Source organism: Kribbella sp. WER1 (genome assembly GCF_054189145.1).
Genome location: NZ_CM135186.1, coordinates 4279873 through 4335097 on the forward strand (window position 1 = coordinate 4279873; position 55225 = coordinate 4335097).

The window sequence follows — 55225 nt, forward strand, 5'->3', positions numbered from 1 at the left end:
CCCACCGCGCCTTCGGCTTCACCTCCATGCCGGGCCGGCCGGTCGCGCTGGGGCTGCCGACCGCCCCCGACCCGCCTACGCTCCCCGCCTCCGCTGGGCGCGCAGCGCCGGCCGCCTCTCCCTCGGAGCGATTCACCGGTCGCTCCGCGTGGCTTGGTGGAACAGTTCGGTCAGTTCGCCGGCGTAGTGGGTGGGGTCGGCGCCGGCGATCAGCCGGTCGGCGGAGGCGTCGATGGCGGCTCGTACGGTGTGCGCCATCAGCGTCGCGTCGAACGTACGGAAGGCACCGGCGCGCTGCCCGTCCTCGAAGAGGACCGCCAGCCGAGCCACCGCCGAATCGGCCTCCTCCGTGGGAACAGCCGCGTAGACGATCTGCTGCACAGCCCGCACGTGCTCTGGGTGGTCCGCGATGAACTGGATGTTGGAGCGGATGTACGCCGCCAGCTTCCCAGCGGGATCAGCGGCCGCCTCGATCGCGGGCCGCATCCGCTCCGCCGCGTCGGTGGTGACGCGGCGGAGGACCTCCGCGAGCAGTTCGTCCTTGGTCGAGAAGTGGTACGAGATCAGCCGCTTGCTGCTCAGCCCGGCCTGCTCACAGATCGCGTCGTACGACGTCGCGGCGTACCCACGCAGCGCGAGCACCGCGATCGTCGCCGCGACGATCTGATCCCGCCGCGCCGCCGTACTACGGCTCCGATCGGTGTCCTGTTTTATCCGCATGAGTAAAAGTTACCCATACGGATAAAACTTCGTCAAGCCCGCGCCGATACCAGCAGGATCGGCGGGCGCCGGCGATGCAGCGCGAGATGTGGGTGAGCGGCGACCTCGTCCACCGTCGGGAGCGGCTCGTCGAGCAGCTCCGGCCGGAAGCCGTGCCGCCGCAGGACGCCGACCACCGTCCCGATGGTCCGGTGGTACTTCACCACTCCCTCGACGAACCAGGTCCGCTCTCGCCGCCCCTCGTCGGCGTAGTCGTCCACCACACAATCAGCCGCCACCATCGGCGCCGTCACCATCGGGTGCTCGATCGTGAACACGAACGTCCCGGCGTCCCTCAACCACCTGAAGACCCGGCCGGCCAAGACCTCGAAGTCCGCGACGTAGTGCAGCGCCATACTGCTCACCACCAGGTCGGCGAACCCACGCGGCTGGTTGAACTGCGCGAGGTCGGCCCGCACAAACTGGACCCGAGGATGCGGTACGGCCGCCGCCAGCATCTGTGCCGAGGCGTCCACCGCCATCACCTCGGCTGCGCCCGCCTCCGCCAGCCGCACCGCCAAATCCCCTTCGCCACACCCGAGATCCACGACGCGCAACCCCTCGACCGGCGGCAGCGCAGCTGCCATCGCCGGAATCTCCAACGCGTCGTTGATCCCCAGCCCAGCCCGGCGCAGCTCGCGATACCCGCGCAGGAACTCGGGATCGTCGTACAACTCGGCGCCCTTCACAGCCAGCGGGCCAGATCGTGGATGTTGATCATCGGCAGTTCCCACCGCAGCGCGAACTGCTCCAGATCGGCCGGCCCCGCCATCACCCCGTCGGTACGCATCACCTCGCAACAAACACCGACCGGCGCCAGGCCCGCCGCCTTGCACAAGGCAACGGTCGCTTCCGTGTGTCCGCCTCGCTCAGCCGGCAGACCGGGCCGCGCCGCCAACGGGAACACGTGCATCGCCGTGCCCTGCCGATCCCCGTCGCCCGGAATCGGCCCGATCTTCAACCGCTGCAGCACTTCCGGCGCACAGGGAACCGTCGTGTGCCCGCACGCCTGCGTGAGCAGGAACCGCATCGCCTCGGGCCGGAACCGCTCACCCGCGAAGACCACATCCCCTTCAGCCTCAGCTGTCGGGTCCCACACGACCACCCCACCACCAGCAGCGATCTGCGCGACCACCTTCTGGACGCCGGCCTCGCCGCTGAGCTGTCCCGCCCACGGCAGTTGCGCAACGGCCCGCATCAACTCGGGCCCGTGCCCGTCGCGGGCCATCCGGACCAGCAGGTCGCTCTCGAGGTTCACCCGGTCGCCCGCGGCCAGCGCGCCGAGGGTGGTCTTGGTCAGCATGTTCGGTACGAGTACGACCGAGAACCGGTCCTTCAGCACCTCCGCGACCGTGATACTCACGCCGTCGACCGCGATCGACGTCTTCGCCACCAACTGGCTCAGTAACCGCTCCGGTGGCTTGAGCCACACCCGATGTCCAGCCGGCTCCCTATCGACCCGCAGCACCCTGCCGACGCCCTCGACGTGTCCCTGGATCAAGTGCCCGTCGATGCGGTCGCCGATTGCCACGGGCCGTTCGACGTTCATTCGCAGACCGGCAGCAACCCGATCCAGCGTCGTACGTCGCCGGGTCTCGTCCGTCACGACCACCCGGAGCTCACCCAGCGGCGCCGGCGCCGCGGTGAACCGGATCCCGTCGAGGCAGACCGCGCCTCCGGGCGCGACCGCTACGTCGGACGCGACCCGCAAAACTTCGCCGGCCACCCCGGCGACCGTCCCCACGTTCTCGATACGTCCTGTGAACATGCTTCGCTCTCCATCATTCAACGATGGCCAGGGACCTCAGAGGGTCCGAGCTGAGAGCGGGGTATCACCGCATGGCCCCGGTCACATCCGGGTCACTCCACCTCCCGGCGGAGCCGACGGGCCCGGACAACAGTGTCCAACCGTCACTCCGTGGAATCGCACCATCGGGCAGTAAACCACACGCCACCCGTTGACCCGGCCGAAACCCCCCGGCTACGGTGACCGGAAATCGATTTCTCTGCCAGCTCCACCCGCCCGAGGAGAACCTGATGCGGAAGCGATGGTTGTTGGTCGTCCCTGCCCTGATCGCGGCGTCCGTGGTGCCCGCCGACCCCTCGGCGCCCGCCCAAGCCTCCGCCGTCCCGACCCCCGTCGACCGGGTCGCCAAGCTCACCGGCCCGCAGTCGATCAACGACACCGAGGCCCGGTTCGCCCTGAAGGCGACTGACCTCGGCATCCTCTGGGACAACGGCTCCGGCGAGATCCTGTCCGCGTTCGGCGACAGCTACGGCAGCGGCTGGACCGGGCCGGGCGGCGGCGCCGGCGACCAGGCCACGATCGACTGGCGGTGCAACCTGCTGCTCCGCAGTACCGACCGCAACCTCGCCGACGGGATGTCGTTCGACTCGGCCGCCGAGGACCGGCCCGGGCACGCCAAGGAGTTCCTGCCCTGCAAGAAGATCGACCGCGACGAGCACACGGTGATCCCGACCGCGGGCATCTCGGTCGGCCACCGCCAGTACGTGCAGTACATGTCGGTCAACTACTGGGGCCCGGCCGGCAGCTGGTTCACGAACTACTCCGGCTTCGCGTACTCCGACGACAACGGCGAGACCTGGACCAAGTCCCCGACCGCCCAGTGGAAGAACACCAAGGCCTGGGACGACAACTTCCAGATGACGGCGCTGACCAAGAGCAACGGCTACGTCTACATGGTCGGTACGCCGAACGGCCGCTTCGGCAGCGCGCACCTCGCCCGCGTCCCCGAGCAGCAGGTCCTGCAGAAGAACGCCTGGCGGTACTGGGACGGCCGGACCTGGTCGCCGCGGGAGGCAGCCGCCGTACCGGTCGCGGCCGGTCCGATCGGCGAGGTCTCGGTGCAGTGGAACGCGTACACCGGCAAGTGGCTGATGATGTACCTCGACGAACACCGGGCCGCGATCGTACTCCGCTCGGCCACCGACCTGACCGGCCCGTGGAGCGGCGAGCAGATCGTTGCCAAGAGCACCGACTACCCCGGGCTCTACGGATCCTTCATGCACCCGTGGTCGCAAGGCCCCGACCTCTACTTCACGATGGCGCAGTGGGACCCGTACAACGTGTTCCTGATGCACACCAAGCTCACCGACGACGCCAAGCCGACCAACCTGGTCAGCGATCCCGGCTTCGAGGCACAGACGAGCGGTACGCCGTCCGCGCCCTGGCAGCTGAGCGGTACCGGCGGCATCGACCGCAGCAACCTGGCCCACAGCGGCACCAACAACGCGTACGTCCGGGACTCGATCGGCACCCACCAGCTCCAGCAGACAGTTGCCGTCCGCCCCAATCACCGGTACCGGCTGTCCGCCTGGGTCCGCACCGCCGAGAACAACTCCGAGACGATGCTCGGCGTCCGCACCCTGCGCGGCCGGACGATCGCCCAGCAGACCGGCGGCGCGCATCCGCAGTACACGCAGGTCAGCGTCGAGTTCGACTCCGGACAGGAGTCGTTGATCCAGCTGTACGCCGGCTTCTTCGGGCACAGCCAGGACGTCTGGCTGCAGCTCGACGACGTCGTACTGGAGGAGATCCGCTGAACCATTGACTTTACACACCTTCTAATGAATATAGTTCCTGCGTAGCAGCTTCCTGCCGCGTGAAAGGAACGCACGTCATGACCTTCTCCCGCCTCGGCGGCTGGGCCGCGCTCGGTTTCGCGGCCCTGCTCGCCGGGACCAACCTCGTGCTGGCGCCGACCGGCCTGCCACTGATCGGCGACCCGACCGACGCGGTCATGGCGTACTTCGGAAGCCACGCCGGCCTGATCGGGCTCAGCGGAACTCTCGCCGTCGCGGTCTGGATCCTGGCCGTCCTGTTCGGCGCCGGGGCCTACGCGGCGGTGCGTTCGTCGGAACGGGCACGTAGCGAAGCCTGGTCCGTCGTCGGCCTGGCCGGCCTTCTGCTGCAGAACGCCACCTTCACCGTGTTCATCGCGACCAGGCTGGCCCTGACCGGCACCGCCACGGACACGTCGGCGAGCAACGGCCTGTGGGCGCTCAACGAAGCACTGTTCGCCTTCAACGGCACCTACCTGGCCACCGCGATGCTCGGACTGTCGATCGCCGGCCGCCGCTCCGGGCTGATCAGCCGCACGCACGCCGGCACAGGATTCGTCGCCGGAGCCCTCCAACTCACGGGTGCACTGCTCCTACCGCTGGTGTTCAGCAACCCCGGCCCCGTCGACCTGATCGGCCTGGCCGGCTGGATCATCTGGGTGATCTGGATCGCCTGGTACGGCGTCGTCCTGATCCGCACCCGAACGTCCTCGCTCGAACCCGCAATGGCGGCAGTATGACCCCCACAGTCCAACGCCCAGGGCCGATCCTGGCCGTTGTGTGCCTCGCCTTCTTCATGACGATGCTCGACACCACGGTCGTGAACATCGCGCTTCCGGACCTGCAGCAGCGGCTCGGCGCGTCCCTGGACCAAGCGCTGTGGGTGGTGAACGGCTACACGCTCGTCTTCGCCGTGCTCCTGCTGACATTCGGCCGCCTCGGCGATCGATACACCCCGCGCACGATGTTCCTGGCGGGGCTGGCGGCGTTCACGATCGCGTCCGCGCTGTGTGGCCTGGCGCAGGACCCCGCCCAGCTCATCGTCGCCCGCGCGCTGCAGGGCGTCGGAGCGGCGATGCTGATGCCGCAGACCCTGACGCTGATCACGACCACGTTCCCGCCCGATCGGCGCGGGTTCGCGTTCGGGGTCTGGAGCGGCGTCGCCGGCCTGGCGACCATCGCCGGTCCGACGGTCGGCGGTCTGCTGGTCGACACCCTCACCTGGCGGTCGGTCTTCCTCGCCAACATTCCGCTCGGCCTGATCGCGCTCGTCGGCGCGTACCTCCTGCTTCCGTACGGCGATTCGCGTCGGGCCCGCCTGGATCTGGTCGGCATGCTGCTCTCCACCGGCGGGCTGTTCGCGATCGTGTTCGCCCTGCTCGAGGGACAGCGGTACGGCGGGCCGGCTGTCGTCGTCGGACTGGTCCTGCTGATCGCGTTCGTGGTGCACCAATACCGGACGCAGGGCGGCGTACCGCTGGTGCCGTTCGACTTGTTCGGGCGGCAGAACTTCGCGGTGATGAACGTCGTACTGATGGCGGCCCTGTTCGCGACGGTCGCGTTGCTGCTGCTGTACACGTTCTACCTGCAGACCGTCCGTGGCCTGACGCCGATCGAGGCAGGGCTGATGCTGGCGCCACCGTCGCTGGCCACGCTGCTGATCTCACCGGTCGCCGGACGGCTCGCCGACCGTGTCCATCCGCGGCTCGTCGTCCCGCCCGGGCTCGCGTTGTTCGGGGTGGGCTTCGTCCTGCTGCTGGCCGCGTCCGACCTCGACACTCATGTACTCGGGCTGCTGCCCGGGATGGTCGTGTGCGGGATCGGTGCCGGGGCCGTGTTCGCGCCGGCGAACGCGCTCGCCCTGCGGGACGTCCCGCCGGCGTCGGCCGGCGCTGCCTCGGGGGTCATCAGTACGTTGCGGCAGGTCGGGACGCTGCTCGGCGCGGTCGTCGTCGGCGCCATCCTGCAGGCGGGTGCCGGTGACCTCGACCCGAACGCCTACCGCGCCGCGCTCACGACGGCGAACTGGACCGTCATCGGTGTCCTCGCCGGTACGGCGATCATCGCCTTCAGCGCCCGTCGGCCGGCAGGTCGATAGTCAGGACGCGCGTCGGCCGCGGCGGCGGGGGCGGTTGGAGCGGCGGCGGACCGGGCGGCGGGGGCCGACCAGTCGCGGACCCGCCAGCCGGTCCTCCAGACGGCGGGCCTCGCGGCGGATCGGCTGGGCGACGTACTCGCCGAGGATCAGGCCCGAGGCCAGGGCGACGCCGATCGCGACGGCGGTGGCGAGGCTGACGATGCCGATCAGGTTGCCGAGGCCCATCAACTCGTACAGGCCCCGGTAGATCGTCAGGCCGGGCAGCAGTGGGATCGAGCCGGCGACGACCACGACCAGCGGCGGTACGCCGGTCCGCCGGCCGCTGGAGTACCCGCCGAGACCGACGACGAACGCCGCGGCCGCTGTCGACCACGCCGGGCCGAACTCCGCCCTCGTCATCAGCGTGAAGACGAGTGACGCCAGCGCGCCCATCACCGCCACCGGCAACAGCGCGCGGAGCGGTGCATACGACGCGTACGCGAACGCGACCGACATCACCGCACCCGAGATGACCATCACCGGAAGGTTCGCGAGCTGGATCGTCGGGGTCTCGAGCCCGACGTTCAGCCCGAACCGGAGCCCCAGCGCGAGCCCGAGCGAGACGCCCGCGATGATCCCGCCGGTGAGCAGCATCGCCTCGAGGCTGCGGGCCGCGGCGGTCACGTAGTACCCGGTGATGGCGTCCTGGACGGCACCGGTGAGGGCGATCCCGGCCAGCAGCAGGATGATGCCCGCGGCAACGACCAGTGACGGTTTCACCGGCGCGTGGACGGCGTACAGCACCAACGCGACCGCGGTCGCGACGAACGCGCCCGCCACCTGCTGGTAGAACGCGGGCAGCCGCTGCCGGTTGAACCAGCGGTTGTTCAGCTCGATCACGATCGCGGTCAGTACCGCGAGCAGCGTGATCAGCCAGCCGCCGCCGAGCAGCAGCGTCGCGCCGCCGGCCATCACGCCCCACGCGACCACCGCGCTCCACCGCGGGTACGGCGGGCCCGCTGACGTCAGCCGGGCGAGCTCGCGGGACGCCTCCTCGCGATTCAGGTCGCCGCGCGCGAACCGCCGTACCAGCCGGTCGACGTCGGTCAGCCGGGAGAAATCCTGCGAGCGGTACCGGACCAGCCGGATGTGCGTCTCCGGCGCGACGTCCGGGGCCTCCTGGTACGACACCGCCATCGACGTGAACGTGATGTCGACCTCGCACCCGCGCAGTCCACCGGCCGCGGTGACACCCAGGATCGTCGCGGTCGCGTCCGCCGTACCGGCGCCGCTGGACAGCAGCACCTCACCGACCCGCAACGCCAGGTCGATGGTGGCGTAGACCTCCCGCTGCTCGTCAGGCTCCATCAGGGGGTGTCTGATGGGTCCACGCCGTCGCGAGCAGGTGCTCGGTGCGGCGAGGTGCCGTGCCGAGTGCCGCGCAGTAGGCGTGGACCCATCAGACACCCCCTAGCAGTCGGTGCGCCATCGCGAGGTCGGTGATCAGGATGTTGATCCAGCCGCCCAGCAGGGCGGCCCGGATCGCGGAGTACTTGCGTTCGCCGCCGGCCACGCCGATCCGGCGCGGCACCGCCAGCAGCTCCTTCGCGGTCACCCCGATGACCCGTTGGTCGAACGTAGAACGCACGAGCTTTCCCTCTTCGTCGAAGAACCGGAAACACACGTCCCCGACCGCACCGAGCCTGCGGAGCTCGTCCTGGTCGGCCTCCGCGACCGCGTTCCCACTGCGCTGCAGCAACGGCGAGGGTTCGAGGCTGCCGATCCCGACCAGGGCGTCGGTGAGTTGTCCCCAGGTGCCCAGAACGTCCCGGACCGACACGTCGTTCATCATCGCCCGCCGGACCGCGGGGGTCCCGACCAGGCCGGGCGCCGGCAGGTAGACCGGCATCCCCCCGGTCAGCTCGGCGAACCGCGCCGTCAGCCGGGTCGCCTGCATCTGGACCGCCGCGTCGCCCAGACCGCCGACGATCTGCACCACCTTGTCCACCACCGGCACGCTCTTGCGCGGCATCCGGTCGACGGCCGAGATCAGCGTCTCGCTCCACGAGGAGATCCCGACCACGTGGCCGCCGGTGAGCGTCATGTCCAGGTACGCCGCCGCGCCCGAGCCGAGCGCCGGAAGGACCTCGTCGCCGACGCCGATCGTGTCCACCACGACCGCGTCGCGCAGCCCGTACCGGCCCTGCAACTCGTCTTCGAGGTCGCTGTGCACGCCGCTCGGCATGGTCACCACCGTGTGCACGATGCCGACCTCGACGGCCTGCTTCAGCATCCGCGAGACCCGCGCCTGGGACAGGTTCAGCTCGGCGGCGATCTGCGGTTGCCGGATGCCCTTCTCGTGGTACATCCGGGCCACCTTCGCAAGCAGCCGCAGCTCGTCCAGCCCCGGCTGGCGCACCGCGCGGTTGCTGTTCACAACACCCCTCTCAACAGGATCAAACTGGACTATAAGCAGATGTAGACCCTCGGTGCGCCACCAACATCAGGCAATGGACTTCCCGGCGTGTCCCGGGCACCTCTCGCCACCACCGAGCCGTCCCGCGGATCGACGATCGTGTACCCCAGCGGCACGGTGTCGTCGAACACCATCACCGGCCCGCCGTTCTCGCGGTACACGATCAGACCGCCCTCCTTCGTACTCAGCGCGCGCCCGGAGATCACCCGCGTCCAGTCCGGCGTCATGTCGGTGGTCGGCAGGCCGTCCAGGATCTTGCCGAGCATCCCGACGTACGTCGAACCCTCGAAGCCGAGCGCCTCGCGCCAGCCCGCGCCCGGGGCGAGGAAGTACTCCGAATGGCCCGGCTCGTCCGGGTGCAGCCGCCACTGCCACAGGCTGCCCGCGCCGTAGACGACCCCCATCGTGCCGCCCGCGCACAGGTTGCTCCACGCCTCGTGCCCCTGCCACCAGCCCTCGGCGACACCGGTGCGGCCGGTGTGCTCGTACGTCGGCTCGCCGTTCGCGACCGCCTTCACCGGGAGGTTGCGCCACAGGTCGGCGACCCGCTCCGGGACGTGCTCGCCGGTGTGGCCGGTCTGGCACCACTGGAAGTCGAGCCAGTCCGCGTCCTGGTGCGCGACCGGGCGGATGTGCGGGCGGTAGTGGATGCCGGTCGGCTGGTGGTAGCAGTCGCTCGCGTGCACCTCGGCCCCGCCCGCCGCGATCTGCGGCTCCGTCCCGGCCCCGTCGGCGCCGACCAGGTAGATCGCCGGCCGAGCGCCGTACCGCGCGACGAGGTAGCGGCAGTACTCCGCATACTCCTCCGCCGGTACGACGGTGCCGGCGACATCGAGCCCCTTCCACCCGAACCCGTGGAAGACCGGCTGCAGCACCGGGACGATCCCGTGCTCGACGAGAATCCGCAGCAACTCGTCGAGGTACTCGAAGTACTCGAAGTTCATCCGGGTGAGACGACCGTCGGGAAGGTCTTCGAACCCGACCCCGAACCCCTGGTCCTGCGTACGGTCCCGCGGCCCGACCGCCCGCATGTCCGGCTGCACCGTCATCAGCAGGACCGCGTTGAACCCCTTCGCCTGCCGATCGGCGGCATACTCCCGCACCTGCTCCGCGGTCGCCCGCCACGGCAACGCCCACGCGGTATCCGCCACCAGCACAACCGGCGTCCCGTCCGCATGCACAAGACTCCGCCCACCCGGCGACATCCTCCAAAACCCATGCACGTAAAACGGATTCGTTTCCTCGGACTCCATCACGTTGAACTCGCCCGACACGTCCCCGTCCACCCACCGCCACCGCCCGGCAACCGGCGCCGCGAACCGCACCCGCCGCCGACCACCCCCGCCGGTGTCAAACGTCGGTCGGCGGAGCGCGAGACCGTCTTCGTGGGTGAACTCGACCCAGTCCGAGGTGGCGGGGAATTCGAGTTCTCTCCAGACGGATGAGATGGACATGACACTCCCGGGGTGCTGGTTGCCGTTAAGCTGAGGACGAAGAGAACACACGTGCTCTGGGGTCGGTGAAATTCCGAGCCGGCGGTGACAGTCCGCGACCCGTGACTTCGCGAGAAGGAGCGGTTGACCTGGTGGAACTCCAGGACCGACGGTGAAAGTCCGGATGGGAAGACGCACGTGGCAACCGCACGTCCCGAGAACCGGGGCGTGAGGTTTGTCGTTGCCCCCGGAGTGCCAATCGGTTGCACTGCCCGAGAGGACAACGAAGATGAACACATTGACCAGCCTGGACACCATAGAACGCGCCGTCTCCGACATCGCGACTGGCCGTCCGGTTGTGGTCGTGGACGACGAGGACCGTGAGAACGAAGGTGACCTGACCTTCGCCGCGAGCCTCGCGACCCCGGAACTGATGGCGCTGCTCGTCCGCCACACCAGCGGCTACGTCTGCGCGCCCACCACCTCCGAGGTGCTGGACCGGCTCGAACTCCCGCTGATGGTCCCGGACAACCAGGACAGCCTCCGTACGGCGTACACCGTCTCCGTGGATGCGGCGACCGGTGTCGGTACCGGGATCTCCGCGGCGGACCGGGCGCGGACGGTCCGCGTACTGGCCGACCCGAAGGCGCAGCGCGCGGACCTGATCCGGCCCGGTCACATCCTGCCGTTGCGGGCGGTCGACGGCGGCGTACGGGAACGGCCGGGCCACACCGAGGCCACGGTCGAACTCGTCCGGCTGGCCGGTCTCCCGCCGGTCGGCGTGATCGGCGAGCTCATGAACGACGACGGCACGCTGATGACCGGTGCGGACCTGCGGGCGTTCGCCGACGTTCATGGCTTCGCGATGATCTCGATCGCCGACCTGGTCAGCTACCTGTCGTGACCAGCTTGCGGGCGGCGTCGGCGATCCCGCCGGCGGACAGCCCGTACCGGTCGAGCAGGTAGCCGGCCGACCCGGTGGGCGCGAACTCGGGGATCCCGAGGATCGTCACTCGGGCCGGGTGCTGCTGTACGACGGTCTCGGCGACCGCACCGCCGAGACCGCCACCGGACACCGCCTCCTCGGCGGTCACGATGCCGGCCGTCTCCCGCGCGGCCGCGACCACGGCGTCGGTGTCCAGCGGCTTCACCGTCGGCATCGACACCACCCGCGCCGAGATCCCTTCCGCCGCGAGCAGTTCGGCGGCGGCGAGCGCCCGCCACAGCACGGTCCCGTTGCTGATCACGGTCACGTCGGTGCCTTCGCGGACCGTGATCGCCTTGCCGAGCTCGAACGTGTAGTCCTCGGAGTACACCTTCGGCACGCTCATCCGGCTGACCCGGATGAACACCGGCCCCTCCGACGCGGCCGCCCAGCGGAGTGCGGCCGCGGTCTCGATCGGGTCCGCCGGGACGATGATCCGGAGCCCGGCGATCGCCCGCAGCCAGGCGATGTCCTCGATCGAGTGGTGCGTCGGGCCGAGTTCGCCGTACGCGACGCCGGGGCTCATCCCGCAGAGCTTGACGTTGGTGTTCGAGTACGCGACGTCGGCCTTGATCTGTTCGAGCGCGCGGCCGGTGAGGAAGCAGGACGCCGCCGACACGAACGGGATCCGGCCGCCGTTGGCCAGTCCGGACGCGACGCCGACCATGTCCTGCTCGGCGATCCCGACGTTGATCAGCCGGTCCGGGAACGCCTTCCGGAAGCTGTTCAGCTTCGACGATCCGACCGAGTCGTTGACGACGCCAACGATCCGGTGATCGGCCTCGGCGAGCTGCGCGAGCGTCTCGACGTAGGCGTCCCGGCAGTCGTACCGCGGCTGGTCCGCGATCGAACGGGTCTCGAGGACGGTCATTTCAGCTCCTTCAGGGCCTGCTGGAACTCAGCGGCATCGGGTACCCGGTGGTGCCAGGCGACGTTGTTGCTCATGAACGAGATCGGGTGCCCCTTGTGCGTGTGCGCGATCACGAACGTCGGCTTGCCCGGCCGGAACGGGACCGCGGACAGTACGTCGAGCAGCTCGCCGTGGTCGTGCCCGTTCACCTCGACGACCGCGAACCCGAACGCCGCCGCTTTCTCCGGCAGCGGGTCGAGGTCGTTGGTCTCCTTCGTGGTCGCGCCCTGCTGCAGCCGGTTCCGGTCGACGATCACGGTCAGCCGGTCCAGCTGGTACTGCGAGGCCGCCATCATCGCCTCCCAGTTCGACCCCTCCTGCAGCTCGCCGTCCCCGACCAGGACGTACGTACGCCGCAGCGAGACGTCGAGCTTCGCCGACAGGGCATGCCCGACGGCGACCGGCAGGCCGTGCCCGAGCGGGCCGGTATTCGCCTCGACGCCGGCGACCTTGTTCCGGTTCGGGTGCCCGTTGAGCGCGGACAACGGTTTCAGAAACGTGGAAAGTTGTTCCACCGGCAGGAAACCGAACGCGGCCAGCGTGGTGTAGAGCGCGCCCGCGACGTGACCCTTGCTCAGGATGAAGCGGTCCCGCTCGGGGTCGTTCACGGTGTCGGGCGAGATGTCGAGCACCGCGCCGTACAGCGTGGCCAGGATGTCGATCGCGGAGAAGTCGCCGCCGATGTGCCCGGCGCCGGCGTGGTGGACGAGCTTGAGGTCCTGGATCCGGATCTGCTTGGCGGCCTCGGCGATGTGCGCGATCTGGTCGGCGCGGCTGCTGTGGAGCGGCAGCCGGCCGAGCACCGGCAGCGTCGCGTGCTCGGCTGTCAGCGTCATACGATCTCCGCCATCGAACTCAGCAGCACCTTCTGGACCAGCTTCTGCGCTGCGAGCGCGTCGTGGGACGCCTGGGCGGCGGCGAGCGCGTCGTCGTCGAGGACGTCGAGCGCGTGGTGGATCGCCTTCAGGAACGTGATCGCCTGCTTCGCCGCCTGCACGCTGTCCTCGCGGAACGGGAACTGGTCGAGCTGCCAGACGCCGTCCCAGTTGTTCTTCCGCAGTGTGTGGAAGAACTCGAACGTCTCCACCAGGTGCACCGAGCCGACGATCATGTCGTCGTCCCAGCCGCGCAGGTTGTCGTTCACGTCGATCGCGAACAGCCGGCCGTAGTCGATCGCCAGCTGGGCCGCGTCGGCCGGCGTCTCCAGGCCGTACAGCGAGTGCCCGAAGTCGAGCAGGATGCCGAGGTTCGGCAAGCCGATCTTCTCGATGCCGAGCAGCGTGCGGGCGACGTTCGGGAAGATGATCTTGACCCGCGGCTCGCGCGGCTTGTACTCGATCACGAAGTTGATGTCGGGGTGCGCCGACACCAGTTCCTTCAGGCCGTCCAGGGCCAGGTTCCAGACGTCGTGGTAGTTGACTTGGAACGGGTAGTCCCAGCCGTCCTGGCCGGGCCACAGCTTCACGTACGAGCAGCCGAGGTCCTTCGCCAACTCGGTTGCCTGGTGCAACAGCTCCAGGGCCTGGGCGCGGACCTTCGGGTCCGGGTTCGTGAAGGATCCCTTGACGAAGTCCTTGGTGTAGATCTCCGGGGTGATCGCGATCGCCTTCAGGTTGTTCCGCTGCAGCGCGGCCTTGACGTCGTCGAGCGTCCCGTCGTACCCCGCGAACGGCCAGTTCAGGTCGACCACCGAGAGGTCGCCGACGGCGCCGGCCCGGTCGATCTGTTCGAGCAGGCCGACGGGTTCGCCGTACCCGTCGGTCGCGTAGCGGTCCTTGTAGGTGGCGAAGTGCCAGATACCCGCGCCGAAGACCGGCATGTCAGTCATATCTCGTTCCTAACCTTTGAGTGAGCCGGCGGTGAGCCCGCCGACGATCCAGCGCTGCAGCAGGGTGTAGGCAATGAGGATCGGCACCACGGCAATCAGGATGCCTGCCGCGAGACCGGTGTTGTTGTTGGCGAACTGGCCCTGGAAGTTCAGCAGGCCGACCGGGATGGTCTTGTGCGCGTCCGAGTTCAGCAGAATCAGTGCGAACAGGAACTCGTTCCAGGTCGCGACCGCGTCCAGGATCGCCACCGTGACCAGGGCCGGGACCGACAGCGGCAGGATCATCGTGAAGAACACCCGCCAGTCGCCGGCGCCGTCCACCTTCGCGGCCTCGATGATCTCGTCCGGGATCTGCCGGAAGAACGACTGCAGCACCAGCACCTCGAACGGGATGCCGAACGCCAGGTACGGCCCGATCAGCCCGAAGATGCTGTCGGTCATCCCGGCCGAGCGCATCATGATGAAGACCGGGACGATCGTGATGTAGATCGGGATCGTCAGCCCGAGGAACACCGAGAACATCACCGTCCGGCGGAACTTCATCCGCAGCTTGGCGAGCGCGAAGCCGAGCATCGCGGAGACCAGCACCCCGAGCGGGACCTTGACGACCGCGAGGATCAGGCTGTTGCGGTACGTCGTGGCGAAGTTGCCGATGCCCCAGGCGTCGGAGAAGTTCTTCCAGGTGAACTCCGCGGGCCAGCTGAGCGGGCCGTTGCCGATGAAGTCGGACAGCGGGCGTACGGCGGTGATCACCAGGAGCGCGAGCGGTGAGATCCAGAAGAGCGCGATGACGACGAGGACGAGCGTCATCACCAGGCCGCGACGCCCCTTGGGTCCAGGACTGTCGGAGTGAGCCGCGTCCAGCGGGAGGTCCACCGGGGCTTGGGCTGTGAGGGTCATGAGGCCTCCCGGGTCTGGGAGCGGACGTACGGAATTCCTACCGCGATCGCGACCAGCGTGATGACGACGGCGATCGCGGTGCCGTAGCCGGCCTGGTAGTACTGGAAGACGTTGAAGTACATCCAGGTGCCCATCACCTGCGTCGACGTACCGGGGCCGCCGTACGTCATCGCGTAGATCAGGTCGAAGACCTTGAACGAGTCGATCAGCGACAGTGCGAGCACGATGTAGTGCGCCGGCCGCAGGCTGGGCATCGTCACGTGCCAGAACTGCTGCCACTTCGTCGCACCGTCGACCGTCGCGGCCTCGTACAACTCGTTCGGGATGCCCTGCAGGGCGGCCAAGTAGAGCAGCATCGGGAAGCCGGTCCGCAGCCAGATGGCCGGTACCATCACCGCCCACAGCGCGGTCGAGTCCTGCCCGAGCCACGCCTGCGCCAGCCCGTCCAGCCCGATCGCCCGGAGCGCCGAGTTGATCGCGCCGTACTGCGGGTTGTACAGCCAGCCCCAGATACTCGCGATCGACACCAGCGGCAGGACGGCGGGCGTGTAGAAGATCAGCCGGAGGACGGGCTTGCCGTGCACCTTGCCGTTCAGCGCGATCGCCAGCAGCAGGCCTAGCACGGTCGGGACCGCGATCGTGACCACGGTCCAGATCAGGTTGTTCTTCACCGCGGTCACCACGACCGGGTCCTGCGGCAGCTTGAAGTAGTTGCTCAGGCCAACGAACTTGTACGAGGCGCTCAGCCCGTCCCAGTTGGTCAGGCTGAACCACAACGAGGACAACGCCGGGTACACCAGGAACGCGACGTACACCCCGAGGGCGGGGATGGCGAACAACCAGGGCGACCAACGGCCACCGCGTTTGAGTGCGACTGTGCCGGCCATGCGCTCAGCTCTTCGCCCAGGCGGAGACGATCTCCTGCATCTTCTTCGCGGCCGCGTCCGGCTGGACGGACCCCTGCAGCAGGTCGCTCTGCACGCTGAAGTACTGGTCGGCCTGCTTCTTCGGGAACGCCTGGTCCTGGATCGTGTAGAACCCGTTGCTGCCGTACTTCTTCGACCACTCCGCCGACAGCGGCAGCGACTTCGGGTCCGGCTCGGCGCCCTTCACGGTGGAGGCGGTGATGTTCATCGCCTTCTGGGTCTCCGGCTTCACGATGAAGTCGATCAGCGCGGCCGCCTTGTCCGCGTTCCCGGTCTTGGCGTTGATCATGTAGCCCTCGACGAAGCCCGAGTGCCGGGCCGGCGTCTTGTCGGTCGGCAGCTCGAAGTTGCCGAACCCGGACGGGCTCTTCTTCGCGCTAAGGATCGCGCCGGCCTCGGTCCACTGCCCGGCGATCGTGTACGCCGTCTTGCCCTGCACGTACCAGGGCTCGACGTCCGACGGGTCCAGCCCGAGCGCGCCCTGCGGCAGCCACTTCTTGTCCTGCCACTTCTTGAACAGCGTGAACGCCTCGACCACCTCGGGCCGGTCCCAGCTCTCGGCGCCGGTGAGCAGCTTGTCGTGCAGGTCCGGCCCGGCGGTGTGCTCGAGCAGGTACTCGAACAGCCGCATGATGTCCCACCCGTACTTGCCACCGAGCCCGCACGGCGTGACACCGACAGCCACCAGTTTGTCGTTCACGGCCTCGAGTTCGGCGTACGTGGTGGGCGGGGCGCTGACGCCGGCCTTCGCGAACAGCGACTTGCTGTACCAGGCACCGAGTCCGAGCTGCACGAACGGTACGCCGGACTTCACGCCGTCGAACGTCATGCCGCTGATCGCGGTGGTGTTGAGCTTGGAGTCCCAGCCGAACTTGTCGTAGTACTTGCCCAGGTCGAGCGCCTGCTTCGCCTTCGCGAACGGGCTCCCGATCTGACCGCCCCAGATCCGCCAGACGTCCGGGCCCTTGCCGCCGAGCAGCTCGGTGCGGAGCTTGTCCGGGTACACCGCGGCACCCGAACCGGGCAGGCTGTCGACGGTCGTCGTGGTCCCGTTGGCCTCGTCGAACTTCTTCACCTGCGCCTTCAGCAGGCCGATCGTCGAGTCGTCCTCGTAGGTGAACAGGCGCAGGTTGTTCGACGCGGCACCGGTCGAGCCGGCGGTGGTCGCCGTACCGCCTCCGGTGCAGGCGGACAGACCGGCGCCGAGCGCGGCGGCGGACGTGAACCCCAGGAAACCTCTACGGCTGATCATTGAGCACTCCTTTGGCGGGCGAAACGGCGGATCTTGGCGAACATGTCCTCCAGCAGGAAGCGGACGTCGACCTGCTCGCAGACGTGGATGGGGTTGTCGGTCCCGGGCAGGTACCAGCCGTCGACGCCGAACCTCGGCGCGGGCTGGACCCGCATGTCCCCGCTGCGGGGATAAAGCATCAGCGCGATCGCGGGCGAGTCGCCCAGCGACCGCGACTCGATCGGTTCCCCGTGGTACTGCGCGTTCCACTCGACCAGCTGGTCGATCAGGTACTTCCCGAGCGGGCCGGCGTCGCCGATCTTCTCCTCGAGCTCGGCGTAGCTGACCGAGACCTTGGTGTACACGTCGCTCGGCACCTGCCAGACGGTCATCCCGGACCCGAACACCACGTTGGCCGCGTGGATGTCGTTGGACAGGTTGAACTCGATCCCTGGGTACGTCTGGTACCCGCGGTAGCCGCGGCCGCCGATCCAGATCACGACGACGTCGCGGTGCACCAGCTCCGGATCGAGCAGGATCGCCGACGCCATGTCGGTGAGCGGGCCGAGGAACGACACGAACAGCGGGTCGTCCTTCGAGGCCAGCTTGGACTCCTCGATGATCAGCCGCGCGCCGGGAGAGTCCAGCGGGGTCTGCTCGTCCGGGATGCCGGTGGTGGCGCCGTCCGCGACCGTGACCTTGCCGGTCAGGTCCATCAGGTCCAGCAGCAGGTCGATCTCCTCGCGGGACTCTTCCATGCTCCGGTCCGACCGGCGGGTGCCGAAGTGCGCGGGAATCAGCCCGCGGACGTCGAAGGTCGGCGACAACAGCCCGTGCACGATCGCGAACTGGTCGTCGGCCTCGTTCTTGGCGTCGGTGTTGATGATCACCCGGCGTCTACTCGACTTCACGCTGCTCTCCATCCGTCCTCTTAACCCTCACCTGCCGCCGGAGGCGGCGTTCTTGTGGACTTTGCTCCCCCACCCGCCGCCGGAGGCGGCGTTCTCGTGGTCTTTTGCCGCTTAGCGTTTGCTCCCCCACCCGCCGCCGGAGGCGGCGTTCTTGTGGTCTTTTGCTGTTTGGCGTTTGAATAGATATTCAGTAGTGCATAGCCTGTCGCCCAGAGTGTCACCATCGGGCTAGAGTCCCGTCAAGACCTCAGTTGAAACTTGGAGCGCCGATGCACCAGGCCGTACTCGCGATCGACCAGGGCACGACCAACACCAAGGCGATCCTGGTGAACGCCGACGGCCGGGCGCTCTCGACCGGATCGGCCCCGGTCGCGCTCTCGACCCCGCAGCCCGGTTGGGTCGAGCAGGACGCCGACGACCTCTGGCAGAGCGTCCTGCAAGCGACGGCTGCCTGCCTGAGCGATGACGTCGAGGTCGTGGGCATCGCGCTGTCCACCCAGCGCGAGTCCGTCGTCGGATGGGATCGCTCCGGGCACCCCGCCGGCCCGGTGCTCGGCTGGCAGGACGTGCGGACCAGTAGTTGGTGTTCCCAACTACCTGCGACGGTCGACGAGCTGGTACGACTGCGTACCGGGCTGCGGGTCGACGCGATGTTCTCCGCGCCGAAGATGCGCTGGTTGCTCGATCGCTCGGACGCCTCCGTCGGGACCGTCGACTCGTGGTTGATCCACCGGCTGACCGGTTGCCGTGAGCATCTGACCGAGGCCGGCAACGCATCGCGGACCTTGCTCTACGACCTGACGACGCTGGGCTGGTCCGCGGAACTGTGCGAGGCGTTCGGGGTCCCGCGGGAGGCGTTGCCTGAGGTACGGCGGTCGAATGCGGGGTTCGGGGAGACGAAGGGCGTGCCCGGACTGCCGGACGGGATCCCGATCGTTGCCGTACTCGCGGATTCGCACGCGGCGATGTACGGCCAGGGGTGTACGCGGACCGGGATGGTGAAGGCGACGTACGGAACCGGGTCCTCGGTGATGACGCCGGTGGACGAGTTCGTGCCGAGTGGGTGCACGCTCGCCTGGCTGACCGATCAGCCCGTGTATGCGCTGGAAGGAAACATCGTCTCGTCGGGCGCCGCGCTTGCCTGGACCGCCGACCTGCTCGGGCTGCCGGACGTCGGGGCGTCGATGCAGCTCGCGGCGAGCGTGCCGACCGCCGATGGTGTCGTACTCGTGCCGGCGTTCGCCGGGCTCGGCGCGCCGCACTGGGACCGCGAGGCGCGGGCCGCGTTGACCGGGATGAGCAGTTCCACCACCCGCGCCCACATCGCGCGGGCCGCCGTCGACGCGGTCGCGCAGCAGATCTGCGATATCGCCGACACGATCCCCGGCGGACTCAGCACGCTGCGCGCGGACGGTGGGGCGACGGTTTCGGATCTACTCATGCAGACGCAGGCGGATCTACTGGGGTGCGCGGTCGAGGCGGCCGACGTACCGGAGATCTCCGCGCTCGGGGTGGCCGAGCTGGCGTGGACCTCCCTCGGCGCGACCATCGGCTGGTCGAAGGACCGCACCTACCGCCGCTTCGAGCCCCGCCTCGCCGCGCCGGCCCGCACCGAACGCCGCACCGCCTGGTCCACCGCCGTCGCCACCACCCGCACCCCCTGACCCGAACACCGCCACCACCTGCACCTCCTGACCCGGGCACCGCCCGCACCTCCCGACCCGAGCACCGCCGCCACCGCCTGCACCTCCTGATCCGGGACCGTTGATGGGTGGGCGTCCGAGGTGCAGGGTTTGCACCTCGGATCACCGGCGCAAACCCGGCATCTCGAACGCCCACCCACGAAATGCCGACAGGCAGGGGGCTCTCATGGGCGGCGGAGTGTGGGCCCTGGAGATCGCTTTCCGTTACAGGTTGACTGGACCTTTACGACCCCTTTATGGTTGCGATCAAGATCTTGGAAAGCCCTTTCCAAGATGGACGGGGCCGGGACGTGAGAGGTACGACTGTGAACGAGCGACGCATCGGCATCGTGATGAACGGCGTCACCGGGCGGATGGGCCTGCGCCAGCACCTCGAGCGTTCGATCGTGGCGATCCGCGAGCAGGGCGGGCTGCCCGCCGCGGACGGCACCATGATCATCCCCGAGCCGATCCTGGTCGGCCGGAACGAGCTGAAGCTCCGGCAGATCGCCGAGCAGTACGGGCTGGAGCGCTGGACCACCGACCTCGCCGAGGCGCTCGCCGAGCCGGACGTCGAGATCTACTTCGACTCCCAGCTCACCCAGCTGCGCGAGAAGGGCGTCCGCGCCGCCGTCGAGGCCGGCAAGGCGATCTACTGCGAGAAGCCGATCGCCGAGAGCCTGGACGCGGCCGTCGACCTGGCCAAGCTGGTCGTCGGCTCCGGGCTGAAGAACGGCGTCGTGATGGACAAGCTGTCGCTGCCCGGCCTGCGGAAGCTGAAGCGGCTGGTCGACGGCGGGTTCTTCGGCAAGGTCCTGTCGGTGCGCGGCGAGTTCGGGTACTGGGTCTTCGAGGGCGACTGGCAGGAGGCGCAGCGGCCGTCCTGGAACTACAAGTCCGAAGAGGGCGGCGGCATCATCCTGGACATGTTCTGCCACTGGCGGTACGTGCTCGACCAGACGTTCGGCGCGGTCAAGTCGGTGTACTGCCAGGGCGCCACGCACATCCCTACCCGGGTCGACGAGAGCGGCAACGAGTACGCCGCCACCGCGGACGACGCGGCGTACGGCGTGTTCGAGCTCGAGGGCGGGATCGTCGCGCAGCTGAACTCGTCGTGGGCGACCCGGGTGTTCCGGGACGAGCTGGTCGAGTTCCACGTCGACGGGACCGAGGGGTCCGCGGTCGCCGGGCTGCGGAACTGCCGCGTGCAGCACCGCTCGGCGACGCCGAAGCCGGTGTGGAACCCGGACATCCCCGCCACCGAGAAGTTCCGCGACCAGTGGGCGACGGTGCCGGACAACGAGCAGTTCGACAACGGCTTCAAGGTGCAGTGGGAGATGTTCCTGCGGCACATCGTCGACGACACCCCCTTCACCTGGGACTTCGTCGAGGCCGCCAAGGGCGTCCAGCTGGCCGAACTCGGCCTCAAGTCCTGGCACGAAGGCCGCAAACTCGAGGTCCCCACCCTCGACCTGAAGGCCAACTGATGGAACTGAAGCTTCCCACCGATGGCGGCTTGAAGGCGTATCAGCTGGTTGGGCGGCCGGTTGCTGATGGCAACTACGGGCCTGCGACCTCGCGGTTGGCGTTTGCGGCGGCTCATGTGGTGGCGGATCCGGTGGGGGACAACTCGCCGGGGGCGCCGGCGGTGGTGGACTGGGAGCACACGCTGGGGTTCCGGCGGCATCTGTGGTCGTTGGGGTTGTCGGTCGCGGAGGCGATGGACACCGCGCAGCGCGGGATGGGACTGGACTGGAAGGCGACGCAGGAGCTGATCCGGCGCTCGGCGGCGGAGGCTCCGGACGGGCGGATCGCCGTCGGCGTCGGCACCGACCAACTGCCCGCCGAGCCCAGCTCGAGCGACGGTCACGCGCTCGACGCGGTGATTGCCGCGTACGAGGAGCAGCTTGCTGTTGCGGAGGGTGTCGGCGCGCAGCCGATTCTTATGGCCAGCCGCGCGTTGTGTGCGGCGGCGGAGTCGCCCGACGACTACCGCAAGGTGTACGACCGCCTCCTCACGCAGTCCACGAAGCCGGTCATCCTGCACTGGCTGGGCCCCATGTTCGACCCTGCACTGGAAGGGTATTGGGGCAGCGGACCGTTCGACGCGGCCGCGGCGTTCGTCGTGGACCTGATCAACGACAACGTCGACAAGGTCGACGGGATCAAGATCTCGCTGCTCGACGCCTCCAAGGAAGTTGCTCTGCGCAACCAGCTCCCCGAGGGCGTGCGGCTGTACACCGGAGACGACTTCAACTATCCGGAGCTGATCCGCGGGGACGGCGAGCGGCACAGCGACGCGCTGCTCGGGATCTTCGCGGCGATCGCCCCGGCGGCGGCAGCTGCTCTGAGCGCCCTGGACTCCGGCGACCTGGAGACCTACGAGCGGGTGTTCGCGCCGACCGTGCCGTTGGCTCGGCAGATCTTTTCCGCGCCGACCTACTACTACAAGACCGGGATCGCCTTCCTCGCCTGGTTGAACGGGTTCCAGCCCGGCTTCACCATGGTCGGTGGCCTCCAGACCGGGCGGTCGCTCCCGCATCTCGCGGACACCTTCCGGCTCGCGGACCAGGCCGGCGTACTGACGAATCCGGAGCTCGCCGTCGACCGATTCCGCCAGCTCCTCCGCGTCGGCGGGATCGACGCATGAACCGGTACAGCCTCAACCAGGCGACCACGAAGTACTGGCCGCTCGAGGACGTCGTCGGTGCGAGCGCGCGGGCCGGGCTGGAGTGGATCGGCCTGTGGCGCGAGCCGATCCAGGAGTACGGCGTCGAGAAGACGGCGAAGCTGGTCGCCGACGCCGGGCTGAAGGTCTCCTCGCTGTGCCGCAGCGGCTTCTTCACCTCGACCGACGCCGTCGAACGGCAGGCGAAGATCGAGGACAACCGGCGCGCGATCGACGAGGCCGCCACCATCGGTACGTCGGTCCTGGTCCTGGTCAGCGGCGGCCTCCCGCCCGGATCGCGGGACCTCGACGGGGCCCGCGCGATGGTGCGCGACGGGCTCGCCGAGCTGGCGCCGTACGCCGCCGAACGCGGGGTCACGCTCGCGGTCGAGGCGCTGCACCCGATGTTCTGCTCGGACCGCTGCGTGGTGTCGTCGCTCGGCGGCGCGCTCGATCTGGCCGAGCAGTTCCCGGTCGAGCAGGTCGGCGTGATCGTGGACGCGTACCACCTGTGGTGGGACGCGGACGTGTACCGGCAGATCGAGCGGGCCGGCGCGCGGATCGTGTCGTACCAGGTCAGCGACTGGGTGGTACCGCTGCCGGCCGACACGTTGCTCGGCCGGGGCATGATGGGCGACGGCACGATCGAGCTCCGCCGGCTGCGCGCGGCCTGCGACGCGGCCGGGTACGACGGCCCGATCGAGGTCGAGATCTTCAACCAGCAACTGTGGGACGCGCCAGGTCAAGACGTCTTCGACCTGGCGTACGCGAGGTATCAGGAACACGTCCTCTAGAAGGAGCTGCCTGTATGACTGACCGGACCATTCCCGCCGACGGTATCGGGATGCACCTCTACACGATGCGCGACGTGCTCGCCCAGGACTATCCGGGGACGCTGAAGCGGCTTGCCGGGATCGGGTATCGGACCGTGGGGGTGAGTGGGCGGTTCGAGCACAGTGCGGAGGAGATTCGCGGGTTCGCGGACGACGCGGGGCTGGCGATCGTGCTCGAGCATGTCGGGTACGCGCGGATGAGCGACGACTGGGCCGGTGCGCTGGCCGACGTACGGACGCTCGGCGCGCAGTGGGCCGTCGTACCGTCAATCCCGTCCGAGCTGCATTCGGTGCAGGGGTTCAAGACCGCGGCGGCCGCGTTCGTGGAGGCCGGCAAGGCGGCCCGGGACGCCGGGCTGAAGCTGCTGTTCCACAACCACGGGCACGACTTCGACGAGCTCGACGGGCGGGTTTTGTACGACATCCTGCTGGACGTGGACCCGGAGCTGCTCGGGTTCGAGCTGGACCTGTACTGGGCGGTGGACGGCGGGCACGACCCGGCGAAGCTGTTCCAGGAGCACCCGGGCCGGTTCCCTGCGCTGCACGTGAAGGACATGGCCGCGGACGGCTCGTGGGAGGACGTCGGCGCCGGGAAACTGGACTTCGGCGCGATGTTCGCGCACGCGGAGTCCGGCGGCGTCGAGCAGTACCTGGTCGAGCACGACAAACCCACGGATGCCTGGCAATCGGCCGAGCGCAGCTACCGCGGTCTGACCGAGCTGCAGTACTGAAACAGCTGTGACAACAAACGCTTAACCGGGTCAGCTGTGGATACGTCTGCTCACGCCCGGTGAAATCGGCCTATTCTCGGTGGGTGCAGAACGAGCCAGCGGTCCGGCTGTCCGCCGTCCGGCGCCTGTACGAGGTGAGTGCGCGGATGGGCGCCGGGCGCAGCCTTGCCGAGACGTTGCAAGCCGTCGTCGACGGGGTCGTCGACGGCCTCGGCTTCGGCATCGCGGTGCTCAACCTGCGATATCCGGACGGCAAGTTCGAGGTGATCGCGGTGGCCGGGTCCCCGGAGGCCCGGGCCGCGCTCCTCGGCCGGGTCAGCGCGGCGGACCTGTTCGACGCGGAGTTCGCGATCGCGGACGTCTGGGGCAAGCTCCGGTTCGTGCCGCACGAGCGGCTGCCCGAGGGTGAGGTGACCGGCTGGGTGCCCGACGTACCGGTGTCCGACGCGCCGGACGCGTGGCACCCGCTGGACGCGCTGTTCGCGCCGCTGTACTCGTCCGAGGGCGAGCTGGTCGGGATGCTCTCGGTCGACCTGCCCGAGGATCAGCGGCGGCCGGGGCCGATCCACCGGGAGCTGCTGGAGATCTTCGCGACCCAGGCCGGGGTGGCGATCGACAAGGCCCGGCTGACCGATCAGCTGCTCGCCGAGAAGACCCGGCTGGAGGCCAGCGAGGCGACGTTCCGGCTGGTCTTCGAGGGCGCCGGGAACGGGATGGCGACGATCGCGTTCGACGGGCCGGACCTGGGCCGGATCCTGCGGGTGAACGACGCCTTCTGCCGGATCACCGGGTACACCGCGGACCAGTTGCTCGGGATGCGGCTGGTCAGCTTCCTGCGCGACGAGGAGCCGGACCAGACCCGGGCCGAGCTCGAGGACGTTGCCGCCAGCAACGGTACGTACCGGTTCGAGCGGGTCTTCACGCAGCCGTCCGGGAACCTGATCTGGCTCGGCGGCACCGCCTCGCTGGTCGAGCAGGGCGCCGGGTTGCCGCGGATCCTGCTGGTGCAGATCGACGACGTGACCGCCCGCAAGGACGCCGAGCGGCAGCTCCGGCACCACGCCGCGCACGACCCGCTCACCGGCCTGCCGAACCGGCGGCTCCTGCAGCAGCGGTTCGTGAAGGTCCTCGAGCAGACCCGGTTCACCGGGCGGCCCGGGGCGCTGCTGTTCTGCGACCTCAACCATTTCAAGCTGGTCAACGACAGCTACGGGCACGAGGCCGGCGACCACGCGCTGCGCGAGATCGCCACCCGGCTCAGTACGGCGGTGCGGCACGGCGACACCGTGGCGCGGCTCGGCGGCGACGAGTTCGCCGTACTCGCCGAGGACATCACCGGGGACGACCTCAGCACGCTGATCACCCGGCTCGAGGACGCCGTCCGCCGTCCGCTGCCGGGCATCGACATCGAGGTCACCACCAGCGTCGGCACCGTCCCGATCACGCCCACGTCGGTCGACCTCGACGCGCTCCTGCACGAGGCCGACCAGGCGATGTACGTCGCGAAGAAGAACCGCCCGTAGCACTGTTCACCTCGAGTTGGGTCCTGCGCCGTCTGGACCGGGCATCCTCTGCACACCTTGTCGTGAGAGGAGAGTCCGTGAGGTTCAAGCACTTGGCTGCCGCCGTCGCCGCCGTCGTGGTGGGTACGACGGTCAGCACCGCCCCGGCGAACGCCGGTACCCATCCGTCGTTCTGCGGGCACGACCAACGCAGTACGCCGTACGCGCAGTACCTCTGCGCCACCCCCGGCGAACTGCTCGATGTCCGGATCGGCGACGTCCACCCGACGCAGCCGTCGCTCGGGTACGACGAGGTCTACTACAAGCTCGGGCGGTACACGCTCGGCAAGGACGCGATCAACAAGAAGTTCGACGACTGGTGCGAGGCCGACGGCCGGGTCGAGGCCGCCTCGGTGCGGCCCGGCGCGCGGCTCGACGTCCCGTCGTCGTTCAGCTGCGCCTTGCCGACCGGCAGCGAGACCGCGGACAGCATCGCGGCGATGAAGACCGTCGTCATCGGCCCCGGCGGCGAGCCGTTCCTGACCGACGGCCACCACACGCTGACCGCGTTCGACGAGACGCCCGACGGCGGCCCGAACCTCCACGTCCGGCTGCGCGTCGTCGCGAACCTCAGCACACTCACCCGGCAGTCCTTCTGGGCCACGATGCAGGCCAACAAGTGGACGTACCTGCGCGACCCCGAGGGCCGCCCGGTCAGCGTCAACAAGCTTCCGAAGAACGTCGGCCTGGCCAACTTCCAGAACGACCGGTACCGGAGCCTGCTGTACTTCGGCCGCGACATCGGCTACGCCCAGAACGGGCTGGCGTTCCAAGAGTTCTACTGGGGCGACTGGATCCGCGAGACGCACCCCGGCGGGCTGCAGACCTGGAACAACAACGACTCCGCGAGCTACCTGGCGGCGGTCAAGACGTTCACCAAGGCAATGGTCGCCCTCCCGAAGAACCAGGTCGTCGGCAGCGGCTTCACCGCGCAACAGCTCGGCGCACTGACCGAGTGGAACGACGGCAAGTCCGACACCAAGGGCGAATTCGACAAGCTGAGCAAGCCGTACACGGACTCCAAGCCCGGCAAGATCGCGTACACCCTGGAATACAAGAAGACCCACGGCCTCAACTGAGCACCTTGAGGCGAGCAGCCTGGAAGTTCTCGGCGAAGTCTCCCGGGAGGTAGGCCCACGGAACCGGCGTGGGCCTACTCCCTCGCTGCTCGAACACCGGCGCGGCGGCCGCCGGGGCCTCGCTGAGCGTGAAGGCCATCGCGAACACGTTCAGCACGTTGGGCGCCCCCGTTTGCACCTTTTGACATGTAGGAAACGGGACATGCGCACACTGATGAGCGGCCGGGCGTGGGTCTCGTACGCACAGATCTACGTCGAGAGCGGCGCAGAATGGGCTGATCTCGACGAGTGCTTCGCTGGGCAGCGGAACGGTCTCTGCGGGGCAGCGACGCCGGGGACGTTGTGGCTGATCACCGGGATGCACACGGGGGAGGTCGGGTTCACCGTCGAGCTTCACGACACGATGCCGGCGGTCGAGTACGACGCCGAGGATGTCGTCGAGGCGTCGTACCGGCCGATCGAAGCCGCCCAGCTCGTGAGTTGGAGTGGTACCGGGGCGTGGGCGCTCGAACTCGAACCCGGGGTGGACTACCGGGTGCGGTACTCCGCGTGGGGGATGGATGCCGGACATCAAGGGGCACCGCCGATGGACGGGGAGCCGCCTGTCGACCGGTATCTTCTCCAGTTCTGGCCCGCGCCTCCGGCGCCCGAGCGGGTGGTGAAGCAGACGAGCGGGCAGGCGGCGTACTGGCACCAGGCGGTCCGCGAGCTCCCCACGCCGGCGGAACTGGCCGAGCAGAAACGCGAAAGGGCCCGCCAAGCCGAAGAACAACGCCTCGCCGAACGCAAGGCCGCCTGGGGCGGAACGCTACCGACCGAGCGCCTCGAGAACGTCGCCTACGCCCAGCAACTGTCCGCGCTGGACCGCCAGTTGGTGGATGCGCTCGCAGAGACCGATCCGCAGACCTTGCGCTCGATCGCCCGCTGGGCCGCGCGCCGTGCCTGCGAGGAAGCCGGGTACGGCGGCAACCAGCGGGTCACCGCCGTCCTCGACCGGATGGATCGTGGCGCCGACTGGTTCGAGACCCTCGACGGCCCGCGAGGCCCCGTCGAACCGGGGATTCCGATGCCGACCATCCACCTGGTGGTGGACCAGGCCCACGGGTGGTTCGCCGGCCGCGACCCCATCGAGAACACCACGACGGTGGTGTTCCCGACGTTCAACGAAGACCCTCTTCAGGCGGCGACCGAGACCGTCTGGATGGCGACCACACCGTTCGCGGACGCGCACCAACTGCTGGCCGAGCTGTGGCAGCGGTTCTTCAGGAGCCCAGGTTTGTGAGGGCTTCGTCGGTGAGGCGGTAGACGGTCCATTCGTCCTGGGGTTTGGCGCCGAGGGACTTGTAGAAGTCGATGGCGGGGGTGTTCCAGTTGAGGACGGACCATTCGAGGCGTTCGTAGTTGTTGCGGACGCATTCCTGGGCGAGGGCGGTGAGGAGCGCCTTGCCGAGGCCGGAGCCGCGGGTTTCGGGGCGGACGAACAGGTCTTCGAGGTAGATGCCGTGGACGCCGCGCCAGGTGGAGAAGTTGAGGAACCAGATCGCGCAGCCGACGACCTGGCCCTCGTGTTCCGCGACGTGGCAGAAGGCGGCCGGGTTCTCGCCGAAGAGGGCGATCTGCAGCTGGTCCTCGGTGACGTGACACTCGTGCCGCGCACGTTCGTATTCGGCCAGCGCATAGATCAGCTCCACCAGCGCCGGTACGTCGTCCGGCCGCGCGCGGCGGATCCGTTCGTCGGTCTGCATGCGCTCTATCCTGCCGTGTCGCCGCCCGGCACCTTGGAGAGCGTCCGGCGGATGTACTCGGCGGTGTCGATCCGGCCGAGCTCCCGGTCGACGAGGTCCGAGACGTCGCTGCGGTCCGGCTCCCAGTTCTCCAGCTGGTTGTTCGCCAGCGCGTCGCTGACGTGCTGCTTCTGGTCGTCGTCGAGCGGTTCGAACAGCTCCGGCCAGCGCTGCGCGTAACGGCACGGTTCGTAGGCCATCGGTAACTCCCGGGTCGCGAGCAATTCGAACCACCCTACATAAGTCGCCGCTGCGCGCCGGGTAGCTCAGGTCACACCCCGAGGCCGCCGTCCACGCGCAGGACGGCGCCGGTGACGTACGACGCGCGGTCGCTGAGGAGCCAGGCGGCCGCTTCGGCGACCTCGGACGGGGCGGCGCCGCGGCCGATCGGGGCCCGGGCGATCAGCGTGTCGACGATGCCGGGTTGGGCGCGGTCCCAGTCCTGGAGCATCTCGGTCAGGGTGGTGCCGGGGGCGATCGCGTTCACGCGGATGTTCTCGGGGCCGTACGTGATCGCGGCGGATTCCGTGAGACTGTTCACGGCCCGTTTCAGCGCACCGTACGCCGGGAGCGCCGGGTTGCCCGCGAGGCTGCCGACGCTCGAGGTGTTGACGATGCTGCCGTGGCCGCTGGTGGCGCGGATCGCGGCGACCTCGGCGGTGATCGCGGACCACACGCCGCGCAGGTTCACGGCGTACACCTGGTCGAACTCCTCCGGGCTGAGCCCGTCCATCGGGCCGGGCGGCTGGCCGACGGCGCCGTTGTTGAACGCCGCGTCGAGGCGGCCGTACTCCGTCACGGTCCGGTCGACGGCGGCGCGGATCGCGGCCGGGTCGGCCAGGTCGCAGACGACGTACCGGGCGTCGAGTTCGTTGGCGACGGTGGCGAGTTCGGATTCGGTTCTGGCGGCGAGCATCACCCGCGCGCCCTCGGCGACGAACAGCCGGGCGGCCGCGGCGCCGATCCCGCGGCCGGCGCCGGTGATCAGGATGACCTTGTTGTCGAGAAGTTTGCTCATACCGTCGAGCCTTCGCCGCGCGCGGATCGGTAACCAGGCATCGGTTGTACCTGGCTAACGCCGGGCGACGGGGCAGACTGGAGGACGTGGACAAGGCTGAGCTCGGTGCGTTCCTGCGCAACCGCCGCGAGCGGGTCGCGCCGGTGGACGTCGGCCTGCCGGCCGGGCGCCGCCGCCGTACGCCGGGACTCCGCCGGGAGGAGGTGGCGCAGCTCGCGTACATCTCCACCGAGTACTACACCCGGCTGGAGCAGGCCCGGGCGCCCCATCCGTCCGGCGAGGTGCTGGCCGGACTGTCCCGGGCGCTCCGGCTGAACGATGCCGAGCGCAACCATCTGCACCATCTCGCCGGCGTACCGCCGATCCGCCCGGTGGGACCGCCGCGCGAGGTCCGGCAGAGCATCCTCGACCTGCTCGACCGGCTGCCGAACGCGGCCGCGATCGTGCTCTCGGCGTACTGCGAGGTGATCGCCTGGAACCACCTGGCGACCGCGCTGATGGAGGACTTCTCGGTCCGCTCCCGCGCCGAACGGAACCTGCTGCGCCGTGCGTTCCTCGACGGCGACAGGCACGTGTACTCCGTGGTCGACGGCGCGCGCTTCGCCCGGAGCTCGGTGAACCACCTGCGCGCGGTCGCGGCGCGGTACCCGGACGACCCGGAGCTGCACGAGCTGATCGCCGACCTGTCGGCGAGCCCGGAGTTCACCGCGCTGTGGGAGGCGCGCGAGATCGTGGGCGAACCGACGCTGTGCAAGTCGTTCCAGCACCCGGTCGTCGGCCTGGTCACGGTGAACTGCGACGCGCTGGCGATCCCGGACTGCGACCAGCAGGTGGTCATCTACACCGCGACCCCCGGCTCACCGTCGGAGGAGGCGCTCCGGCTGCTGTCGGTCGTCGGCACCCAGCGGCTCGACGTACCGGGCTGATTAACCACTCCGACTGCTCACTGTGTGCGGATATTCCTGTTGGAATTGTCGCCGGTCGCGCGGGAGGTTGGACGCATGGCAGCTGACACGAACAAGACCCGCCGGATCGGTGACGTCGAGGTGTCCGCGATCGGCCTCGGCGGGATGCCGATGTCGATCGAGGGCCGGCCCGACGAGGCCCGGTCGATCGCGACCATCCACGCCGCGCTGGACGCCGGCGTCACGCTGATCGACACCGCCGACGCGTACCACCTGACCGCGACCGACGACGGCCACAACGAGACCCTGATCGCCCAGGCGCTGGCGTCGTACGGCGGCGACACCTCGAACGTCCTGGTCGCCACCAAGGGCGGCCACTTGCGCCCTGGCGACGGCAGCTGGACCCAGGACGGCTCCCCGAAGCATCTGGCGGCCGCTGCCGAGGCCTCCCTGAAGCGCCTCGGCGCCGAGGCGATCGGCCTCTACCAGTTCCACCGCCCCGACCCCCGGGTCCCGTACGAGGACTCGATCGGCGCGATCCGCGACCTCCTCGACGCCGGCAAGATCCGGATGGCCGGCATCTCCAACGCGAACCCCACCCAGATCCGCCAGGCCCAGAACATCCTCGACGGCCGCCTGGTCTCGGTCCAGAACCAGTTCTCCCCCGCCTTCCGCTCCAGCGAACCCGAACTCACCCTCTGCGACGAACTGTCGATCGCCTTCCTCCCCTGGTCCCCCCTCGGCGGCATCACCCGCGCCGGCGACCTCGGCACCAAACACCCCGCCTTCCACACCCTCGCCGCCGAACTCGGCGTCTCCCCCCAACGCCTCACCCTGGCCTGGATGCTCGCCAAATCCCCCCACGTCATCCCCATCCCCGGCTCCAGCCGCCCCGAGACCATCCAGGACTCGTACGCCGCCGTCGACCTGCAACTGACAGCCGACCAGGTCGCCGTACTGGACGCCGCGTAGCCCGTTCGATTGCAACAAGTGGCAAGTTGTCCACAGATCACTTGAAGGCCCCCCACACGCCTCCCCGAGAAAGCTAAGGTCTGCCTCAGTGCCACTCCGTGACCACGAAGTGGCACTGAGCGGACAAACGGCACGACTCGGGAGGACTCTTCGTGGGGATCTGCGTTCGCTGTGGAAGTCTGCGCGACCCTGCCGGGAACCGCTGCCCACATTGCGACGCGACGGGTGCCGCACCTGGCCCGGTCGCGGCCTCGTTCCAGGAGCATGCCGGCCCGCCGACCCCAGGTCCGCCGCCATGGCATCCAGCCCCCGGTCCGCAGGCATCTGTCCGACCTCCGCAGACCTCGGGCGAGACGAAGCGGCGCCGCCTGTTCGCTCGGCCGCCCGCGTATCCGAGCTACTTCTCCTGGCTGATGACCGGCATGCTGCGCAACCGGCGCGGCCTCATCGGCGCACTGATCGCCAGCTGGTTCAACCTGCCCGTCGCCATCCTGCTCGGAGGCATCGGCATGGTTGTCGGAGGCGTCAGCGGGTACGTCGGCGGTGCGTTCGGCGGTAGCGATACCGCGGACTCGTGGGTCCATGACATCCCGATCCTGGACAGCCTGTTCAGCAGTGCCTTCCTGCAGAGCGGCGGCATCCTGGGCATGCTGCTCGGTGCCGCGCTCGGAGCGGTGGGCGGCTTCCTGCTCGGCCTCGCGGTGCCATGGCTCGCGCTGTTCGCGGCCAGCCCCTTCGAAGGGATCGGACGCTTCTTCGCTCAGCTCTTGGTCGCTTTCCTGTGTGGTTTCCTCTACACGACCTACGCCATCGCGGTCGAGTACTGGCGTATCCGGATCGTCGACGGCGGGCGGCGACCGAGCCGGCGCGAGCGCGAGCTGATCGAGCCGATTCTTCAGGAGTGCGCGCACCGGATGGGCCTGGCGTCGTTGCCCGTCCTGATGATGGTCGACGACCGCGTTCCCAACGCGGCCGCGTACAGCCGTCACATCATCGTCAACGTCGGGTTCCTGGACATGTTCGAATACGAGCCGGAGCCGCTGGCCGCCGTTCTCTGCCACGAGCTGACCCACTGGCGCAACGCGGACACCGTCTCGAGCTACTTCATCCGCGGCGTCGCTCTGCAGCTCTACATCGCCTACAGCATTTGCAGCTTCCTGCTGCGGCGGACGAGGGGCATCATCACCTTCCTGGTCTGGTTCGTGTCCTGGCCGATCGTGTTCGCCATCCGGTTCTTCGTGATGCCCCTCCAGATGGCGGGCGTGCAAGCCGCCGAGTACCAGGCCGACCAGGGTGCGGTATTCGCCGGGCACCGCGAGGGAATCCGCAAGATCCTCGCGAAGCTCCGGGAGACCTTCGACGGCGCCCGGAACGGCTGGGACATCTCGATCCTCACCACACACCCGGCCAGTGAGCTGCGGCTCGAACAGGTCGAGGAGCCAGGCGTTCGGTACCCGCTGCCCGATGCCGACCGGCCCGACGTACCGACGCCGGTGATCATCACCAGCTCGCTGGCAAGGGACTGATCTCCGGATGAGCCAGGCATGGCCGCAGATCCCGCCGTTCGGTGTCGAGCCGCGCCGGCAGGTCTTCCTCGGTTGGGACGCCCGCGGTGGGTACAAGCGCTGCTGGAGCGCACCCGAGGACTCGGTCGGCATCGTCGGTCCACCGCGGTACGGCAAGACCTCCGGGCTGATCGTGCCGACAGTCCTGTGGTGGGAGGGGCCGCTCGTCTGTACGTCGACACGCGGCGACATCCTTGCCTTCACCGGCGACCGCCGGCGTGCACTCGCCGCGCCGTACGGCGGATCCGTCAAGGTCTACGATCCGTTCGGCAGCGAGTACCCGGAGCTGTCGATGAAGTGGTCGCCCTTGGCCGACTGCGAGGACCCGTCGGTCTGCTACCGGCGGGTCGCGGCGATGACCGCCGTCGCGGGTCAAGGCGTGCAGGACGGCGACCACTGGCGCGGCGGTGCGGCAGCGATCCTCCGCGCATACTTCCATGCAGCGGCGCTGGAGGGCCTCCCGGTCTCCGTCGTACGGCGTTGGCTCACCGCACAGGAGACCCGCGACCCCACCGCGATCCTGCGGTTGTCGTCGAGCCCGGGCGCGATGTGGGCCGACGACCTCGACGCGGTCAAGCTGCTCGGTGATCGCGAGCGTGGCAGCTTCTACTCGGTCGCCCGGAACACGCTCGAGGCGACGTCCGAACCGACCGTTCTGGACTCGTGCTCGGCCAACGAGCTCGACATCGACGAATTCCTGGACAGCCGGTCGTCGCTGTTCATCATCGGGCCGTCCCATCAGCAGCAGGCGATCGCGCCGCTGATGGCCGGCCTGGTCGACAGCATCGCCCAACGCGCGGCCGAGCTCGCCGCCAAGAGGGGCGGCCGACTGGACCCGCCACTCCTGCTCGCGCTCGACGAGGTCGCCAACATCGCGCCCCTGCAGAGCCTGCCATCCCTCGTCAGCGAGGGCGGCGGTCGCGGCATCGTGACCCTCTGGGCGACCCAGAGCCTGGCGCAGCTCCGCGTCCGGTACGGCGTCGAGGAACAAGCGGCGATCCTGGCCGCCACAACCGCCAAACTGATCTTCGGCGGCATGTCCAACGGCGAGGACCTACACAACATTTCCTCCTGGGCCGGCGAAGAACGCCAAACCACCACGAGCACTCAACTAGGCCCGCAGTACGGCGCTTCCCCCACCTCCGGAGCCGTCGGCGTAGGCGCCGCTCTCACCGGCCAGAACCACACCGTAAGCAACATCTTCCGCCCCGCCCTCCCCGTCAACGCGATCCAGATGCTGCCGCCCTTCCACGCCTGGCTCTTCTGGCGCAGCGAACCCCCCTTCCAGGTAGAAGCCCGCCCAGCCGGCGCCATCCAAGAATTCAGCCAACTAAGGGGCTTCACCCCATGAGCCCGACGACCACGAGCACCTGTCGGCGGTCGACTGCACCAGCCGACGCCTTCCACGAGATCACGCAGACGAAGGGCTACCCAGATGAGCATCGATGACGGCTACGAGTACCTCGCCCGCGTCTCGAAGGCCGGCAAGGAAACTGTCGACCGGCCCAGCGGGTTGTGGCGGCGTCGCGGAGACGAGCTCGAGTACCTGTCGACAGTCGACATGACGTGGCGACCGAGCGGCAACGCCTACGTACCGCACCCCGACCTTCTCATCCCGATCTCCACCGAGCAGGTGCAGGTCCTGCTCAACGACCGCCAGCGATTCGCCCGCTACTGGGTCTGGTACCTGAGCCCGGAGAAGGGTGATCTCTACGAAGACACTCTCGTTTACAGGAAACTCCTGAGCCCCGAGGGCGACATCGATGAGGGCTTCGGCCGCAACAACACGTGGGTTCGAACCCCGGACATCCGAGACTTCCAGGCCGCCGGCCCCCACGACCATCCTGACCTCGAACCCATCGACCGCGAAACCGCCGAGCGCCTCATCCAGGAAACGCGCGGAATCACCGGAGCCACTGAGCTGTGAGTCCTGGACCGTGGAGGGGAAAGGGGCACGAAGACGATCTGCGTCTCGACGCCGACGAGAACCTGGCGGTCGAGGAAGCTCACCGCCGCGCTGTCAATCGGCAGCAGGAACTCGACGAGGCACTGGAGACGGCTCGGCGTGCCACCGCCCGCCACAACAGCTATCTCGAGGGCCTTCGGTACTCCCTGAAGAGTCTTGAGTCGTTTCGGAGCAAGGTTGCCCGCCGCCACGCAATGAAGACGGCGCCCGCGGCAGCCACCTCCACGAACGACCTCAATCGCTACACGCTGACCTTTCCTCGCGAGCAGTACACCGAGGGTGTGCTTGCGTGCTACGAGAACCTGCGAGCTCAGGGGTTCGTCAAGGTCAAGGACCGCAACAGCTGGGACACACCGGACTACCGCGGTATCAACTCGACCTGGGCGATCGTCGGTCCGCAGGGCAAGGCCCAACATCTGTTCGAGGTGCAGTTCCATACGCCGGAAAGCTTCGAGGTCAAGGACACATACAACCATTTGTTGTATGAGCTGGACCGCGCCGATCAAACAGATAACCCAGACCGCACGCTAGCGATACGCCAACTGCAGGCCGAGCGGTACGGAGACATGGAACCGCCGCCGGGCCATGAGCGGATCTGTCCGCCGCAGCCGCCCGAGACACTCGATCCCGCTAGCCAAGCCAGCATCGATCGGGTCCTGGCGGAAGAGGAAGAACTTCGGCAGCGGAAGGCTGCCGAGGCGCAGGAAGCCGCGGAGCGGGAAGCCGCGGAGCGGGAAGCCGCGGAGCGGGAAGTCGGCCGCGAGACTGCGGAGAACGAGAGCTCCCAACAACGGGACCCGCTCACCGACCCCGACGAAGACACCACCACAGACCTCGAAGAGGAGGAGACCACCGCCCACGACGCCGATACCAAGGACGACGCCGATACCAAGGACGACGCCGATACCAAGGACGACGCCGACGCCAAGGACGACGCCGATACCAAGGACGACGCCGATACCAAGGACGACGCCGACGCCAAGGACGACGCCGACGCCAAGGACGACGCCGACGCCAAGGACGACGCCGACGCCAAGGACGACGCCGACGCCAAGGACGACGCCGATACCAAGGACGACGCCGATACCAAGGACGACGCCGACGCCAAGGACGACGCCGACGCCAAGGACGACGCCGACGCCAAGGACGACGCCGACGCCAAGGACGACGCCGACGCCAAGGACGACGCCGATACCAAGGACGACGCCGATACCAAGGACGACGCCGATACCAAGGACGACGCCGACGCCAAGGACGACGCCGACGCCAAGGACGACGCCGACGCCAAGGACGACGCCGATACCAAGGACGACGCCGACGCCAAGGACGACGCCGACGCCAAGGACGACGCCGATACCAAGGACGACGCCGACGCCAAGGACGACGCCGATACCAAGGACGACGCCGACGCCAAGGACGACGCCGATACCAAGGACGACGCCGACGCCAAGGACGACGCCGATACCAAGGACGACGCCGACGCCAAGGACGACGCCGACGCCAAGGACGACGCCGATACCAAGGACGACGCCGATACCAAGGACGACGCCGACGCCAAGGACGACGCCGACGCCAAGGACGACGCCGATACCAAGGACGACGCCGACGCAGGCACCACCGCAGACGCGGACGCTGGCTCAGACACCGAGACCGAGACCGAGACCGGAGCGGATGCTGCGGCTGGGTCGGGGGTTGAGGCTGAGGACGGGGCTGAGGTGGGTACGGATGTCGACGCTGGGGCGGAGGCTGACGCTGGGGCGGATGTCGACGCTGGAGCAGAGGCCGACGCTGGAGCAGAGAGTGGAGGGGGCGGTGGGGTCGAGGCGGGTGATGGTGGCGGTGTCGACGCGGATGCGGGAGCGGACGCCGGGGCTGATGCACGGGTTGAAGGCGGTGGCGGTTACGAGGAGCAGGCCGCCTCTGATGATGCGCGGGTTGCGGACTCCATGCAGTCCGATGCGGGGGACGAAGGGTATGGGGGTGGGGACTCCTCGTACGACAGTGACTACGAGAGTTCCAGCGGGGGCGACTACGAGAGTTCTGGCGACAGCGGCATGGGGAGGGAGTGACGATGGCGTCTGGGGCGCCGCCCTGGGTTTGGGACGGGTTGAGTGAAGAGGTTCGGGCAACGTCCTGGGACGGGCTCGCGAGCTGGGTGGGTTGGCTCGAGGATGCCTACGCGCCCTGGGTGATGTTGCCTCCGTGCTGGCCGGCGCATGAAGGGCTTCGCACCGAGCTGACGATGTTCTGGTACTGGCACCGGTGGGTGATGTCGGCCGCGGTGAACCCGATCGACGGCGTTCGCTGGCACAACGAACTGCGGCGGTCGGCCCAGGCCTGGCGTGAGCTCGCGACCTGTCGGCACGAGCCACCTGTTGCCCACCACAACCAGATCATGGCAGCCCGGCAAGCCAAGCGCGACGAGTACCTCAACGAGGCACGCCGTACGGCACACGACGCCGTCGACCAAGTACGCAGTACCGCAGTATCGCCGCCCAAGGAGACGTGACGGTGCAAACCATGGAACACACCCGGCCGGCCGGCCCGTTCGTCGAGCCGTGGAAACCGACGCCGCGCGGAACGTTGATCGCCGCGCTGATCATCGCGGTGGTCGTCGTCCTCAGTGCCGCGACCGTCGTGGTGCAACGAATCTGGTTCACCCCGGAGTCGGTCGTCAACGGGTACTACGCAGCCCTTGCCCGCCGCGATGCCCAAAAGGCGGCCACGTACAGCGAGAACGGCGACGCGACGGCCGGCAGCCTGGTCGGCTCGGAGCAATACGTCCCGCCGACCAGCCTCAAGGTCGACAAGATCGAAGGCAAGAAGGACCAGCGAACCGCCAAGGTCAGCTTCATGATCGGCGACAACAAGGTGAGTGGCGAGGTCGGACTGCGGCACAAGGACACGCTCACCTGGGGGCTGTTCCGCGGTTGGGAGCTCACCGGTGATCGGCCGTCGATCGACGTCAACACCCCAGTGCCGGTCGGCGTACAGGTGAACGGCCAAACACTGCCCGCCACGGACGGGTCGTCACGCCACCTGGAGGTGCTCCCGGGCCGGTACGTCGTCGGTCTGGTCGACAACCCGTTGCTCGGCGGCAGTCCGATCACGGTTGACGCGGCCTTCGGCAACCGCACCGCCGACCTGGTTCCGCAGATCAAGGCCACGGCGAAGTCCGCCGTCGACGCTCAGGTCAAGGCGTACCTGAAGGGCTGTCTGACCGCTGCGACCAGGGCGGACAGCAACTGCCCGTTCTCGATCAACAGCGACGTCACCCACCCGGTCTGGCGGCTCGACACCTACCCCACGATCGAGCTTCGGTTGGCCGATGACGGCAATGTCGTCGCCGAAAGCTCCGCGGACGGCAAAGTGACGCTGACCGGCGTCGGGTACGGCGGATATCCGGTCAACGACCCGACCTCGTTCGCGGTCGCCGGGACGGTCACTGTCGTGCAGGGCGCAATCAAGTTCACGCCGGCACAATGAGCCGACGCGGAATCGGCACTCGCAAGCTGGCGGTGATCGCGTTCGCCGCCAACCTGGTCCTGTGCGGTCTGGTCGGGACCAGTCTGCTTCTGCTGCGGTCGACTGGTGACTCAGCCACAGCCGCAGAGCCGAAGACCCCGGCGGGTACACCGACCACCTCGACGTTACCAGCGCCGACACCGACGCCGAGCGACACCTCCGAGCCGACGAACCCGTCATCGAGTGCGCCGGCAAGCACACCACCGGCAAGCACCCCGGGCGACGTCCAGGATGTCTCCGGCCCCGGAGGCATCACGACCAAGATTCCACAGGGCTGGTCGGCAGCGGTCCGCTCCGGTGGGACTGACGCGCAGGCGGCCGATCCGGCGCAACCGACCAGCTTCCTGCGATACGGCGGCTCACCGTCGCCGAGCAGGCCGCTCGCCGAGGTGATGCAGGACGCGGAGCGCGGCTTCAGCGCGAAGTACCCCGGATATCAGTTGATCGGTCTCCGACCCGGTACCTGGCGGACGCACGAGTCCGTCAGCTGGGAGTTCGAGTTCGACACCGCCGACGGCCGCAAGCACGTCGAGTCCGTGTACTGGCGGACCGGCGGCAACGACTACGTCCTGTACGCGTCTGCCCTGGTCACCAACTGGCCGGCCATGAAAGCCGTGTACACCACCGCCTACAACGCCACCAATCCGTGAAGGGCGTCACCAATGGCTGAGGATCCCGCTGCCGAGGTCGCCCGGCTGCACCAGGAACTGCTCGCTCGACCGGACGACGGTGAACTTCGGGTGCGGCTGGCTCGGTCCATCCGGCGGATGACCGAGGCATCACTCGCCGTCACCTCGTACCAGGTGCGGCTGATCGCCAGCGAGCGGCAGCTCGAACTGGCACGCCGGGCGGTCCAGCAGATCGTTGAACTCGCCCCTTCGGACGGCGAGCTGAGTGCTTTCGCGACCGGGCTGAACGCCGAGGTCGATCGGAGTAGCCGCTGGGTCTGGCAGAGCCGCACGGCGGCGATCGTCTTGACGGTCGGCGCGGTGGTCGCCGGGCTCGGGCTGGTCGTGGCCGGTGGGCTCACCGATGATGTGGGGCTGGTCGGCGGTGCGGCAGTCATCAGTAGCGTGACGCTCGCCGGGATCGTGCTCGCGTTCCGACGGCAGACCTGGCAGGTCGACGTCCGTTCGGCTGGGTCCGTGATCGAGTACCACGGGATCTGACCTGCGGAATTGCTGTCGGTGGATCGGTGTTGAGGGGCGCATGGAAGATATGCGCGCGTTGAGCTACGGCCTCGGGCAGCAGTACTTCGAGGAGCGTGATTACCGCGGCGCGATCCGCGCGCTGCAGCCGGTTGTCGACGAGACGCCTGAGGACGTCGGGACCCGGTTGCTGCTGGCGCGCGCCTACTACCACGCCGCACTTCTCAAGCCCGCCGAGGAGCAGCTGCTCGCGGTCATCGAACGCGAGCCGACCGAGTACTACGCCCACCTGATGATGGCTCGCACCCTGGAGCGGCTGTCCCGGCCCGACGAAGCCGGCAAGCATCGCCGGATCGCGGCGGCGCTCACCGGGGACGACGAGCTGCTCACACCGCACTCGCTCTGAGGGCGGACCGCCGGCACTCACCAAACCGCCGAAGCAACGCCGATCCCACCGCGCGCAGGCGCGCCCCGGGGTCGGCGTTGCTGTTTGCCGAGTGGCTGGGGTCCGCGGAATGTCGCGCCCCTGCCTGATGTTCTGATAGTTTAATCGTGAACTACTTGAGGAGGACGGATGCAGTTCGGCGTTTTCAGCGTCGGGGACGTGACCGAGGACCCGACCACCGGGACCACGGTGTCCGAGGGCGAGCGGATCAAGGCGATGGTGCGGATCGCGCTCAAGGCGGAAGAGGTCGGGCTGGACGTGTTCGCGCAGGGTGAGCACCACAACCCGCCGTTCGTGCCGTCGTCGCCGACCACGCAGCTGGCGTACGTCGCCGCGCAGACGTCGAAGATCATCCTGTCCACCTCGACGACCCTGATCACCACCAACGACCCGGTGAAGATCGCCGAGGACTACGCGATGCTGCAGCACCTGGCCGACGGCCGCGTGGATCTGATGATGGGACGCGGCAACACCGGGCCGGTGTACCCGTGGTTCGGGCAGGACATCCGGAACGGGATCGGGCTCGCGATCGAGAACTACGCGCTGCTCCGCCGGCTCTGGCGGGAGGACGTGGTCGACTGGGAGGGCAAGTTCCGGACGCCGTTGCAGGGGTTCACCGCGACGCCGCGGCCGCTGGACGACGTACCGCCGTTCGTCTGGCACGGGTCGATCCGGTCGCCCGAGATCGCCGAGCAGGCGGCGTACTACGGGGACGGGTTCTTCCACAACAACATCTTCTGGCCGATGTCGCACACCCAGCGGATGATCGAGCTCTACCGCACGCGCTTCGAGCACTACGGGCACGGGGCCGCGGACCAGGCGATCGTCGGGCTCGGCGGTCAGGTCTTCATGCGGAAGAACTCGCAGGACGCCGTACGGGAGTTCCGGCCGTACTTCGACAACGCGCCGGTGTACGGGCATGGTCCGTCGCTCGAGGACTTCAGCCGGGAGACACCGTTGACGGTCGGCAGCCCGCAGGAAGTGATCGAGCGGACGCTGAGCTTCCGGGAGAGCGTCGGTGACTACCAGCGGCAGCTGTTCCTGATGGACCACGCCGGGTTGCCGTTGAAGACCGTGCTGGAGCAGCTGGACATCCTGGGCGAGGAGGTCGTTCCGGTACTGCGGAAGGAGTTCGCTGCGCTGAAGCCCGCGCACGTACCGGACGCGCCGACGCACGCCTCGCTGAAGGCCGCCGCCGAGCGGGCCCGTGAGCTGGAGACGATCGAATGAACACCAAGACCATCGCAGTGGTGACAGCTGGGCTGACGACGCCGTCGTCGTCCCGGCTGCTCGCCGACCAGCTGGCCGAGGCGGTCCGCGACGAGTTCTCCGGACGCGGCATCGACACCCGGATCGAACTGATCGAGGTACGCGACCACGCCCACGAGCTCACCGACAACCTGCTGACGGGCTTCCCACCGGCAAAGCTTCGCGAGGTCCTCGACACGGTCACGGCCGCCGACGCGTTGATCGTGGTCAGCCCGACCTTCAGCGCGTCGTACTCCGGCCTGTTCAAGATGTTCTTCGACGTCCTCGACGACAAGGCACTGGCCGGCAAGCCGGTCCTGCTCGCCGCGACGGGCGGTACGGAGCGCCACTCGCTGGTGCTCGAGTTCGCCCTTCGCCCCCTCTTCGCCTACCTCAAGGCCCTCCCCGTCCCCACCGCCGTGTACGCCGCATCGACCGACTGGGGACCGAACGCCGGCACCCTCCGCCCCCGCATCACCCAGGCCGCGACCGAACTGGTCGCCGCCCTCCAGCACGAGCGCCCAACCCAGACCGACCCCTTCGAAAACCCAACCCCCTTCGAGGACCTACTCAACAGCTGATCCACACGGGATGATCGCTCCCGTGTGGAAGTGGGTGGTCGCGAGGCGCTGGGCGCTCGGGTTCTTCGCGTGGGCCGTACTGGCGTTCGTCATCGCCTACTTCGACAACTACGAGAACCAGCAACTGGCCGGTGCACCAACGGCTCCGGCCGTCGTGACGGATGTCGATCGGCTGACGAAGGGCGGTCCGGTCGTCCACCTGCGGATCGAACTGCCTGACGGCAGCACCCTGGACTCGTCGACGCACGACTTCTCCGACGACCCCGCGCCGCGCAACGGCGACCGGATCATCGTGCAGTACGCCGTCGACGGACGGGACGTGTGGTCGCGGGAGGCGGGCGTCGGGCCGAACCACGCGGGGATCTGGAGCTGGTCGATCGCCGGGTCCGTTGCGACCCTAACCGGCCTGATCCTCCTCCGCGCGCGCCGCAACAAGCTTCGCGAGGCCGTCGAGGATGGTGGTTAGGCCGAAGTTGAGGGCGTGGGACGGGTCGAGCGCGGACTGGAAGTGTTCGCCTACGGCGGTGCCTACGCGGCCGGCGAGGGGGAAGTTGGTGCCGGTCATGACTGTGGTGAGCGTGGGGGAGATTTGGCGCCACCACTCCTCGTCGGTCAGGCCGGAGTCGCGTTGGGTGCGGAGTTGTTCGGCGCCGGCTCGGGCGGTGCCCTGGACGTGAGTGAGGACCAGCGTCAGGGCTGAGTCCATCTCGACGTCGGTGAGACCCAGGCCGTCCAGCGGGCGGAGTTCGATCTCGTACTTGCGGGTGATGTTCGGGCCGAGCGCGGTGCGCATCGTGGGTACGTCGTGGATCCACGGGTGCGCGGTCAGTACGTCCCAGTTTCGGCGGGCGATGAACTCCAGGGCAGGGCGCCAGCCGCCTTGCTCCCTTGGCTCCACGTCCGCGTACAGGTCGACGTACGCCTGGTCGAACATCAGGTCGGTCAACTCGCCCTTGCCGGGGACGTGCGTGTAGAGCGACATCGTGCCGACCTTCAGCCGGTCGGCGACCATCCGCATCGAGAGCGCGTCCAGCCCGGAGACGTCCGCAAGCTCGATCGCCGCCGCGACGATCGCGCGGACCGTCAGCCCGGACCGGCCCGGCTTCGTGTGGCTGCCCCAGAGCAGCGCCAGACTGCGCGCCGGATCGGGCGCCGCTGCCTTTCTTCCCGCCACTCGGAACCTTCCTCCAGCGCTTGTCGTTGGAGGAATCGTACCTGAGCCGTACAATGTACGGTACACTCTACGGCTCACGGATTCGAGAGGTGGGGAAGTGACGACGGAGCGAGTGATCGAGGCCGCCGGCGTACGGAAGAACTACCGCGGCGGCACGGAGGGCGCGGGGTTGAACGGCTTCGACCTGGAGGTCACGGCCGGCACCGTGACCGGGCTGCTCGGCCCGAACGGCGCAGGCAAGACGACGGCGGTGCGGATCCTGTCCACGCTGCTCGAGCTGGATTCCGGTACGGCGGCGATCGCGGGGTACGACGTCCGCCGGCAAGGAGCGGAGGTACGGCGGCGGATCGGCCTGGTCGGGCAGTACGCCGCCGTCGACGAGGTACTCACCGGGCGGCAGAACCTGGTGATGTTCGGGCGGCTCAACCACCTGCGGAACGCGAAGGCCCGGGCGGACGAACTGCTCGAGAGGTTCGGGCTGGTCGAGGCGGCCGGGCAGGCGGTGAGCAAGTACTCCGGCGGGATGCGCCGGCGGCTCGACCTCGCCGCCAGCCTGATCGTGGCGCCGCGCGTGCTGTTCGTGGACGAGCCGACGACCGGGCTCGACCCGGCCGGGCGGATCGAGGTGTGGAACGCCGTACGGCAACTGGTCGACGGCGGTACGACGGTGTTGCTGACGACGCAGTACCTGGAGGAGGCGGATCAGCTGGCGAACCGGATCTCGATGCTGAAGGCGGGACAGGTGGTCGCGGAGGGGACACCCGACGAGCTGAAGACGCAGCTCGGGTCGGACCGGTTGGAGCTGGTGCTCGCGGACCCGGCCGACGTACCGCGGGTCGTGGCGCTGGCCGGGCCGCTCGCGGACGGGGAGGTGGCGGTGACCGACGTACGGGTCAGTATTCCGGTGAAGGACCGGACGAAAGCGCTGGTGGTGATGGCGAACTCGTTGCATGAGGCAAGGATCGAACCGGAGGACATCACGTTGCGGAGGCCGACGCTGGACGAGGTGTTCCTGCACCTGACCGGGGCGGCGGTGGCCGCATGATGTGGGTGTTCGCGGACAGCTGGACGATCGCGCGGCGGACCTTCCTGCACTGGCGGATGCAGCCCGGGCTGGTGGTGTTCACGTGGTTCTTCCCGGTGTTGATGCTGCTGCTGTTCGGCGGGCTGCTCGGCGGGGCGATGGCGACGGAGGCGTCGTACTACGAGCTGCTCGTGCCGGGGATCTTCGCGCTGGCGATGCTCTTCGGGCTCGAGGGCACGATGACGGCGGTCGCGACGGACGTGTCGAAGGGGGTGACCGACCGCTTCCGCTCGCTGCCGATGAGCTCGGCGGCGGTCGTGCTCGGGCGGTGCATCGCGGACCTGCTCGACTCGGTGGTGACGCTGGCGGTGCTGGTCGCGACCGGGCTCGCGCTCGGGTGGCGGTGGCACGAAGGCTTGCCGTCGGCGCTGGCGGCGTTCGGCCTTCTCCTGCTGCTCCGGTTCGCGTTGCTGTGGGTCGGGATCTTCATCGGCCTGTCGGTGAAGAACGCCCAGAGCGTGACGATGGTGCAGGTCCTGGTCTGGCCGATCGGCTTCCTGTCCAGCACGTTCGTCGCCACGTCAACGATGCCGGCCTGGCTGGGCACGATCGCCCAGTGGAACCCGCTCTCCGCAACAGCCACCGCGTCCCGCGCCCTGTTCGGCAACCCGGACCCATCCAGCACAGCAACCTGGATCGGAGAGCACGCAGGAGTCGCGGCCATCATCGCCCCGCTCCTCCTGACCGCAATCTTCCTACCCCTCTCCGCCCACCGCTACCGAACGCTGTCCCGCTGATCACCACGGCCGACGCAGTGAACCTCCGCGCGTAGGCAGGCGGACGGGCTCTGGCGGCGGAACAGCAGCCGCCAGAGCCTTTTGCCGGGGAATGTCCGCGAGCGCATCGGCCTTCCGCCGATACCGCACCTTGGTGTGGCTGTGCTCTGTGTAGACGTGCAGCGTCCACCCGCCGCGGTAGACCAGAAGATGGGCCAGAAGGCTCACCAGAAACGCAATCGGGAAGAGCACGAAGCCCCACAGCGTGTGCTCGGACAGGCCGAACGCGACCTCGTAGGGCCACTCCGCGAACCCCGAGCGGTGCAGCTCGACCGTCACGTCTGCCATGCGGACAAGTATGCGGACGTCAGAGATCACGGGCCGCTGTGAGCAGTCCGGCTGCTGTTGTTGTGGTGAGGTCCACGGTGCGGTCGGCGTACTGGGTGAGGGAAGTGTCGTGGGTTATGAGGAGTTTGGTGGAGGTTTGGGGGAGGGACTGGATGAGGGTGTGGGCGGTGGTGGGGTCGAGGCCGGTGGTGGGTTCGTCGAGGATGAGGACCGGGGTGTTGCGGAGGAGGGCTCTGGCCAGGGTCAGGCGTTTGAGTTGGCCGCCGGAGAGGGTGGGGGATGACGGGGACAGTGGGGTGTCGTAGCCGTCTGGGAGGGCGGTGATGAAGGCGTGGACTTGGGCCGCCCGGGCGGCTTTGACGAGTTCGGCGGGGGCGGCGTCGGGGTTGCCATAGGTGAGGTTTGTGCGGATGGTGCCGGGGAGGACGACGGGGTGTTGCGCGACTAGCGTGACGATCTCGCGGACGCGGCGTACCGGCAGGGAGGTGAGGGGTACGCCGTCGAGGCGGATCTCGCCGGTGGACGGGTCGTGGAAGCGGAGGAGGAGCTTCGCGAGGGTCGACTTGCCGATGCCGCTCGGGCCGGTGAGTACGACGAACTCGCCGGGCTCCACGGTCAGCTCGAAGTCCGACAGTACGCCGACATCCCGGTAGCGGAAGCTCACCCGGTCGAACTCGACCCGCCCGCGCACCGTCGCGAGTTCGACCGGGCGTTCCGGATCGCGCACCGTCGGCGAGGCGGACAGCAACTCCTCGAGCCGTTCGGTCGCGGCGGTGGCGGCGGTCGCGGTCAGGTTGAGTTCGCCGAGGCTCCGCAACGGCGGATACAAGTACCCGAGGAACGCCGCGAACGACAGCAGCGCCCCGAGCGTCATCCGTCCGCGCGAGATCTCCCACACGCCGAACCCGATCACCGCGAGCACGCACAGCGTCTCCAGTACTTCGACAACCTGCTCGTACAGCTCGCTCCGGCGCGCGCCGTTCACCGACGCCCGCATCCACGCGACCGCCTCTCGGTCGAGCCGGCGTTCCTCGGCCGCCGTCCGGTTGTACGCCTGGGTCAGCTCGACGGCGCCCAGCGATTCCTCCAGCACCGACGTGATCGCCCCGTCCGCGACCCGCTCCGAGCGCGCGAACCGCCGGATCGGGCCGGAGAACACCTTCGCCGCCAGCCACAACAACGGTGCCAGGACGAACGTGACCAGCGCGAGGTCCCACCGCAACCAGAACGCCGCGGCCGAGAACAGTACGACGCGGAACACCGCCGACAGCACCCCGATCGTCGACGAGACCACGAGCTGCTCGATCGCCTCGACGTCGCCGCTCAGCCGCTCGACCAGATCGCCCCGCCGGTACCGCTGGAAGAAGTCCGGCGGCAGCCCCTGCACGTGCCCGAACACGTGCGCCCGCAGCCGCCGTACGAACCGCTCGCCGCTCCAGAACGCCAGCGAGTTCCCGAAGTACCCGATGATCGCGCCGAGCACCGCGACCGCGAGCCACGCGCTCGCCGGATGCCAGAACGCGCGCAGCGAACCCTGCTCGAGTGCGTGATCGGTCAGGTTCCCGAAGATCAGGATCGCGACCGTCTCGCAGACCGCCGCCGCGATCACGCAGCAACACACCAGGACGTACCATCGCCGGTCGCCGCGGGTCAGCGGCCAGAACCGCGCGAACGCCTGCCGGATCGTCATCACCGTCTCCCCTCGGACACGCCGGTGGGGCCTGCGGAAACAGCAGGCCCCACCGTCAGGGAACTAGCGTGCGATCGGCCGGCGGCGCGGCGCCTTCTTGGCCGGCTTCTTGTGGCAGGCACCCGGCTTCGGGGCCTGGTGCTTCTTGGGGAGCGGGGCAAGCTTCTTCAGGCTCATGAGATTCTCCTTCGTGTCGGTTGTTGCCGCGATCAACTGCTTGCGACATCCACGAAGCTAGCCAGCCAGCCTGGCGAAACCATCAACCCTTACTGGCAAGAGCCTCTGAAGAGGCTACGGCGTGAGCTGGCCACCGTTGATCTCGATGATCTGGCCCGTGACGTACGACGCCATCCGCTCCGACGCGAGGAACAGGATCGTCCCGACGCACTCGTGCGGCGTACCGGTCCGGGCCATCGGGATCGTCGCGAGCATCGCCTGCATCTGTGCGTCGGCGGTATGCCGGTCGTGGAACGGCGTCTTGATCACGCCCGGCGCGATCGCGTTCACCCGGATCCCGTCCGGCGCCAGCTCCTTCGCGAGTCCGCGGGTGAACGTACTGACCGCGCCCTTCGAGGTCGCGTACACCACCGACCCGCCGGCGCCGCCGGTCCGCCCGGCGATCGACGTGACGTTGACGATCGACCCGCCGCCCTGCTGCTTGAACACCGGCACGATCCGCCGGCTGAGCGCGAACACCGAGGTCAGGTTGACGTCCAGGATCCGGTGGAACTCCTCGTCCGGTACGTCGGCGATCGGGGACCGGTGCACCAGGTCGCCGGCGTTGTTCACGAGTACGTCGATCCGCCCGTGCTCGGCGAGGACCTCGTCGACGAACGCGTCGGCCGCCTTCGGGTCGGCCAGATCCGCCTGGTGCAGTGTCGCCGTACCGCCCGCGGTCTGCACGGCCCCGACCGTGTGCTTCGCCCCGTCCTCGTTGCGGTGGTAGTGCAGCGCGACCGTCGCCCCGGTCTCCGCGAACCCGACCGCCGCGGCGGCCCCGATCCCGCTGCTCGCCCCGGTCACCACCACGACCTGATCCCTGAAATCCAGATATCCCATGCGCCTTATCCTCTACCAGTGCCGCGCATTGTTCTCCTCGCCGCGTATGTCGCGTGGCCGGCCGGCGTCGCCGTCCTCCGCCTGACCGCACACGCACGCGGGCGCTGCCTGATCTTCACCGGCGTGGGCTACCTGGTCGCACTGGTGATCGCGACAACCGCAACGCCATCGTCGACGGCGGTCCCACTCGGCCTGGTGCTCGGTGGGTTGATCGGGGCCGGGCTGTGCCTGGGGACGGGACGCGGGCTGACGTTCAACTTCGACCAGGAGACGACGTACTGGGCGTACGGCGGGAAGATCCCGCTCGGCGACCGGCTGGTCGAGGTGCTCGGCGTACTGGTCGCGATCTGTGGTGGGGCCGGGTTGAACTGGGGGTGAACGCGCCGTGCGCCGGATGGTGACTCGGCGGCGGGGGTATTTTCGACAGATGGGATACGCGCTCGGGGAGCTCGGGCTCCGGCGGTGGCGGACTGGTGACGCGCTGCGGTTGGCGGCGGCGCACGACGATCCGGCGATGGCGAACCAGGGGGGCATCGTGGACCGGGCGTCCGCGGTCGACTGGATCGGCCGCGTCGCGGACCTGGACAACGGGCACGTGTACGCCGTCGCGGACGCCGACGATCACCCGATCGGTTGCGTGGCGGTGACGAACATCGACCGGCACCGGGTCGGCTGGACCTGGTACTGGACGCTCGCCGACGTCCGCGGCCACGGCGTCGCCCGGGACGCGCTCCGGGCGCTCGCGCAGTGGGCCCATCACGAGGCCGGGCTGTACCGCCTCGAGCTCGGCCACCAGCTCGACAACCCGGCGTCCTGCGCGGTCGCCGGGGGCGCCGGCTTCCTCCCGGAAGGGGTCGAGCGGCAGCGACTCGCGTTCGACGGCACCCGGTACGACGTCGAACGCCACGCCCGCCTGATCACCGACCCCCTGGCCGCCCCGGCCCGCCCGGTCCGCGTCTCGGGCTGAGAACTGTCGGTGGGCCCGGTTAGCGTCCAGCACCGTGAACCTCGACGTCGTGCTCACCGAGATCCCGACCGAGGCCGACGAGGCAGCGGTCTCCGACGGCCTGGACAAGTTCAACGTCGAAGCGTCCGGCGTCCAGGACCGTCGCCCGCTGGCGGTGCTGATCAAGGACCCGGCCACCGGCGCGACGCTGGGCGGGCTGACCGGGCGTACGTCGCTCGGCCTGTGGTTCGTCGACCTGCTCTACCTGCCGGACGAGCTGCGCGGCGCCGGCCTCGGCAGCAGGATCCTCGCGGAGGCCGAGGCCGAGGCGCGGCGGCGTGGGTGCGTCAGCGGGGTCCTGTACACGATCAGCTTCCAGGCACCGAACTTCTACGCCCGGCACGGATGGGTCGAGTTCGGCCGGGTTCCGAGCGCGGACGGGGTCAGCCGGATCTACTTCCGGAAGGAGCTCACAAGGTGAGCTTCGGGTGCCGGTTCACGTCCTTGTAGAGCAGGTACCGGAAGCGGCCGGGGCCGCCGGCGTAGCAGGCCTGCGGGCAGAACGCCCGGAGCCACATGAAGTCGCCCTCCTGGACCTCGACCCAGTCCTTGTTCAGCAGGTAGATCGCCTTGCCCTCGAGGACGTACAGCCCGTGCTCCATCACGTGCGTCTCCGGGAAAGGGATCACCCCGCCCGGCTCGAACGTCACGATGTTCACGTGCATGTCATGACGTACGTCGTCCGGGTCCACGAACCGCTGCGTCTGCCAGGCGCCGTTCGTGTCCGGCATCTCCCGGCCCGCGACGTCCGCCTCGTTGGTGACCAGCGCCGGCGGTACGTCGATCCCGTCGACCCGCTCGTACGCCTTCCGCACCAGGTGGAACGTGGCCGGCGCGTCGCTGGTGTTCCGGACGGTCCAGTCGCCGCCCGGCGGGAGGTACGCGTAGCCGCCCTCGGTCAGCGCGTGCTTCTCGCCCGCGACCGTCAGCACGATGTTGCCTGAGACAACAAACAGTACAACCTCGGCGCCCGGGTCGGTCTCCGGCCGGTCACTGCCGCCGCCCGGTGCGACCTCGACGATGTACTGCGCGAACGTCTCCGCGAACCCGGACAGCGGCCGCGCGATCACCCACAGCCGGGTGTCGTCCCAGAACGGCAGCCGGCTGGTCGTGATGTCCCGCATCGTGCCGCGCGGCACCACGGCGTACGCCTCGGTGAAGACGGCGCGGTCGGTGGTCAGGTCGGTCTGCGCGGGCAGCCCGCCTTTCGGGGCGTAGAAGCTCATCGTTCTCCTCGGGTCAGCAGGCGGCCGCGCGGGTCGGCGGTGATGTCGACGGGTACGCCGTGCAGCCAGGTGCCGCGGACGACCCCGGACAGCGTGCGGCCGTCGTACGGCGTGATGGCGTTCTTGTGCTGGAGTCGCTGCGCGTCGACGGTGAACGTCGCGTCCGGGGCGAGCACGCAGAGGTCGGCGTCGTACCCGACCTCGATCCGGCCCTTCGTCGTGAGGCCGGTCTGCGCGGCCGGGGCCTCGGCCATCCAGCGGATCACGTCCGGCAGGGTGAAGCCGCGGGTGCGGGCCTCGGTCCAGATCGCGGACAGGCCGAGCTGGAGGGACGCGATCCCGCCCCAGGCGGTGCCGAAGTCGCCGGTGTCCAGGTGCTTCAGGTCGATCGTCGACGGCGAATGGTCGGACACGATCTGGTCGATGGTGCCGTCGCGCAGGCCGTCCCAGAGCAGCTCGCGGTTCGCGGCCTCGCGGATCGGCGGGCAGCACTTGTACTGCGTCGCGCCGTCCGGGATGTCCTCCGCGTCGAAGCTCAGGTAGTGCGGGCAGGTCTCGGCGGAGATCCGTACGCCGTCGGCGCGGGCCTTCGCGAGCAGCGGGAGGACCTCGGCGCTGGAGACGTGCAGGATATGGACGCGGCAGCCGGTCTCGCGGGCCAGGTCGATGACGTGCTGGACAGCCTCGTTCTCCGCCGTACGGGGGCGGGAACCGAGGAAGGCGGCGTAGCTGGCGCCGTCGGGCTGGGCCGCCTCGTCGATCCGGTGCGCGTCCTCGGCGTGCACGATCAGCAGGCCGTCGAAGCTCGCGATCTCGCGCATCGCTTCGGCGAGCTGGGCCGGGTCGAGGGGCGGGAACTCGTCGACGCCCGAGTGCAGCAGGAAGCATTTGTAGCCGAACACGCCGGCGTCGTGCAGCGGGCGGAGATCCGGGACGTTGCCCGGGATCGAGCCACCCCAGAAGCCGACGTCGACGTACGCCTGGGTCTCCGCGGTTTTGCGTTTGAGCGTGAGCGCCGGGACGTCGCAGGTCGGCGGGATGCTGTTCAGCGGCATGTCGACGATGGTCGTCACGCCGCCGGCCGCCGCGGCCTTCGTTGCGGAGGTGAAGCCCTCCCAGTCGGTGCGGCCCGGGTCGTTCACGTGCACGTGGGAGTCGACGAGCCCTGGCAGGAGTACTTCGTCGTCGGCCAGGCGGAGGTCGGTCGCGGCGTCGAGGTCTGCGTCGTACGGCGAGATCGCGACGATCCGCCCGTCCCGCACGCCAACAGCCGCGGCCTGTTCGGCACCACCGCGCACGACCCGGCGGCACCTGATCACGAGATCCAGAGCGTTCATGCGATGCCTTTCTCTCTCCGTGTCATCGTAAGGTGCTCCACCGCGATGCGTTCCCCGAGCTCTTCCAGCAGGGGACGGGGCTCGGCGATACACCTTTGTACGTCGGGGTCCACGTCGGTGAGCGCGTACGCCGCCGTGACGCCGATCTCCCGGAGCTGCTCCGTCGCCAGTTTGTTCACCCCACAAACAGCAACAACATGAACACCTCCGGCGGACCTCGCCCCGGGGGTCGCGGTGGATCCGCGTGCGGCGGCTGCCACTCCTGCGACGGCCTTTCCGTGGAGGGTTTGTTCGTCGAGGGCGCCTTCGCCGGTGACCACCAGGTCCGCACCGGCGAGCTTCTCGCTGAACCGCACCATCTCCAGCACCAGGTCGATCCCTGGCCGAAGCTCAGCACCGAGCAGCGCAATCGCCGCGAACCCGACCCCACCCGCCGCGCCCGCACCCGGCGCGTCCCGGAGGTCACGCCCGGTCTCGCGAGCCACTACATCAGCCCATTCGCACAGCGCCGCATCCAACTGCACCACCTGCTGCGGCGTCGCACCTTTCTGTGGCCCGTAAACAGCCGCCGCACCCTGCGGGCCGGTCAGCGGGTTGTCGACGTCGCACGCGACCACGATCTGCACGCCGGCGAGCCGTTCGCGAAGGACGTCAGCACCGCTTTCCGGAAGTTTTTCGTCGCGGAGCGCCGACTTGTTTCCGGAAAGCCGACAGGGTCGCCCCGTGAGCGCGTCGATCATGCCGCGCCCGCCGTCCGTGGAGGCGCTTCCGCCGATGCCGAGGATGATCCGGGTGCACCCCGCGTCCACGGCTGCACCTATTACCTCGCCGGTGCCGTACGACGTTGCCGTGAGCGGGGCGGGGACCGCGTCGGGGAGGCGGACGAGACCTGAGACGTCGGCCAGTTCCACGACGGCGGTCTCGCCGCGGCGGGCGTAGGCGGTGTGGACCGGTTCGCCCGTGGGGCCGGTGGCGGTGACCGGGAACAGGGTGTAGCCGGCGGCGACGGCAGCGGACAGGGTGCCGTCGCCGCCGTCGGCTACCGGGACGGAGGTCACGGTGGCGTCGGGGCAGACTCGTCGTACCCCGGTGGTGATCGCCTCCGCGACCTCCGCGCTGGTGAGGGTGCCTTTGAACTTGTCCGAGGCGACGACCATCCGCAGGCCGAACCCCTCGAACGACGCCGTACCCATCAGTCCAGCAGGGCGAGAGCGGTCGGCGCGTCCTCCGGGTCGATCGCCAGGTCCTCGAACTCGATCACGTTGTCGATCTCGACGCCCATCGACACGTTCGTGACGCGTTCCAGGATGACCTCGACGACGACCGGGACCCGGTGCTCGACCATCAGCTTCTTGGCCTGTTCGAGGGCCGGCAGGATCCCGTCCGGCTCGGACACCCGCAGCGCCTTGCAGCCGAGGCCTTCGACGACCTTCACATGGTCGACGCCGTACCCGCCGACCTCGGGGCTGTTGATGTTGTCGAAGGACAGCTGCACGCAGTAGTCCATGTCGAAGTTCCGCTGCGCCTGCCGGATCAGGCCGAGGTACGAGTTGTTCACCACCACGTGGATGTACGGGATGTTGAACTGCGCCCCGACCGCGAGCTCCTCGATCAGGAACTGGAAGTCGTAGTCGCCCGACAGCGCGACGACGGTGCTCTCCGGGTCCGCGGTGGCGACCCCGAGCGTGGCCGGTACGGTCCAGCCGAGCGGCCCGGCCTGGCCGGCGTTGATCCAGTGCCGCGGCCGGTACACGTGCAGCATCTGCGCGGCCTGGATCTGCGACAGCCCGATCGTCGACACGTACCGGACGTCCGGCCCGAACGCGCGGTTCATTTCCTCGTACACCCGCTGCGGCTTGATCGGCACCGCGTCGAAGTGCGTCTTCCGCTGCAGTGTCGTACGGCGTTCCCGGCACTCCGCGGCCCACGCCGTACGGTCCGGCAGCGACCCGGCCCGCTCACGGGCGACCTCGACGAACACCTCCAGCGCGGCGCGCGCGTCCGACACCACGCCGTAGTCCGGCGCGAACACCCGCCCGATCTGGGTCGGCTCGATGTCGACGTGGATGAACTTGCGCTCACCGCGGTACACGTCCAGCCCGCCGGTGTGCCGGTTCGCCCACCGGTTGCCGATCCCGAGGACCAGGTCGGACGCGAGCAGCGTCGCGTTCCCGTACCGGTGCGAGGTCTGCAGCCCGACCATGCCCGCGCTCAGCGGGTGGTCGTCGGCGATCGCACCCCAGCCCATCAACGTCGGTACGACGGGGACGCCGGTCAGCTCGGCGAACTCGACCAGCAGGTCGGCCGCGTCGGCGTTGATGATGCCGCCGCCGGCGACGATCAGCGGGTGCTCCGCGGCCGCGAGCAGGTCGAGCACCTTCTCCGCCTGCGCCCGGGTGGCCGCGGGACGGGAGACCGGAAGCGGCTCGTACGTCTCGATGTCGAAGTCGATCTCGGCCAGCTGGACGTCGATCGGCAGGTCGATCAGCACCGGGCCGGGACGGCCTTCGCGCATCACCTGGAACGCCTTCTGGAACGTGCCCGGGACCTGCGCGGCCTCCATCACGGTGACCGCCCACTTCGCGACCGGCTTCGCGATCGCGGAGATGTCGACGGCCTGGAAGTCCTCCTTGTGCAGCTTCGCGACCGGCGCCTGCCCGGTGATGCACAGGATCGGGATCGAGTCGGCGGAGGCGGAGTACAGCCCGGTGATCATGTCGGTGCCGGCCGGTCCCGACGTACCGATGCAGACGCCGATGTTGCCGGCCTTCGCCCGGGTGTAGCCCTCGGCCATGTGCGACGCGGCCTCGACGTGCCGGGCGAGGACGTGCTTGATCCCGCCGTGCGCGCGGATCGCGCTGTAGAACGGGTTGATCGCGGCCCCCGGCAGCCCGAAGGCCTGCGTCGAGCCTTCCTTCTCCAGGATCAGTACGGCGGCGTCCACCGCCCGCATGCGTGCCATCAGTCGAGGTCCTTCCCGGACAGCCGCTCGACGCCGCGGAGCAGCGCGGAGTGGTCGAGTTTGCCGTCGCCGTTCGCGCGGGCGGACGCGACCAGTTGCGCCACCAGGGCACCCAGCGGTACGACGACGCCCGCCTCCCGCGCGGCGGCGGTGACGATGCCCATGTCCTTGTGGTGCAGGTCGATCCGGAACCCGGGCTCGAAGGAGCGCGACAGCATGTTCTCCTTCTTCTGGTTCAGCACGGTCGACCCGGCGAGCCCGCCGCCGAGGACCTCCAGCGCGGCCTTGGTGTCGACGCCGTACGCCTCCAGGAACACGACCGCCTCGGCGACCGCCTGGATGTTCGCGGCCACGATCAGCTGGTTGGCGGCCTTCACGGTCTGGCCGGAGCCGCTCGGGCCGACGTGCACGACGGTCTTGCCGACCGCGTCGAACACCGGCTTGGCCTGCGCGAAGTCGTCCGCCTCGCCGCCGACCATGATCGACAGGACGGCGTTCTTGGCGCCCGCCTCGCCGCCGGAGACCGGGGCGTCGAGCAGCCGGAAGCCGAGCGCGCGGGCCTGCTCGGCGAGCTGCTGGGTGACGTCCGGGCGGATGCTGGAGAAGTCGATGATCAGCGCGCCGGTGTCGGCGTTCTGGAAGACGCCGTTCTCGCCTTCGAGGACGTCCTGGACGTCCGGCGAGTCCGGCACCATCACGCAGATCACGTCGGCGCCCTTGACCGCCTCCGCGATCGAGGAGACGGACCGGCCGCCGGCCTCGATCAGCGCGGCGGCGCGCTCCGGGCTGTGGTCGACGCCGGTCACGGAGTGCCCGGCGTTGGCGAGATGGACGGCCATCGGGTTACCCATGATGCCGAGGCCGATGAAGGCGATGTTCGTCATGTCGTCTCC

Annotated in this window: 58 protein-coding genes and 1 riboswitch (1 of these 59 cut by a window edge); of the genes, 31 read left to right on the forward strand and 27 right to left on the reverse strand. The window is 68.8% G+C overall.

The window, feature by feature from the left end; genetic code table 11:
- The 4 genes in view from ACXJJ3_RS20530 to ACXJJ3_RS20545 are tightly spaced (at most 32 nt apart) and all read right to left on the reverse strand, a layout consistent with a single transcriptional unit that may run on beyond the window.
- Window positions 1-136 carry the start of a VC0807 family protein gene (locus ACXJJ3_RS20530; protein WP_458171818.1) on the reverse strand. 602 nt of this gene lie to the left of the window's left edge, so 136 of the gene's 738 nt are visible here — the first part of the coding sequence; it begins with the start codon at window positions 134-136; the stop codon falls past the left edge of the window.
- Window positions 133-720 carry a TetR/AcrR family transcriptional regulator gene (locus ACXJJ3_RS20535; RefSeq protein ID WP_458171819.1) on the reverse strand — a complete coding sequence of 196 codons (588 nt, stop codon included), beginning with the start codon at window positions 718-720 and terminating at the stop codon, window positions 133-135. Before ACXJJ3_RS20535 ends, ACXJJ3_RS20530 begins: the two co-directional genes overlap by 4 nt.
- Before the next feature lie 32 nt (window positions 721-752).
- The gene (locus ACXJJ3_RS20540) at window positions 753-1433 is read right to left on the reverse strand and encodes a class I SAM-dependent methyltransferase (protein WP_458171820.1); all 681 of its coding nucleotides are present in this window, start codon (window positions 1431-1433) and stop codon (window positions 753-755) included.
- 11 nt (window positions 1434-1444) lie between these two features.
- Window positions 1445-2527: a 3,4-dihydroxy-2-butanone-4-phosphate synthase gene (locus ACXJJ3_RS20545; RefSeq protein ID WP_458171821.1), complete on the reverse strand. Its 1083-nt coding sequence runs from the start codon at window positions 2525-2527 to the stop codon at window positions 1445-1447.
- Between the two features lie 269 nt (window positions 2528-2796).
- On the opposite strand from ACXJJ3_RS20545, the gene ACXJJ3_RS20550 reads away from it, so the two are divergent.
- From ACXJJ3_RS20550 to ACXJJ3_RS20560, 3 genes are all read left to right on the forward strand, one after another.
- On the forward strand, window positions 2797-4323 hold the full coding sequence (locus ACXJJ3_RS20550; protein ID WP_458171822.1) for a DUF4185 domain-containing protein: 1527 nt from the start codon (window positions 2797-2799) through the stop codon (window positions 4321-4323).
- Between the two features lie 77 nt (window positions 4324-4400).
- Window positions 4401-5081 carry a hypothetical protein gene (locus tag ACXJJ3_RS20555; RefSeq protein ID WP_458171823.1) on the forward strand — a complete coding sequence of 227 codons (681 nt, stop codon included), beginning with the start codon at window positions 4401-4403 and terminating at the stop codon, window positions 5079-5081.
- Complete coding sequence (locus ACXJJ3_RS20560; RefSeq protein WP_458171824.1) at window positions 5078-6439, forward strand: MFS transporter; 1362 nt, start codon at window positions 5078-5080, stop codon at window positions 6437-6439. The genes ACXJJ3_RS20555 and ACXJJ3_RS20560 overlap by 4 nt, the downstream gene beginning before the upstream one ends.
- Here ACXJJ3_RS20560 and ACXJJ3_RS20565 read toward each other — a convergent pair whose 3' ends face one another.
- From ACXJJ3_RS20565 to ACXJJ3_RS20575, 3 genes are all read right to left on the reverse strand, one after another.
- The gene (locus ACXJJ3_RS20565) at window positions 6440-7786 is read right to left on the reverse strand and encodes a threonine/serine ThrE exporter family protein (protein WP_458171825.1); all 1347 of its coding nucleotides are present in this window, start codon (window positions 7784-7786) and stop codon (window positions 6440-6442) included.
- Between the two features lie 91 nt (window positions 7787-7877).
- Complete coding sequence (locus ACXJJ3_RS20570) at window positions 7878-8855, reverse strand: sugar-binding transcriptional regulator (protein WP_458171826.1); 978 nt, start codon at window positions 8853-8855, stop codon at window positions 7878-7880.
- Window positions 8856-8884: 29 nt separating this feature from the next.
- Window positions 8885-10348, reverse strand: a complete 1464-nt coding sequence (locus tag ACXJJ3_RS20575) for an apiosidase-like domain-containing protein (RefSeq protein ID WP_458171827.1) — start codon at window positions 10346-10348, stop codon at window positions 8885-8887.
- Window positions 10349-10395: 47 nt separating this feature from the next.
- Window positions 10396-10529, forward strand: a riboswitch (FMN riboswitch).
- An 87-nt stretch (window positions 10530-10616) separates the two neighbouring features.
- Here ACXJJ3_RS20575 and ribB point away from each other — a divergent pair.
- Complete coding sequence (gene ribB, locus ACXJJ3_RS20580; RefSeq protein ID WP_458171828.1) at window positions 10617-11231, forward strand: 3,4-dihydroxy-2-butanone-4-phosphate synthase; 615 nt, start codon at window positions 10617-10619, stop codon at window positions 11229-11231.
- Here ribB and ACXJJ3_RS20585 read toward each other — a convergent pair.
- From ACXJJ3_RS20585 to ACXJJ3_RS20615, 7 genes are read right to left on the reverse strand one after another with little or no spacing between them, the layout of a single operon-like run.
- Window positions 11215-12183: a transketolase family protein gene (locus tag ACXJJ3_RS20585; RefSeq protein ID WP_458171829.1), complete on the reverse strand. Its 969-nt coding sequence runs from the start codon at window positions 12181-12183 to the stop codon at window positions 11215-11217. The genes ribB and ACXJJ3_RS20585 overlap by 17 nt on opposite strands.
- Window positions 12180-13058: a transketolase gene (locus ACXJJ3_RS20590; protein WP_458171830.1), complete on the reverse strand. Its 879-nt coding sequence runs from the start codon at window positions 13056-13058 to the stop codon at window positions 12180-12182. Before ACXJJ3_RS20590 ends, ACXJJ3_RS20585 begins: the two co-directional genes overlap by 4 nt.
- Complete coding sequence (locus ACXJJ3_RS20595) at window positions 13055-14050, reverse strand: sugar phosphate isomerase/epimerase family protein (RefSeq protein ID WP_458171832.1); 996 nt, start codon at window positions 14048-14050, stop codon at window positions 13055-13057. The genes ACXJJ3_RS20590 and ACXJJ3_RS20595 overlap by 4 nt, the downstream gene beginning before the upstream one ends.
- Before the next feature lie 9 nt (window positions 14051-14059).
- Window positions 14060-14950, reverse strand: coding sequence for a carbohydrate ABC transporter permease (locus tag ACXJJ3_RS20600; protein WP_458171833.1), 891 nt, complete (start codon window positions 14948-14950; stop codon window positions 14060-14062).
- Entirely contained in the window at window positions 14947-15837 is an 891-nt protein-coding gene (locus tag ACXJJ3_RS20605) for a carbohydrate ABC transporter permease (RefSeq protein ID WP_458171834.1), read from the reverse strand. Before ACXJJ3_RS20605 ends, ACXJJ3_RS20600 begins: the two co-directional genes overlap by 4 nt.
- A 4-nt stretch (window positions 15838-15841) precedes the next feature.
- The gene (locus ACXJJ3_RS20610) at window positions 15842-17128 is read right to left on the reverse strand and encodes an ABC transporter substrate-binding protein (protein WP_458171836.1); all 1287 of its coding nucleotides are present in this window, start codon (window positions 17126-17128) and stop codon (window positions 15842-15844) included.
- The gene (locus ACXJJ3_RS20615) at window positions 17125-18018 is read right to left on the reverse strand and encodes a nucleoside hydrolase (protein WP_458171837.1); all 894 of its coding nucleotides are present in this window, start codon (window positions 18016-18018) and stop codon (window positions 17125-17127) included. The genes ACXJJ3_RS20610 and ACXJJ3_RS20615 overlap by 4 nt, the downstream gene beginning before the upstream one ends.
- Window positions 18019-18287: 269 nt before the next feature.
- On the opposite strand from ACXJJ3_RS20615, the gene ACXJJ3_RS20620 reads away from it, so the two are divergent.
- The 7 genes from ACXJJ3_RS20620 (at window position 18288) to ACXJJ3_RS20650 (ending at window position 26573) form a co-directional block, all read left to right on the forward strand.
- The gene (locus ACXJJ3_RS20620; RefSeq protein ID WP_458171838.1) at window positions 18288-19682 is read left to right on the forward strand and encodes an FGGY family carbohydrate kinase; all 1395 of its coding nucleotides are present in this window, start codon (window positions 18288-18290) and stop codon (window positions 19680-19682) included.
- Window positions 19683-20026: 344 nt separating this feature from the next.
- Complete coding sequence (locus tag ACXJJ3_RS20625; RefSeq protein ID WP_458171839.1) at window positions 20027-21187, forward strand: Gfo/Idh/MocA family protein; 1161 nt, start codon at window positions 20027-20029, stop codon at window positions 21185-21187.
- Window positions 21187-22350: a dihydrodipicolinate synthase family protein gene (locus ACXJJ3_RS20630; RefSeq protein WP_458171840.1), complete on the forward strand. Its 1164-nt coding sequence runs from the start codon at window positions 21187-21189 to the stop codon at window positions 22348-22350. The genes ACXJJ3_RS20625 and ACXJJ3_RS20630 overlap by 1 nt, the downstream gene beginning before the upstream one ends.
- Window positions 22347-23162 (forward strand): sugar phosphate isomerase/epimerase family protein, encoded by an 816-nt coding sequence (locus ACXJJ3_RS20635; RefSeq protein WP_458171841.1) that lies wholly within the window; start codon window positions 22347-22349, stop codon window positions 23160-23162. Before ACXJJ3_RS20630 ends, ACXJJ3_RS20635 begins: the two co-directional genes overlap by 4 nt.
- A gap of 14 nt (window positions 23163-23176) precedes the next feature.
- Window positions 23177-23932 carry a sugar phosphate isomerase/epimerase family protein gene (locus ACXJJ3_RS20640; protein WP_458171842.1) on the forward strand — a complete coding sequence of 252 codons (756 nt, stop codon included), beginning with the start codon at window positions 23177-23179 and terminating at the stop codon, window positions 23930-23932.
- A gap of 83 nt (window positions 23933-24015) precedes the next feature.
- The gene (locus ACXJJ3_RS20645) at window positions 24016-25455 is read left to right on the forward strand and encodes a diguanylate cyclase domain-containing protein (protein WP_458171843.1); all 1440 of its coding nucleotides are present in this window, start codon (window positions 24016-24018) and stop codon (window positions 25453-25455) included.
- A gap of 77 nt (window positions 25456-25532) precedes the next feature.
- On the forward strand, window positions 25533-26573 hold the full coding sequence (locus ACXJJ3_RS20650; protein WP_458171844.1) for a ParB-like protein: 1041 nt from the start codon (window positions 25533-25535) through the stop codon (window positions 26571-26573).
- Here ACXJJ3_RS20650 and ACXJJ3_RS20655 read toward each other — a convergent pair.
- Window positions 26566-26751 (reverse strand): hypothetical protein, encoded by a 186-nt coding sequence (locus ACXJJ3_RS20655; RefSeq protein WP_458171846.1) that lies wholly within the window; start codon window positions 26749-26751, stop codon window positions 26566-26568. The genes ACXJJ3_RS20650 and ACXJJ3_RS20655 overlap by 8 nt on opposite strands.
- A 24-nt stretch (window positions 26752-26775) precedes the next feature.
- Between ACXJJ3_RS20655 and ACXJJ3_RS20660 the strand changes: the two genes are divergently transcribed.
- Window positions 26776-27855 (forward strand): hypothetical protein, encoded by a 1080-nt coding sequence (locus tag ACXJJ3_RS20660; protein WP_458171847.1) that lies wholly within the window; start codon window positions 26776-26778, stop codon window positions 27853-27855.
- Here the strand turns inward: ACXJJ3_RS20660 and ACXJJ3_RS20665 are convergent.
- The 3 genes from ACXJJ3_RS20665 to ACXJJ3_RS20675 all read right to left on the reverse strand — a co-directional run bounded on the left by ACXJJ3_RS20665 (window position 27836) and on the right by ACXJJ3_RS20675 (window position 29375).
- Entirely contained in the window at window positions 27836-28318 is a 483-nt protein-coding gene (locus tag ACXJJ3_RS20665; RefSeq protein WP_458171848.1) for an N-acetyltransferase family protein, read from the reverse strand. The two genes, ACXJJ3_RS20660 and ACXJJ3_RS20665, sit on opposite strands and share 20 nt — an antisense overlap.
- Before the next feature lie 5 nt (window positions 28319-28323).
- A complete protein-coding gene (locus ACXJJ3_RS20670) occupies window positions 28324-28557 on the reverse strand; it encodes an antitoxin VbhA family protein (protein WP_458171849.1) in 234 nt (77 codons plus the stop codon).
- Window positions 28558-28628: 71 nt separating this feature from the next.
- Window positions 28629-29375, reverse strand: a complete 747-nt coding sequence (locus tag ACXJJ3_RS20675) for an SDR family NAD(P)-dependent oxidoreductase (protein ID WP_458171850.1) — start codon at window positions 29373-29375, stop codon at window positions 28629-28631.
- Window positions 29376-29461: 86 nt separating this feature from the next.
- Between ACXJJ3_RS20675 and ACXJJ3_RS20680 the strand changes: the two genes are divergently transcribed.
- The 14 genes from ACXJJ3_RS20680 to ACXJJ3_RS20745 all read left to right on the forward strand — a co-directional run bounded on the left by ACXJJ3_RS20680 (window position 29462) and on the right by ACXJJ3_RS20745 (window position 42196).
- Window positions 29462-30301 (forward strand): helix-turn-helix transcriptional regulator, encoded by an 840-nt coding sequence (locus ACXJJ3_RS20680; protein ID WP_458171852.1) that lies wholly within the window; start codon window positions 29462-29464, stop codon window positions 30299-30301.
- A gap of 75 nt (window positions 30302-30376) precedes the next feature.
- Window positions 30377-31252 (forward strand): aldo/keto reductase, encoded by an 876-nt coding sequence (locus tag ACXJJ3_RS20685; protein WP_458171853.1) that lies wholly within the window; start codon window positions 30377-30379, stop codon window positions 31250-31252.
- 413 nt (window positions 31253-31665) lie between these two features.
- Complete coding sequence (locus tag ACXJJ3_RS20690; RefSeq protein WP_458171854.1) at window positions 31666-32778, forward strand: M48 family metalloprotease; 1113 nt, start codon at window positions 31666-31668, stop codon at window positions 32776-32778.
- Between the two features lie 7 nt (window positions 32779-32785).
- Complete coding sequence (locus tag ACXJJ3_RS20695) at window positions 32786-34168, forward strand: type IV secretory system conjugative DNA transfer family protein (RefSeq protein ID WP_458171855.1); 1383 nt, start codon at window positions 32786-32788, stop codon at window positions 34166-34168.
- An 84-nt stretch (window positions 34169-34252) separates the two neighbouring features.
- Complete coding sequence (locus tag ACXJJ3_RS20700) at window positions 34253-34744, forward strand: hypothetical protein (RefSeq protein ID WP_458171857.1); 492 nt, start codon at window positions 34253-34255, stop codon at window positions 34742-34744.
- Window positions 34741-36852 (forward strand): hypothetical protein, encoded by a 2112-nt coding sequence (locus ACXJJ3_RS20705; protein ID WP_458171858.1) that lies wholly within the window; start codon window positions 34741-34743, stop codon window positions 36850-36852. The genes ACXJJ3_RS20700 and ACXJJ3_RS20705 overlap by 4 nt, the downstream gene beginning before the upstream one ends.
- Window positions 36853-36854: 2 nt before the next feature.
- A complete protein-coding gene (locus ACXJJ3_RS20710; protein ID WP_458163181.1) occupies window positions 36855-37292 on the forward strand; it encodes a hypothetical protein in 438 nt (145 codons plus the stop codon).
- Window positions 37289-38269, forward strand: a complete 981-nt coding sequence (locus ACXJJ3_RS20715) for a hypothetical protein (RefSeq protein ID WP_458163183.1) — start codon at window positions 37289-37291, stop codon at window positions 38267-38269. Before ACXJJ3_RS20710 ends, ACXJJ3_RS20715 begins: the two co-directional genes overlap by 4 nt.
- On the forward strand, window positions 38266-38958 hold the full coding sequence (locus tag ACXJJ3_RS20720; RefSeq protein ID WP_458163185.1) for a hypothetical protein: 693 nt from the start codon (window positions 38266-38268) through the stop codon (window positions 38956-38958). The genes ACXJJ3_RS20715 and ACXJJ3_RS20720 overlap by 4 nt, the downstream gene beginning before the upstream one ends.
- A 12-nt stretch (window positions 38959-38970) precedes the next feature.
- The gene (locus ACXJJ3_RS20725; protein WP_458163186.1) at window positions 38971-39477 is read left to right on the forward strand and encodes a hypothetical protein; all 507 of its coding nucleotides are present in this window, start codon (window positions 38971-38973) and stop codon (window positions 39475-39477) included.
- A 40-nt stretch (window positions 39478-39517) separates the two neighbouring features.
- A complete protein-coding gene (locus ACXJJ3_RS20730; RefSeq protein ID WP_458163188.1) occupies window positions 39518-39862 on the forward strand; it encodes a tetratricopeptide repeat protein in 345 nt (114 codons plus the stop codon).
- A 168-nt stretch (window positions 39863-40030) separates the two neighbouring features.
- Window positions 40031-41131, forward strand: coding sequence for an LLM class flavin-dependent oxidoreductase (locus tag ACXJJ3_RS20735; RefSeq protein WP_458163190.1), 1101 nt, complete (start codon window positions 40031-40033; stop codon window positions 41129-41131).
- Window positions 41128-41730 carry an FMN reductase gene (locus tag ACXJJ3_RS20740; RefSeq protein ID WP_458163192.1) on the forward strand — a complete coding sequence of 201 codons (603 nt, stop codon included), beginning with the start codon at window positions 41128-41130 and terminating at the stop codon, window positions 41728-41730. Before ACXJJ3_RS20735 ends, ACXJJ3_RS20740 begins: the two co-directional genes overlap by 4 nt.
- A 10-nt stretch (window positions 41731-41740) precedes the next feature.
- Window positions 41741-42196 (forward strand): hypothetical protein, encoded by a 456-nt coding sequence (locus tag ACXJJ3_RS20745; protein ID WP_458163194.1) that lies wholly within the window; start codon window positions 41741-41743, stop codon window positions 42194-42196.
- Here the strand turns inward: ACXJJ3_RS20745 and ACXJJ3_RS20750 are convergent.
- Window positions 42128-42904: a TetR/AcrR family transcriptional regulator gene (locus tag ACXJJ3_RS20750; RefSeq protein WP_458163196.1), complete on the reverse strand. Its 777-nt coding sequence runs from the start codon at window positions 42902-42904 to the stop codon at window positions 42128-42130. The genes ACXJJ3_RS20745 and ACXJJ3_RS20750 overlap by 69 nt on opposite strands.
- A gap of 97 nt (window positions 42905-43001) precedes the next feature.
- On the opposite strand from ACXJJ3_RS20750, the gene ACXJJ3_RS20755 reads away from it, so the two are divergent.
- Both ACXJJ3_RS20755 and ACXJJ3_RS20760 read left to right on the forward strand, forming a co-directional pair.
- Window positions 43002-43949 (forward strand): ATP-binding cassette domain-containing protein, encoded by a 948-nt coding sequence (locus ACXJJ3_RS20755; RefSeq protein ID WP_458163198.1) that lies wholly within the window; start codon window positions 43002-43004, stop codon window positions 43947-43949.
- Window positions 43946-44725 carry an ABC transporter permease gene (locus ACXJJ3_RS20760; RefSeq protein ID WP_458163200.1) on the forward strand — a complete coding sequence of 260 codons (780 nt, stop codon included), beginning with the start codon at window positions 43946-43948 and terminating at the stop codon, window positions 44723-44725. Before ACXJJ3_RS20755 ends, ACXJJ3_RS20760 begins: the two co-directional genes overlap by 4 nt.
- On the opposite strand, the gene ACXJJ3_RS20765 is transcribed toward ACXJJ3_RS20760, so the two are convergent.
- The 3 genes from ACXJJ3_RS20765 to ACXJJ3_RS20775 all read right to left on the reverse strand — a co-directional run bounded on the left by ACXJJ3_RS20765 (window position 44726) and on the right by ACXJJ3_RS20775 (window position 47801).
- Complete coding sequence (locus ACXJJ3_RS20765) at window positions 44726-45052, reverse strand: hypothetical protein (RefSeq protein WP_458163202.1); 327 nt, start codon at window positions 45050-45052, stop codon at window positions 44726-44728.
- A 19-nt stretch (window positions 45053-45071) separates the two neighbouring features.
- Window positions 45072-46742 carry an ABC transporter ATP-binding protein gene (locus tag ACXJJ3_RS20770; protein WP_458163204.1) on the reverse strand — a complete coding sequence of 557 codons (1671 nt, stop codon included), beginning with the start codon at window positions 46740-46742 and terminating at the stop codon, window positions 45072-45074.
- Window positions 46743-47033: 291 nt separating this feature from the next.
- Window positions 47034-47801, reverse strand: coding sequence for an SDR family NAD(P)-dependent oxidoreductase (locus ACXJJ3_RS20775; RefSeq protein WP_458163206.1), 768 nt, complete (start codon window positions 47799-47801; stop codon window positions 47034-47036).
- Between the two features lie 18 nt (window positions 47802-47819).
- Between ACXJJ3_RS20775 and ACXJJ3_RS20780 the strand changes: the two genes are divergently transcribed.
- The 3 genes from ACXJJ3_RS20780 to ACXJJ3_RS20790 are packed head-to-tail and all read left to right on the forward strand — an operon-like array spanning window position 47820 to window position 49228.
- Window positions 47820-48179 carry a hypothetical protein gene (locus ACXJJ3_RS20780; protein WP_458163208.1) on the forward strand — a complete coding sequence of 120 codons (360 nt, stop codon included), beginning with the start codon at window positions 47820-47822 and terminating at the stop codon, window positions 48177-48179.
- A 49-nt stretch (window positions 48180-48228) separates the two neighbouring features.
- Complete coding sequence (locus tag ACXJJ3_RS20785; RefSeq protein WP_458163210.1) at window positions 48229-48768, forward strand: GNAT family N-acetyltransferase; 540 nt, start codon at window positions 48229-48231, stop codon at window positions 48766-48768.
- Between the two features lie 34 nt (window positions 48769-48802).
- Entirely contained in the window at window positions 48803-49228 is a 426-nt protein-coding gene (locus ACXJJ3_RS20790) for a GNAT family N-acetyltransferase (RefSeq protein ID WP_458163212.1), read from the forward strand.
- Here ACXJJ3_RS20790 and ACXJJ3_RS20795 read toward each other — a convergent pair.
- Genes ACXJJ3_RS20795 through ACXJJ3_RS20815 form a run of 5 tightly spaced genes read right to left on the reverse strand, consistent with a single transcriptional unit; the run spans window position 49218 to window position 55216 of the window.
- Window positions 49218-50033, reverse strand: a complete 816-nt coding sequence (locus ACXJJ3_RS20795; RefSeq protein WP_458163214.1) for a bifunctional allantoicase/(S)-ureidoglycine aminohydrolase — start codon at window positions 50031-50033, stop codon at window positions 49218-49220. The two genes, ACXJJ3_RS20790 and ACXJJ3_RS20795, sit on opposite strands and share 11 nt — an antisense overlap.
- Window positions 50030-51370, reverse strand: coding sequence for an allantoinase AllB (allB, locus tag ACXJJ3_RS20800; protein ID WP_458163216.1), 1341 nt, complete (start codon window positions 51368-51370; stop codon window positions 50030-50032). The genes ACXJJ3_RS20795 and allB overlap by 4 nt, the downstream gene beginning before the upstream one ends.
- Complete coding sequence (locus ACXJJ3_RS20805) at window positions 51367-52563, reverse strand: glycerate kinase (RefSeq protein ID WP_458163218.1); 1197 nt, start codon at window positions 52561-52563, stop codon at window positions 51367-51369. The genes allB and ACXJJ3_RS20805 overlap by 4 nt, the downstream gene beginning before the upstream one ends.
- Window positions 52563-54332: a glyoxylate carboligase gene (gene gcl, locus ACXJJ3_RS20810; protein ID WP_458163220.1), complete on the reverse strand. Its 1770-nt coding sequence runs from the start codon at window positions 54330-54332 to the stop codon at window positions 52563-52565. The genes ACXJJ3_RS20805 and gcl overlap by 1 nt, the downstream gene beginning before the upstream one ends.
- Window positions 54332-55216, reverse strand: coding sequence for a 2-hydroxy-3-oxopropionate reductase (locus ACXJJ3_RS20815; RefSeq protein WP_458163222.1), 885 nt, complete (start codon window positions 55214-55216; stop codon window positions 54332-54334). Before ACXJJ3_RS20815 ends, gcl begins: the two co-directional genes overlap by 1 nt.
- Window positions 55217-55225 lie beyond the last annotated feature (9 nt).

Excerpts from the sequence above, each read along its gene's own strand:
- ACXJJ3_RS20535 (WP_458171819.1), bottom strand. The coding sequence starts at position 720 with ATGCGGATAAAACAGGACACCGATCGGAGCCGTAGTACGGCGGCGCGG.
- ACXJJ3_RS20545 (WP_458171821.1), bottom strand. The coding sequence starts at position 2,527 with ATGTTCACAGGACGTATCGAGAACGTGGGGACGGTCGCCGGGGTGGCC.
- ACXJJ3_RS20550 (WP_458171822.1), top strand. The coding sequence starts at position 2,797 with ATGCGGAAGCGATGGTTGTTGGTCGTCCCTGCCCTGATCGCGGCGTCC.
- ACXJJ3_RS20555 (WP_458171823.1), top strand. The coding sequence starts at position 4,401 with ATGACCTTCTCCCGCCTCGGCGGCTGGGCCGCGCTCGGTTTCGCGGCC.
- ACXJJ3_RS20560 (WP_458171824.1), top strand. The coding sequence starts at position 5,078 with ATGACCCCCACAGTCCAACGCCCAGGGCCGATCCTGGCCGTTGTGTGC.
- ACXJJ3_RS20565 (WP_458171825.1), bottom strand. The coding sequence starts at position 7,786 with ATGGAGCCTGACGAGCAGCGGGAGGTCTACGCCACCATCGACCTGGCG.
- ACXJJ3_RS20575 (WP_458171827.1), bottom strand. The coding sequence starts at position 10,348 with ATGTCCATCTCATCCGTCTGGAGAGAACTCGAATTCCCCGCCACCTCG.
- ribB (WP_458171828.1), top strand. The coding sequence starts at position 10,617 with ATGAACACATTGACCAGCCTGGACACCATAGAACGCGCCGTCTCCGAC.
- ACXJJ3_RS20585 (WP_458171829.1), bottom strand. The coding sequence starts at position 12,183 with ATGACCGTCCTCGAGACCCGTTCGATCGCGGACCAGCCGCGGTACGAC.
- ACXJJ3_RS20590 (WP_458171830.1), bottom strand. The coding sequence starts at position 13,058 with ATGACGCTGACAGCCGAGCACGCGACGCTGCCGGTGCTCGGCCGGCTG.
- ACXJJ3_RS20595 (WP_458171832.1), bottom strand. The coding sequence starts at position 14,050 with ATGACTGACATGCCGGTCTTCGGCGCGGGTATCTGGCACTTCGCCACC.
- ACXJJ3_RS20600 (WP_458171833.1), bottom strand. The coding sequence starts at position 14,950 with ATGACCCTCACAGCCCAAGCCCCGGTGGACCTCCCGCTGGACGCGGCT.
- ACXJJ3_RS20605 (WP_458171834.1), bottom strand. The coding sequence starts at position 15,837 with ATGGCCGGCACAGTCGCACTCAAACGCGGTGGCCGTTGGTCGCCCTGG.
- ACXJJ3_RS20610 (WP_458171836.1), bottom strand. The coding sequence starts at position 17,128 with ATGATCAGCCGTAGAGGTTTCCTGGGGTTCACGTCCGCCGCCGCGCTC.
- ACXJJ3_RS20620 (WP_458171838.1), top strand. The coding sequence starts at position 18,288 with ATGCACCAGGCCGTACTCGCGATCGACCAGGGCACGACCAACACCAAG.
- ACXJJ3_RS20630 (WP_458171840.1), top strand. The coding sequence starts at position 21,187 with ATGGAACTGAAGCTTCCCACCGATGGCGGCTTGAAGGCGTATCAGCTG.
- ACXJJ3_RS20635 (WP_458171841.1), top strand. The coding sequence starts at position 22,347 with ATGAACCGGTACAGCCTCAACCAGGCGACCACGAAGTACTGGCCGCTC.
- ACXJJ3_RS20640 (WP_458171842.1), top strand. The coding sequence starts at position 23,177 with ATGACTGACCGGACCATTCCCGCCGACGGTATCGGGATGCACCTCTAC.
- ACXJJ3_RS20660 (WP_458171847.1), top strand. The coding sequence starts at position 26,776 with ATGCGCACACTGATGAGCGGCCGGGCGTGGGTCTCGTACGCACAGATC.
- ACXJJ3_RS20665 (WP_458171848.1), bottom strand. The coding sequence starts at position 28,318 with ATGCAGACCGACGAACGGATCCGCCGCGCGCGGCCGGACGACGTACCG.
- ACXJJ3_RS20670 (WP_458171849.1), bottom strand. The coding sequence starts at position 28,557 with ATGGCCTACGAACCGTGCCGTTACGCGCAGCGCTGGCCGGAGCTGTTC.
- ACXJJ3_RS20675 (WP_458171850.1), bottom strand. The coding sequence starts at position 29,375 with ATGAGCAAACTTCTCGACAACAAGGTCATCCTGATCACCGGCGCCGGC.
- ACXJJ3_RS20685 (WP_458171853.1), top strand. The coding sequence starts at position 30,377 with ATGGCAGCTGACACGAACAAGACCCGCCGGATCGGTGACGTCGAGGTG.
- ACXJJ3_RS20690 (WP_458171854.1), top strand. The coding sequence starts at position 31,666 with ATGACCGGCATGCTGCGCAACCGGCGCGGCCTCATCGGCGCACTGATC.
- ACXJJ3_RS20695 (WP_458171855.1), top strand. The coding sequence starts at position 32,786 with ATGAGCCAGGCATGGCCGCAGATCCCGCCGTTCGGTGTCGAGCCGCGC.
- ACXJJ3_RS20700 (WP_458171857.1), top strand. The coding sequence starts at position 34,253 with ATGAGCATCGATGACGGCTACGAGTACCTCGCCCGCGTCTCGAAGGCC.
- ACXJJ3_RS20710 (WP_458163181.1), top strand. The coding sequence starts at position 36,855 with ATGGCGTCTGGGGCGCCGCCCTGGGTTTGGGACGGGTTGAGTGAAGAG.
- ACXJJ3_RS20720 (WP_458163185.1), top strand. The coding sequence starts at position 38,266 with ATGAGCCGACGCGGAATCGGCACTCGCAAGCTGGCGGTGATCGCGTTC.
- ACXJJ3_RS20725 (WP_458163186.1), top strand. The coding sequence starts at position 38,971 with ATGGCTGAGGATCCCGCTGCCGAGGTCGCCCGGCTGCACCAGGAACTG.
- ACXJJ3_RS20730 (WP_458163188.1), top strand. The coding sequence starts at position 39,518 with ATGGAAGATATGCGCGCGTTGAGCTACGGCCTCGGGCAGCAGTACTTC.
- ACXJJ3_RS20735 (WP_458163190.1), top strand. The coding sequence starts at position 40,031 with ATGCAGTTCGGCGTTTTCAGCGTCGGGGACGTGACCGAGGACCCGACC.
- ACXJJ3_RS20740 (WP_458163192.1), top strand. The coding sequence starts at position 41,128 with ATGAACACCAAGACCATCGCAGTGGTGACAGCTGGGCTGACGACGCCG.
- ACXJJ3_RS20745 (WP_458163194.1), top strand. The coding sequence starts at position 41,741 with ATGATCGCTCCCGTGTGGAAGTGGGTGGTCGCGAGGCGCTGGGCGCTC.
- ACXJJ3_RS20760 (WP_458163200.1), top strand. The coding sequence starts at position 43,946 with ATGATGTGGGTGTTCGCGGACAGCTGGACGATCGCGCGGCGGACCTTC.
- ACXJJ3_RS20765 (WP_458163202.1), bottom strand. The coding sequence starts at position 45,052 with ATGGCAGACGTGACGGTCGAGCTGCACCGCTCGGGGTTCGCGGAGTGG.
- ACXJJ3_RS20770 (WP_458163204.1), bottom strand. The coding sequence starts at position 46,742 with ATGACGATCCGGCAGGCGTTCGCGCGGTTCTGGCCGCTGACCCGCGGC.
- ACXJJ3_RS20775 (WP_458163206.1), bottom strand. The coding sequence starts at position 47,801 with ATGGGATATCTGGATTTCAGGGATCAGGTCGTGGTGGTGACCGGGGCG.
- ACXJJ3_RS20785 (WP_458163210.1), top strand. The coding sequence starts at position 48,229 with ATGGGATACGCGCTCGGGGAGCTCGGGCTCCGGCGGTGGCGGACTGGT.
- ACXJJ3_RS20795 (WP_458163214.1), bottom strand. The coding sequence starts at position 50,033 with ATGAGCTTCTACGCCCCGAAAGGCGGGCTGCCCGCGCAGACCGACCTG.
- allB (WP_458163216.1), bottom strand. The coding sequence starts at position 51,370 with ATGAACGCTCTGGATCTCGTGATCAGGTGCCGCCGGGTCGTGCGCGGT.
- ACXJJ3_RS20805 (WP_458163218.1), bottom strand. The coding sequence starts at position 52,563 with ATGGGTACGGCGTCGTTCGAGGGGTTCGGCCTGCGGATGGTCGTCGCC.
- gcl (WP_458163220.1), bottom strand. The coding sequence starts at position 54,332 with ATGGCACGCATGCGGGCGGTGGACGCCGCCGTACTGATCCTGGAGAAG.
- ACXJJ3_RS20815 (WP_458163222.1), bottom strand. The coding sequence starts at position 55,216 with ATGACGAACATCGCCTTCATCGGCCTCGGCATCATGGGTAACCCGATG.